59 protein-coding genes and 4 tRNA genes (1 of these 63 running past the window's edge) are annotated in these 55,394 nt (G+C 57.8%); 56 read left to right on the top strand and 7 right to left on the bottom strand.

Annotation, left to right across the window (positions count from 1 at the left end; genetic code table 11):
- Positions 1 to 154 precede the first annotated feature (154 nt).
- The 50 genes from birA (at position 155) to bfr (ending at position 36,722) form a co-directional block, all read left to right on the top strand.
- Complete coding sequence (gene birA, locus AAIS01_RS20795; RefSeq protein ID WP_343470511.1) at positions 155 to 1,111, top strand: bifunctional biotin--[acetyl-CoA-carboxylase] ligase/biotin operon repressor BirA; 957 nt, start codon at positions 155 to 157, stop codon at positions 1,109 to 1,111.
- Positions 1,101 to 1,850: a pantothenate kinase gene (locus tag AAIS01_RS20800; protein WP_343470512.1), complete on the top strand. Its 750-nt coding sequence runs from the start codon at positions 1,101 to 1,103 to the stop codon at positions 1,848 to 1,850. The genes birA and AAIS01_RS20800 overlap by 11 nt, the downstream gene beginning before the upstream one ends.
- A 7-nt stretch (positions 1,851 to 1,857) precedes the next feature.
- Positions 1,858 to 2,310 (top strand): hypothetical protein, encoded by a 453-nt coding sequence (locus AAIS01_RS20805; RefSeq protein WP_343470513.1) that lies wholly within the window; start codon positions 1,858 to 1,860, stop codon positions 2,308 to 2,310.
- Positions 2,311 to 2,452: 142 nt separating this feature from the next.
- A tRNA-Tyr gene (locus AAIS01_RS20810) sits at positions 2,453 to 2,537 on the top strand.
- A 24-nt stretch (positions 2,538 to 2,561) separates the two neighbouring features.
- Positions 2,562 to 2,635, top strand: a tRNA-Gly gene (locus tag AAIS01_RS20815).
- A 26-nt stretch (positions 2,636 to 2,661) separates the two neighbouring features.
- Positions 2,662 to 2,737, top strand: a tRNA-Thr gene (locus tag AAIS01_RS20820).
- 84 nt (positions 2,738 to 2,821) lie between these two features.
- A complete protein-coding gene (gene tuf / locus AAIS01_RS20825) occupies positions 2,822 to 4,015 on the top strand; it encodes an elongation factor Tu (protein ID WP_003186103.1) in 1,194 nt (397 codons plus the stop codon).
- A gap of 53 nt (positions 4,016 to 4,068) precedes the next feature.
- Positions 4,069 to 4,144: transfer RNA gene (locus AAIS01_RS20830), tRNA-Trp, on the top strand.
- A gap of 45 nt (positions 4,145 to 4,189) precedes the next feature.
- On the top strand, positions 4,190 to 4,558 hold the full coding sequence (gene secE / locus AAIS01_RS20835) for a preprotein translocase subunit SecE (RefSeq protein WP_283554441.1): 369 nt from the start codon (positions 4,190 to 4,192) through the stop codon (positions 4,556 to 4,558).
- 9 nt (positions 4,559 to 4,567) lie between these two features.
- Positions 4,568 to 5,101 (top strand): transcription termination/antitermination protein NusG, encoded by a 534-nt coding sequence (gene nusG / locus AAIS01_RS20840; RefSeq protein WP_003186097.1) that lies wholly within the window; start codon positions 4,568 to 4,570, stop codon positions 5,099 to 5,101.
- Between the two features lie 117 nt (positions 5,102 to 5,218).
- Positions 5,219 to 5,650 (top strand): 50S ribosomal protein L11, encoded by a 432-nt coding sequence (gene rplK, locus AAIS01_RS20845; protein ID WP_003176435.1) that lies wholly within the window; start codon positions 5,219 to 5,221, stop codon positions 5,648 to 5,650.
- Positions 5,650 to 6,345: a 50S ribosomal protein L1 gene (gene rplA, locus AAIS01_RS20850; RefSeq protein ID WP_003186095.1), complete on the top strand. Its 696-nt coding sequence runs from the start codon at positions 5,650 to 5,652 to the stop codon at positions 6,343 to 6,345. The genes rplK and rplA overlap by 1 nt, the downstream gene beginning before the upstream one ends.
- Positions 6,346 to 6,543: 198 nt before the next feature.
- Positions 6,544 to 7,044 (top strand): 50S ribosomal protein L10, encoded by a 501-nt coding sequence (gene rplJ, locus AAIS01_RS20855; protein ID WP_092403435.1) that lies wholly within the window; start codon positions 6,544 to 6,546, stop codon positions 7,042 to 7,044.
- Between the two features lie 78 nt (positions 7,045 to 7,122).
- Positions 7,123 to 7,488 (top strand): 50S ribosomal protein L7/L12, encoded by a 366-nt coding sequence (gene rplL / locus AAIS01_RS20860; protein ID WP_092403437.1) that lies wholly within the window; start codon positions 7,123 to 7,125, stop codon positions 7,486 to 7,488.
- Between the two features lie 220 nt (positions 7,489 to 7,708).
- A complete protein-coding gene (rpoB, locus tag AAIS01_RS20865; RefSeq protein ID WP_092403439.1) occupies positions 7,709 to 11,782 on the top strand; it encodes a DNA-directed RNA polymerase subunit beta in 4,074 nt (1,357 codons plus the stop codon).
- 64 nt (positions 11,783 to 11,846) lie between these two features.
- Positions 11,847 to 16,046 (top strand): DNA-directed RNA polymerase subunit beta', encoded by a 4,200-nt coding sequence (rpoC, locus tag AAIS01_RS20870; RefSeq protein ID WP_047230482.1) that lies wholly within the window; start codon positions 11,847 to 11,849, stop codon positions 16,044 to 16,046.
- Between the two features lie 216 nt (positions 16,047 to 16,262).
- Positions 16,263 to 16,634: a 30S ribosomal protein S12 gene (rpsL, locus tag AAIS01_RS20875; protein ID WP_003186084.1), complete on the top strand. Its 372-nt coding sequence runs from the start codon at positions 16,263 to 16,265 to the stop codon at positions 16,632 to 16,634.
- Between the two features lie 102 nt (positions 16,635 to 16,736).
- Positions 16,737 to 17,207, top strand: a complete 471-nt coding sequence (gene rpsG, locus AAIS01_RS20880; protein WP_003186074.1) for a 30S ribosomal protein S7 — start codon at positions 16,737 to 16,739, stop codon at positions 17,205 to 17,207.
- Positions 17,208 to 17,237: 30 nt separating this feature from the next.
- Positions 17,238 to 19,343 carry an elongation factor G gene (gene fusA, locus AAIS01_RS20885; RefSeq protein WP_092403441.1) on the top strand — a complete coding sequence of 702 codons (2,106 nt, stop codon included), beginning with the start codon at positions 17,238 to 17,240 and terminating at the stop codon, positions 19,341 to 19,343.
- A 30-nt stretch (positions 19,344 to 19,373) separates the two neighbouring features.
- Positions 19,374 to 20,567 (top strand): elongation factor Tu, encoded by a 1,194-nt coding sequence (gene tuf / locus AAIS01_RS20890; RefSeq protein ID WP_003186103.1) that lies wholly within the window; start codon positions 19,374 to 19,376, stop codon positions 20,565 to 20,567.
- A 155-nt stretch (positions 20,568 to 20,722) separates the two neighbouring features.
- Complete coding sequence (rpsJ, locus tag AAIS01_RS20895; protein WP_003186070.1) at positions 20,723 to 21,034, top strand: 30S ribosomal protein S10; 312 nt, start codon at positions 20,723 to 20,725, stop codon at positions 21,032 to 21,034.
- A gap of 80 nt (positions 21,035 to 21,114) precedes the next feature.
- Entirely contained in the window at positions 21,115 to 21,750 is a 636-nt protein-coding gene (rplC, locus tag AAIS01_RS20900; protein ID WP_003186059.1) for a 50S ribosomal protein L3, read from the top strand.
- A 12-nt stretch (positions 21,751 to 21,762) separates the two neighbouring features.
- The gene (gene rplD, locus AAIS01_RS20905; RefSeq protein ID WP_003186057.1) at positions 21,763 to 22,365 is read left to right on the top strand and encodes a 50S ribosomal protein L4; all 603 of its coding nucleotides are present in this window, start codon (positions 21,763 to 21,765) and stop codon (positions 22,363 to 22,365) included.
- Positions 22,362 to 22,661: a 50S ribosomal protein L23 gene (gene rplW / locus AAIS01_RS20910; protein ID WP_002555488.1), complete on the top strand. Its 300-nt coding sequence runs from the start codon at positions 22,362 to 22,364 to the stop codon at positions 22,659 to 22,661. Before rplD ends, rplW begins: the two co-directional genes overlap by 4 nt.
- A gap of 14 nt (positions 22,662 to 22,675) precedes the next feature.
- Positions 22,676 to 23,500 (top strand): 50S ribosomal protein L2, encoded by an 825-nt coding sequence (rplB, locus tag AAIS01_RS20915; protein ID WP_003186055.1) that lies wholly within the window; start codon positions 22,676 to 22,678, stop codon positions 23,498 to 23,500.
- Positions 23,501 to 23,516: 16 nt separating this feature from the next.
- Entirely contained in the window at positions 23,517 to 23,792 is a 276-nt protein-coding gene (gene rpsS / locus AAIS01_RS20920) for a 30S ribosomal protein S19 (protein ID WP_002555486.1), read from the top strand.
- 11 nt (positions 23,793 to 23,803) lie between these two features.
- Positions 23,804 to 24,136, top strand: a complete 333-nt coding sequence (gene rplV / locus AAIS01_RS20925; protein WP_003103908.1) for a 50S ribosomal protein L22 — start codon at positions 23,804 to 23,806, stop codon at positions 24,134 to 24,136.
- A gap of 13 nt (positions 24,137 to 24,149) precedes the next feature.
- Complete coding sequence (gene rpsC, locus AAIS01_RS20930) at positions 24,150 to 24,836, top strand: 30S ribosomal protein S3 (RefSeq protein ID WP_003176422.1); 687 nt, start codon at positions 24,150 to 24,152, stop codon at positions 24,834 to 24,836.
- Positions 24,837 to 24,848: 12 nt separating this feature from the next.
- Entirely contained in the window at positions 24,849 to 25,262 is a 414-nt protein-coding gene (gene rplP / locus AAIS01_RS20935) for a 50S ribosomal protein L16 (RefSeq protein ID WP_003186052.1), read from the top strand.
- Positions 25,262 to 25,453 carry a 50S ribosomal protein L29 gene (rpmC, locus tag AAIS01_RS20940; protein ID WP_002555481.1) on the top strand — a complete coding sequence of 64 codons (192 nt, stop codon included), beginning with the start codon at positions 25,262 to 25,264 and terminating at the stop codon, positions 25,451 to 25,453. The genes rplP and rpmC overlap by 1 nt, the downstream gene beginning before the upstream one ends.
- Before the next feature lie 2 nt (positions 25,454 to 25,455).
- Positions 25,456 to 25,722 (top strand): 30S ribosomal protein S17, encoded by a 267-nt coding sequence (rpsQ, locus tag AAIS01_RS20945; protein ID WP_003194644.1) that lies wholly within the window; start codon positions 25,456 to 25,458, stop codon positions 25,720 to 25,722.
- 23 nt (positions 25,723 to 25,745) lie between these two features.
- Positions 25,746 to 26,114 carry a 50S ribosomal protein L14 gene (gene rplN / locus AAIS01_RS20950; RefSeq protein WP_002555479.1) on the top strand — a complete coding sequence of 123 codons (369 nt, stop codon included), beginning with the start codon at positions 25,746 to 25,748 and terminating at the stop codon, positions 26,112 to 26,114.
- A gap of 11 nt (positions 26,115 to 26,125) precedes the next feature.
- The gene (rplX, locus tag AAIS01_RS20955; protein ID WP_003186046.1) at positions 26,126 to 26,440 is read left to right on the top strand and encodes a 50S ribosomal protein L24; all 315 of its coding nucleotides are present in this window, start codon (positions 26,126 to 26,128) and stop codon (positions 26,438 to 26,440) included.
- A 20-nt stretch (positions 26,441 to 26,460) separates the two neighbouring features.
- On the top strand, positions 26,461 to 27,000 hold the full coding sequence (gene rplE / locus AAIS01_RS20960; protein WP_003186044.1) for a 50S ribosomal protein L5: 540 nt from the start codon (positions 26,461 to 26,463) through the stop codon (positions 26,998 to 27,000).
- A gap of 13 nt (positions 27,001 to 27,013) precedes the next feature.
- Positions 27,014 to 27,319: a 30S ribosomal protein S14 gene (gene rpsN / locus AAIS01_RS20965; RefSeq protein ID WP_003186042.1), complete on the top strand. Its 306-nt coding sequence runs from the start codon at positions 27,014 to 27,016 to the stop codon at positions 27,317 to 27,319.
- A 210-nt stretch (positions 27,320 to 27,529) separates the two neighbouring features.
- A complete protein-coding gene (gene rpsH / locus AAIS01_RS20970; RefSeq protein WP_017848802.1) occupies positions 27,530 to 27,922 on the top strand; it encodes a 30S ribosomal protein S8 in 393 nt (130 codons plus the stop codon).
- A gap of 12 nt (positions 27,923 to 27,934) precedes the next feature.
- Positions 27,935 to 28,468: a 50S ribosomal protein L6 gene (gene rplF / locus AAIS01_RS20975; RefSeq protein WP_003186039.1), complete on the top strand. Its 534-nt coding sequence runs from the start codon at positions 27,935 to 27,937 to the stop codon at positions 28,466 to 28,468.
- A 10-nt stretch (positions 28,469 to 28,478) separates the two neighbouring features.
- Complete coding sequence (gene rplR, locus AAIS01_RS20980) at positions 28,479 to 28,829, top strand: 50S ribosomal protein L18 (protein ID WP_003186037.1); 351 nt, start codon at positions 28,479 to 28,481, stop codon at positions 28,827 to 28,829.
- Positions 28,830 to 28,832: 3 nt separating this feature from the next.
- On the top strand, positions 28,833 to 29,333 hold the full coding sequence (rpsE, locus tag AAIS01_RS20985) for a 30S ribosomal protein S5 (protein WP_003186035.1): 501 nt from the start codon (positions 28,833 to 28,835) through the stop codon (positions 29,331 to 29,333).
- A gap of 2 nt (positions 29,334 to 29,335) precedes the next feature.
- On the top strand, positions 29,336 to 29,512 hold the full coding sequence (gene rpmD, locus AAIS01_RS20990) for a 50S ribosomal protein L30 (RefSeq protein WP_003186033.1): 177 nt from the start codon (positions 29,336 to 29,338) through the stop codon (positions 29,510 to 29,512).
- Between the two features lie 3 nt (positions 29,513 to 29,515).
- Positions 29,516 to 29,953 carry a 50S ribosomal protein L15 gene (gene rplO, locus AAIS01_RS20995; RefSeq protein WP_003186032.1) on the top strand — a complete coding sequence of 146 codons (438 nt, stop codon included), beginning with the start codon at positions 29,516 to 29,518 and terminating at the stop codon, positions 29,951 to 29,953.
- Positions 29,954 to 31,282 carry a preprotein translocase subunit SecY gene (secY, locus tag AAIS01_RS21000; RefSeq protein ID WP_047229771.1) on the top strand — a complete coding sequence of 443 codons (1,329 nt, stop codon included), beginning with the start codon at positions 29,954 to 29,956 and terminating at the stop codon, positions 31,280 to 31,282. It begins immediately after the preceding gene.
- Between the two features lie 30 nt (positions 31,283 to 31,312).
- Positions 31,313 to 31,429, top strand: coding sequence for a 50S ribosomal protein L36 (gene rpmJ, locus AAIS01_RS21005; protein WP_002555468.1), 117 nt, complete (start codon positions 31,313 to 31,315; stop codon positions 31,427 to 31,429).
- Between the two features lie 130 nt (positions 31,430 to 31,559).
- Positions 31,560 to 31,916: a 30S ribosomal protein S13 gene (rpsM, locus tag AAIS01_RS21010; protein ID WP_047229770.1), complete on the top strand. Its 357-nt coding sequence runs from the start codon at positions 31,560 to 31,562 to the stop codon at positions 31,914 to 31,916.
- A 30-nt stretch (positions 31,917 to 31,946) separates the two neighbouring features.
- A complete protein-coding gene (rpsK, locus tag AAIS01_RS21015; protein ID WP_002555466.1) occupies positions 31,947 to 32,336 on the top strand; it encodes a 30S ribosomal protein S11 in 390 nt (129 codons plus the stop codon).
- Positions 32,337 to 32,354: 18 nt separating this feature from the next.
- Positions 32,355 to 32,975: a 30S ribosomal protein S4 gene (rpsD, locus tag AAIS01_RS21020; protein WP_003176404.1), complete on the top strand. Its 621-nt coding sequence runs from the start codon at positions 32,355 to 32,357 to the stop codon at positions 32,973 to 32,975.
- A 22-nt stretch (positions 32,976 to 32,997) separates the two neighbouring features.
- The gene (locus AAIS01_RS21025; RefSeq protein ID WP_003186012.1) at positions 32,998 to 33,999 is read left to right on the top strand and encodes a DNA-directed RNA polymerase subunit alpha; all 1,002 of its coding nucleotides are present in this window, start codon (positions 32,998 to 33,000) and stop codon (positions 33,997 to 33,999) included.
- Positions 34,000 to 34,041: 42 nt separating this feature from the next.
- On the top strand, positions 34,042 to 34,428 hold the full coding sequence (gene rplQ, locus AAIS01_RS21030) for a 50S ribosomal protein L17 (RefSeq protein ID WP_003186009.1): 387 nt from the start codon (positions 34,042 to 34,044) through the stop codon (positions 34,426 to 34,428).
- A gap of 223 nt (positions 34,429 to 34,651) precedes the next feature.
- Complete coding sequence (locus AAIS01_RS21035) at positions 34,652 to 36,100, top strand: catalase (protein WP_343470519.1); 1,449 nt, start codon at positions 34,652 to 34,654, stop codon at positions 36,098 to 36,100.
- Positions 36,101 to 36,257: 157 nt separating this feature from the next.
- On the top strand, positions 36,258 to 36,722 hold the full coding sequence (bfr, locus tag AAIS01_RS21040) for a bacterioferritin (protein WP_025215751.1): 465 nt from the start codon (positions 36,258 to 36,260) through the stop codon (positions 36,720 to 36,722).
- A 100-nt stretch (positions 36,723 to 36,822) separates the two neighbouring features.
- Here bfr and uvrA read toward each other — a convergent pair whose 3' ends face one another.
- Complete coding sequence (uvrA, locus tag AAIS01_RS21045) at positions 36,823 to 39,657, bottom strand: excinuclease ABC subunit UvrA (protein ID WP_343470520.1); 2,835 nt, start codon at positions 39,655 to 39,657, stop codon at positions 36,823 to 36,825.
- 179 nt (positions 39,658 to 39,836) lie between these two features.
- Between uvrA and AAIS01_RS21050 the strand changes: the two genes are divergently transcribed.
- Together AAIS01_RS21050 and AAIS01_RS21055 are read left to right on the top strand one after the other, a co-directional pair.
- Complete coding sequence (locus AAIS01_RS21050; protein WP_092394849.1) at positions 39,837 to 41,234, top strand: MFS transporter; 1,398 nt, start codon at positions 39,837 to 39,839, stop codon at positions 41,232 to 41,234.
- Between the two features lie 9 nt (positions 41,235 to 41,243).
- A complete protein-coding gene (locus AAIS01_RS21055) occupies positions 41,244 to 41,762 on the top strand; it encodes a single-stranded DNA-binding protein (protein WP_047229766.1) in 519 nt (172 codons plus the stop codon).
- A gap of 107 nt (positions 41,763 to 41,869) precedes the next feature.
- Here AAIS01_RS21055 and AAIS01_RS21060 read toward each other — a convergent pair whose 3' ends face one another.
- Positions 41,870 to 42,424 (bottom strand): cysteine hydrolase family protein, encoded by a 555-nt coding sequence (locus AAIS01_RS21060; protein WP_343470521.1) that lies wholly within the window; start codon positions 42,422 to 42,424, stop codon positions 41,870 to 41,872.
- Between the two features lie 96 nt (positions 42,425 to 42,520).
- Here AAIS01_RS21060 and AAIS01_RS21065 point away from each other — a divergent pair, with 96 nt between their 5' ends.
- From AAIS01_RS21065 to AAIS01_RS21075, 3 genes are all read left to right on the top strand, one after another.
- Positions 42,521 to 43,513 (top strand): GlxA family transcriptional regulator, encoded by a 993-nt coding sequence (locus tag AAIS01_RS21065; RefSeq protein ID WP_343470522.1) that lies wholly within the window; start codon positions 42,521 to 42,523, stop codon positions 43,511 to 43,513.
- Positions 43,514 to 43,714: 201 nt separating this feature from the next.
- Positions 43,715 to 44,824, top strand: a complete 1,110-nt coding sequence (locus tag AAIS01_RS21070; RefSeq protein ID WP_343470523.1) for a DUF3182 family protein — start codon at positions 43,715 to 43,717, stop codon at positions 44,822 to 44,824.
- Positions 44,814 to 45,572, top strand: coding sequence for an alpha/beta hydrolase family protein (locus AAIS01_RS21075; RefSeq protein WP_092394837.1), 759 nt, complete (start codon positions 44,814 to 44,816; stop codon positions 45,570 to 45,572). The genes AAIS01_RS21070 and AAIS01_RS21075 overlap by 11 nt, the downstream gene beginning before the upstream one ends.
- A gap of 138 nt (positions 45,573 to 45,710) precedes the next feature.
- Here AAIS01_RS21075 and AAIS01_RS21080 read toward each other — a convergent pair whose 3' ends face one another.
- From AAIS01_RS21080 to AAIS01_RS21100, 5 genes are all read right to left on the bottom strand, one after another.
- Positions 45,711 to 46,712 carry a lysylphosphatidylglycerol synthase domain-containing protein gene (locus AAIS01_RS21080; RefSeq protein ID WP_343470525.1) on the bottom strand — a complete coding sequence of 334 codons (1,002 nt, stop codon included), beginning with the start codon at positions 46,710 to 46,712 and terminating at the stop codon, positions 45,711 to 45,713.
- Complete coding sequence (gene clsB / locus AAIS01_RS21085; protein WP_343470526.1) at positions 46,699 to 47,997, bottom strand: cardiolipin synthase ClsB; 1,299 nt, start codon at positions 47,995 to 47,997, stop codon at positions 46,699 to 46,701. The genes AAIS01_RS21080 and clsB overlap by 14 nt, the downstream gene beginning before the upstream one ends.
- Positions 47,994 to 48,806 carry an endonuclease/exonuclease/phosphatase family protein gene (locus tag AAIS01_RS21090; protein ID WP_343470527.1) on the bottom strand — a complete coding sequence of 271 codons (813 nt, stop codon included), beginning with the start codon at positions 48,804 to 48,806 and terminating at the stop codon, positions 47,994 to 47,996. Before AAIS01_RS21090 ends, clsB begins: the two co-directional genes overlap by 4 nt.
- Positions 48,803 to 49,729, bottom strand: coding sequence for a DUF72 domain-containing protein (locus AAIS01_RS21095; protein WP_343470528.1), 927 nt, complete (start codon positions 49,727 to 49,729; stop codon positions 48,803 to 48,805). Before AAIS01_RS21095 ends, AAIS01_RS21090 begins: the two co-directional genes overlap by 4 nt.
- Before the next feature lie 280 nt (positions 49,730 to 50,009).
- Positions 50,010 to 54,323 carry a DEAD/DEAH box helicase gene (locus AAIS01_RS21100; protein ID WP_343470529.1) on the bottom strand — a complete coding sequence of 1,438 codons (4,314 nt, stop codon included), beginning with the start codon at positions 54,321 to 54,323 and terminating at the stop codon, positions 50,010 to 50,012.
- Between the two features lie 292 nt (positions 54,324 to 54,615).
- Here AAIS01_RS21100 and AAIS01_RS21105 point away from each other — a divergent pair, with 292 nt between their 5' ends.
- Positions 54,616 to 55,394: the 5' portion of a sugar nucleotide-binding protein gene (locus AAIS01_RS21105; protein WP_076386543.1), read on the top strand. The gene runs 106 nt beyond the window's last position; only the first 779 of its 885 coding nucleotides appear in the window; its start codon is at positions 54,616 to 54,618; its stop codon lies off the right edge, out of view.

The following is a 55,394-nucleotide window of genomic DNA, read 5'->3' on the forward strand; positions in this document are numbered from 1 at the left end:
TGAGAGTAGGTCATCGTCAAGATTAAATTCCGAAACCCCTATCTGCTGATGCAGGTAGGGGTTTTGTTTTGCCCGCAGGAAAGGCTGTTTGTGTTTCTATGCAACAGTCTTGCGCATCGCTATCATGCGGGCCTCATTATCAGGTGCCGTTTGCATGCTCACGTTGCTTAAACTTCTGAAGGATGGCCGCTTTCACTCGGGTCAGGCGCTGGGTACTGCTCTGGGTATCAGTCGTAGTGCTGTATGGAAGCAATTGCAGCACCTGGAAGCAGAGTTAGGGTTATCTGTTCATAAGGTTCGAGGCAAGGGTTATCAACTGGCCAAGCCTCTGTTGCTTTTGGATTCGGCTGAGATTAGTGCCAAAGAGTCATGCGGGTGGCCCATCCTTATATTCGACTCCATTGATTCCACCAACGCTGAAGCGCTTCGCGCCATAGGGCGCGGGGTGGAGGCGCCATTTATGGTTTTGGCTGAACGACAGACAGCGGGTCGTGGTCGTCGCGGGCGCAAGTGGGTGAGTCCGTTTGCCGACAATCTTTACCTCAGTCTGGTGCTGCGAATAGAGGGTGGCATGCGCCAAATTGAAGGGCTCAGCCTGGTTGTAGGGCTTGTAGTTATGCACGCCTTGCATGATATGGGGGTCGTGGGGGCTGGACTGAAATGGCCTAACGATGTCTTGGTGGGTGAGAAGAAAATTGCAGGCATCTTGCTAGAATTGGTGGGGGATCCGGCTGACGTTTGTCACGTTGTCCTCGGTGTGGGGATCAATGTGAATATGCGGTCGACCGATGAGGTCGACCAGCAATGGACGTCCATGGGGCTTGAGGCGGGCAGGGACTTCGATCGAAATGCGCTGGTTGGACGATTAGCTGCGAAGTTCCAGCATTATCTCAGGCTCCACCAAGTGTCGGGTTTTTCCGCGATCCAGGAGGAGTGGGAGCGATACCATCTGTGGCAAGGGCGCAATGTTTCCCTGATTGCCGGCATCAACCAGGTTGACGGGGTTGTGATGGGGATTGATCGTCAGGGGGCGTTGCGTTTGAAGGTAAATGGTGTGGAAAAAATCTTTAGCGGTGGTGAGCTCAGTTTGAGGTTGCGTGATGATTCTTGAGCTCGATTGCGGCAACAGCTTCATCAAATGGCGCGTCCTTGATTTCGATGGTGTAACACCGGTCGAAGGAGGGGTGGTTGGTACCGATAGTGCTCTGCTGACAAGCTTGAGTGATGCTGACAAATTTCAGCTCAAAAAATGCCGTCTCGTGAGTGTGAGGACTGCTGAAGAGACTGATTCGCTGGTTGCTTTGCTGATTGATGTTTTTGGGGTGTCCGTCTCGCGCGCCGTGCCTGTTCGGGAGTTGGCGGGTGTGAGGAACGGTTATGCCGATTACCAGCGGTTGGGGCTTGATCGATGGCTGGCCCTGCTTGGGGGCTTCCACCTTGCCTCGGGAGCCTGTTTGGTACTCGATTTCGGTACGGCCGTTACGGCAGATTTCGTAGCCGCGGACGGTGAGCATCTTGGGGGATTCATTTGCCCTGGTATGCCTTTGATGCGCAATCAGTTGCGCACCCATACCCGCCGGATTCGCTATGACGATATGGCTGCTGAACGGGCTCATGAAAGCCTCGCCCCTGGGCGCTCGACTGTTGAGGCGGTAGAACGCGGTTGTATGCTTATGCTCAGAGGGTTTGTCCTGACTCAACTTGAGTTGGCAAAAGAATATTGGGGAAACGATTTCGTAGTATTTCTAACAGGGGGGGATGCCGATTTGGTATCCGGTGTTGTGCCTGATGCCCGGGTAGTGCCTGACCTGATTTTCGTTGGTTTGGCGATGGCCTGTCCTTTGTCTTGAGGTTCTTATGCGGTGGCTGTTTCTGCTGTTGGTGGTTTTGAATGTTTTTTATTACGTCTGGCATCAGCAGGAGGCTCCGCTTCGCGCAAAAGATGTGACTCCATTGAGTTTGTACCGAGGTTCGCAGCAGGATATTCATCTATTGAGCGAAACGGCAGATGCGCTTGTAAGGCGGGACTCAGGCAGGCCGGAGGGGCGAGGAGCGTGTGTTTACCTTGGCGGCTTCGTTCGCATTGAAATGGCCCGGCGGTTGGAGCAGCGGCTCGCGGCATCTGGGGTGGTGGCTCGTCCCGTTGAGTCGAGCTCCCCGAATTTGCCTGCGGAAGGAGGGTTTTGGGTTCTGATTTCGCCAGATAGCAGGATGAAGGTGAATGAAACGCTGCTTCAAAACCTTTCTAAAGAATTCAATGAGTTAAAACATAAAATAATGCCCTGTGAGGGGGTTGCGCCTGCAGGGTAGTTTGCATAGAATGGCGCCCGCTTCGCAGCGAAGGCCTTTAACGGCTAGCGCTATGAAGCGACGTCAACGCAGCTAACCTCAGGTTTTTTATGAGAAAATGCTTGACAGAAGGCTGGCATGATATAGAATGCCGGCTCGCTTAGGAGGGGTTCCCGAGCGGCCAAAGGGATCAGACTGTAAATCTGACGTCTACGACTTCGAAGGTTCGAATCCTTCCCCCTCCACCAGTTTTAGCGTGAGCTGCAAGCTCCGCGGGTATAGTTTAGTGGTAGAACCTCAGCCTTCCAAGCTGATGATGCGGGTTCGATTCCCGCTACCCGCTCCAAGTTTGCAGGTTGTGCAAAGTGTTTCGCTCTTGTAGCTCAGTTGGTAGAGCACACCCTTGGTAAGGGTGAGGTCAGCGGTTCAAATCCGCTCAAGAGCTCCATATAACAAGGCAGATATGAAAATATCTGCCTTTGTTTTAATGGTTTGTGTGACTTGCTAAATTCTTCTCCTAGGGGTGATTTCGATGGCTAAGGAAAAGTTCGAACGTAATAAGCCGCACGTCAACGTTGGTACCATCGGTCACGTCGACCACGGTAAAACCACGCTGACCGCTGCTCTGACCCGTGTCTGCTCCGAAGTTTTCGGTTCGGCCAAGGTTGACTTCGACAAGATCGACAGCGCCCCGGAAGAGAAAGCTCGCGGTATCACCATCAACACCGCTCACGTTGAATACGATTCGGCCGTGCGTCACTACGCACACGTTGACTGCCCAGGTCACGCCGACTACGTAAAAAACATGATCACTGGTGCTGCCCAGATGGACGGCGCGATCCTGGTTTGCTCGGCCGCTGATGGTCCGATGCCGCAAACCCGTGAGCACATCCTGCTGTCCCGTCAGGTAGGCGTTCCGTACATCGTTGTCTTCCTGAACAAGGCTGACATGGTTGACGACGCTGAGCTGCTGGAACTGGTTGAGATGGAAGTGCGCGATCTGCTGAGCACTTACGACTTCCCAGGTGATGACACTCCAATCATCATCGGTTCGGCTCTGATGGCTCTGAACGGCCAAGACGACAACGAAATGGGTACCACTGCTGTCAAGAAGCTGGTGGAAACTCTGGACAGCTACATCCCAGAGCCAGAGCGTGCTATCGACAAGCCGTTCCTGATGCCAATCGAAGACGTATTCTCGATCTCCGGTCGCGGTACTGTTGTGACTGGTCGTGTTGAGCGTGGCATCGTCCGCATCCAGGAAGAAGTTGAGATCGTCGGTCTGCGCGACACTCAGAAAACTACCTGCACCGGCGTTGAAATGTTCCGCAAGCTGCTCGACGAAGGTCGTGCTGGCGAGAACTGCGGCGTACTGCTGCGCGGCACCAAGCGTGACGACGTTGAGCGTGGCCAGGTTCTGGTCAAGCCAGGCACCGTCAAGCCGCACACCAAGTTCACTGCAGAAGTTTACGTTCTGAGCAAGGAAGAAGGCGGCCGTCATACTCCGTTCTTCAAAGGCTACCGTCCACAGTTCTACTTCCGTACAACTGACGTGACCGGTAACTGCGAGCTGCCAGAAGGCGTTGAAATGGTAATGCCAGGTGACAACATCCAGATGACTGTCACTCTGATCAAGACCATCGCGATGGAAGACGGTCTGCGTTTCGCTATCCGTGAAGGCGGTCGTACCGTCGGCGCCGGCGTCGTAGCCAAAGTCATCGAGTAAACAGTTGTAATGTCTTTTTCGGGCCGGCATAATGGTCGGCCTGATTTTGTTTTAGGTCAGTAGCTCAATTGGCAGAGCGACGGTCTCCAAAACCGTAGGTTGGGGGTTCGATTCCCTCCTGACCTGCCAGATTCACTTGGTGTGTCTGGCTTTCTTTTCACAGGATCTTCATAGATGACTCCTAAAGCTGAAGCTCAAGGCTCTCGCTTCGATCTGCTCAAGTGGCTAGTGGTAGCTGCTTTGGTGGTTGTTGGCGTTGTTGGCAATCAGTATTACTCTGCTTCGCCGATCCTGTACCGTGTACTTGCATTGCTTGCTATCGCCGCTGTTGCTGCCTTTGTGGGGCTGCAAACGGCTAAGGGCAAGTCTTTCTTTGTACTCGCTAAGGAAGCTCGCACCGAGATTCGTAAAGTCGTATGGCCGACTCGCCAAGAAACCACGCAGACCACGTTGATCGTTGTGGCTGTTGTTCTGGTAATGGCGTTGCTGTTGTGGGGGCTCGATTCCCTGCTCGGCTGGCTTGTTTCCTTGATTGTTGGCTAAGGGTGTCCCGTGGCTAAGCGTTGGTACGTTGTGCATGCTTACTCGGGTTACGAGAAGCATGTCATGCGCTCGCTGGTAGAGCGCGTAAAGCTGGCTGGCATGGAAGATGGCTTTGGCGAGATTCTGGTCCCCACTGAAGAAGTGGTTGAGATGCGTAATGGCCAGAAGCGCAAAAGTGAACGCAAGTTCTTTCCAGGCTACGTGCTGGTACAGATGGATATGAACGAAGGGACTTGGCACTTGGTCAAGGATACCCCTCGGGTGATGGGCTTCATCGGCGGTACCGCTGACAAGCCTGCACCGATTACAGATAAAGAGGCAGAAGCGATTCTGCGTCGCGTCGCTGATGGTAGCGACAAGCCGAAGCCAAAAACGCTGTTTGAGCCAGGTGAAGTTGTTCGGGTCACTGATGGTCCATTCGCTGATTTTAATGGCACGGTTGAAGAAGTTAACTACGAAAAGAGCCGGATCCAAGTGGCTGTGCTCATTTTCGGTCGCTCTACTCCGGTAGAGCTAGAGTTCAGTCAGGTCGAAAAGGTCTGATTGAACAGGCATCCCAACCCCGCAGCCCTAGGCTGTGGGGTTTTGTCGTCACTGGGATAAACGCGCAAGTAACCGGGGAGCCTTTCGAGGCGCTAGAACCCGTAATTGGAGTGCCTCATGGCCAAGAAAATTACCGCTTACATCAAGCTGCAAGTGAAGGCCGCTCAGGCTAACCCAAGCCCACCTGTTGGCCCTGCCCTGGGTCAGCACGGCGTGAACATCATGGAATTCTGCAAGGCCTTCAACGCCCGTACTCAGGGTCTTGAGCCAGGTCTGCCAACTCCAGTGATCATCACTGTCTACAGCGACCGTAGCTTCACCTTCGAAACTAAAAGCACCCCTGCTTCGGTTCTGCTGAAGAAGGCTGCAGGTTTGACCAGCGGTTCCGCTCGTCCAAACACCGTTAAGGTTGGCACCGTTACCCGTGCTCAGCTGGAAGAAATCGCGAAAACCAAAAACGCGGATCTGACTGCAGCTGATATGGATGCAGCCGTGCGTACTATCGCCGGTTCTGCTCGTAGCATGGGCCTTAACGTGGAGGGTGTGTAATGGCTAAGCTGACCAAGCGTCAAAAGGCTATCGCCGGCAAAATCGAAGCAGGCAAGGCCTACAACTTTGTAGACGCCGCCGCACTGCTGGCCGAGCTGTCGACTGTCAAGTTCAGCGAGTCGTTCGACGTTGCTGTAAATCTGGGTGTTGACCCACGTAAATCCGACCAGGTCGTTCGTAGCGCTACCGTGCTGCCACACGGCACTGGCAAGACCGTTCGTGTAGCTGTTTTCACCCAGGGCCCAGCAGCTGAAGCTGCTCTGGCTGCTGGTGCTGATCGCGTAGGCATGGACGATCTGGCTGCTGAAATGAAAGGCGGCGACCTGAACTATGACGTAGTTATCGCATCCCCGGATGCCATGCGCGTTGTGGGTCAGTTGGGTCAGATCCTCGGTCCACGTGGTCTGATGCCTAACCCTAAAGTCGGCACCGTAACGCCAGACGTAGCCACCGCGGTTAAAAACGCCAAGGCTGGTCAGGTTCGTTATCGCACCGACAAGAACGGCATCATTCACACCTCCGTTGGCAAGATTGGCTTCGACGCCGTCAAGCTGAAGGAAAACGTAGAAGCCCTGATCGCTGATCTGAAGCGTATCAAGCCAGCTTCTTCGAAAGGTATCTACGTCAAGCGCGTTACCCTGAGCACCACTATGGGCCCAGGTCTGGTCATCGATCAGAGCTCGCTCGACGCGTAAGACTCAGGTTGGCGCAAGCGATTGCGCCAATCAAAAAATTGGGGTCCCTGCCTGGCGGGGGCTGTCCAAGACCGTAGGCGACGAAAGTCTTAAACCACAAGCCTACGCAGATGGTGCTCCCGGTTCCTTACCGAATCAGACACCAAAACGACATTCGGTTTCGGCCGGATGAAACGGTAACAAGCAGGAGTTAAACCCGTGGCAATTAAACTCGAAGACAAGAAGGCCATCGTCGCTGAAGTCAACGAGGCTGCCAAAGCTGCCCTGTCCGCTGTCGTGGCTGATGCCCGTGGCGTAACAGTAGGCGCTATGACCGGACTCCGTAAAGAGGCTCGTGAAGCTGGCGTTTACGTACGCGTTGTACGTAACACCCTGCTCAAGCGCGCTGTTGCTGACACTGAATACAGTGTCCTCAACGACGTGTTCACCGGCCCGACCTTGATTGCATTCTCGAAAGAACATCCGGGCGCTGCTGCTCGCATCTTCAAAGAGTTCGCAAAAGGTCAGGACAAGTTCGAGATTAAGGCAGCTGCGTTCGAGGGCAAGTTCCTCGCAGCTAACCAGATCGACGTACTGGCAACTCTGCCGACCCGTGACGAAGCAATTTCTCAGCTGATGAGCGTGATGCAAGGCGCAACCAGCAAATTGGCTCGTACCCTGGCGGCACTGCGCGACCAGAAAGAAGCTGCCGCAGCCTAAGGCTCGACACTCCTTTCCGCGTTTTTTGTTTATTTCGATGGTCGCGTAGGCCGTCCCCCAATTCAGGAATTTAGTTTCATGACTATCTCTCAAAACGACATCCTCGAAGCCGTAGCCAACATGTCCGTAATGGAAGTTGTTGAGCTGATCAAAGCTTTCGAAGAAAAATTCGGTGTTACCGCTGCTGCTGCTTCCGCTGGTCCAGCTGTTGCTGCTGCCGTTGCTGAAGAGCAAACCGAATTCAACGTCATGCTGACCGAAGCTGGCGAGAAGAAAGTAAACGTGATCAAGGCAGTACGTGAACTGACCGGTCTGGGCCTGAAAGAAGCCAAGGCTGTAGTTGACGGCGCTCCTGCCATGGTTCTGGAAGCTGTTGCCAAAGACGCAGCTGAAAAAGCCAAGGCCGCTCTGGAAGAAGCAGGCGCTAAAGTCGAGCTGAAGTAAGCATCGACTTTGCGTCTCCAGCCCGAGCGTTAAGCGACAGGCTGATGGCTGGTGGCTCTTGCCACCGGCCTTTTTCCGTTATTGGCAGCCGACTGGGTCGGTGCCTATAGCGAGCTGTATCCACCCGATGTGGTGGCGCAAACCATGGGGTTTGCACGATTTTCTGGCTGCTCCCGTCGGGAGGGGCCAAACAAGCAGGTGACCAAGCTGGGGAACGCTGATGGCTTACTCATATACTGAGAAAAAACGTATCCGCAAGGACTTTAGCAAGTTGCCGGACGTCATGGATGTGCCGTACCTCCTGGCCATCCAGCTGGATTCGTATCGTGAATTCTTGCAAGCGGGAGCGACTAAAGATCAGTTCCGCGACGTGGGCCTGCATGCGGCCTTCAAATCCGTTTTCCCGATCATCAGCTACTCCGGCAATGCTGCGCTGGAGTACGTCGGTTATCGCCTGGGCGAACCGGCATTTGATGTCAAAGAATGCGTATTGCGCGGTGTGACTTACGCCGTACCTTTGCGGGTAAAAGTGCGCCTGATCATTTTCGACAAAGAGTCGTCGAACAAAGCGATCAAGGACATCAAAGAGCAAGAAGTCTACATGGGTGAAATCCCCCTGATGACTGAGAACGGTACCTTCGTAATCAACGGTACCGAGCGTGTAATCGTTTCCCAGCTGCACCGTTCTCCGGGCGTGTTCTTCGACCACGACCGTGGCAAGACGCACAGCTCCGGCAAACTGCTTTATTCCGCGCGCATCATTCCTTACCGCGGCTCGTGGTTGGACTTTGAGTTCGACCCTAAAGACTGCGTATTCGTGCGTATCGACCGTCGCCGCAAGCTGCCTGCATCGGTACTGCTGCGCGCGCTCGGCTATACCACTGAAGAAGTGCTGGACGCGTTCTACACCACCAACGTCTTCCATGTGCAAGGTGAAAACCTCAGCCTGGAACTGGTGCCTCAGCGCCTGCGCGGTGAAATCGCTGTCCTCGATATCCAGGATGATAAAGGCAAGGTTATTGTCGAGCAGGGTCGTCGTATCACTGCTCGCCACATCAACCAGCTGGAAAAAGCCGGGATCAAAGAGCTGCAGGTGCCTCTGGACTACGTCCTGGGTCGCACCACCGCCAAGGTCATCGTGCACCCGGCCACTGGCGAAATCCTGGCAGAGTGCAACACCGAGCTGAACACCGAGATCCTGGCAAAAATCGCCAAGGCCCAGGTTGTTCGCATCGAGACTCTGTACACCAACGATATCGACTGCGGTCCGTTCATCTCCGATACGCTGAAGATCGACTCCACCGGCAACCAGCTGGAAGCCCTGGTCGAGATCTATCGCATGATGCGTCCTGGCGAGCCGCCAACCAAAGACGCAGCCGAGACCCTGTTCAACAACCTGTTCTTCAGCCCTGAGCGTTATGACCTGTCTGCGGTCGGCCGGATGAAGTTCAACCGTCGTATCGGTCGTACCGAAATCGAAGGTTCGGGCGTGCTGAACAAGGACGACATCGTCGCGGTGCTCAAGACTCTGGTCGACATCCGGAACGGCAAGGGCATCGTCGATGACATCGACCACCTGGGTAACCGTCGTGTCCGCTGCGTAGGCGAGATGGCCGAGAACCAGTTCCGTGTTGGCCTGGTGCGCGTAGAGCGCGCGGTCAAGGAACGTCTGTCGATGGCTGAAAGCGAAGGCCTGATGCCGCAGGATCTGATCAACGCCAAGCCAGTGGCTGCCGCGGTGAAAGAGTTCTTCGGTTCGAGCCAGCTGTCTCAGTTCATGGACCAGAACAACCCGCTGTCGGAGATTACCCACAAGCGTCGTGTTTCTGCACTCGGCCCGGGCGGTCTGACCCGTGAGCGCGCAGGCTTCGAAGTTCGTGACGTACACCCGACTCACTACGGTCGTGTATGCCCGATTGAAACGCCGGAAGGTCCGAACATCGGTCTGATCAACTCGCTGGCAGCCTATGCTCGCACCAACCAGTATGGCTTCCTCGAGAGCCCGTACCGTGTGGTGAAAGAAGGTCTGGTGACCGACGAGATCGTGTTCCTGTCCGCAATCGAAGAGGCCGATCATGTGATCGCTCAGGCTTCGGCGACCATGAACGAAAAAGGTCAGCTGATCGACGAGCTGGTAGCTGTTCGTCACCTGAACGAGTTCACCGTCAAGGCGCCAGAAGACGTCACCTTGATGGACGTTTCGCCCAAGCAGGTTGTTTCGGTGGCCGCGTCGCTGATTCCGTTCCTCGAGCACGACGACGCCAACCGTGCGTTGATGGGTTCGAACATGCAGCGTCAAGCTGTGCCGACCCTGCGTGCCGACAAGCCGCTGGTAGGTACTGGCATGGAGCGTAACGTTGCCCGTGACTCCGGCGTTTGTGTCGTGGCTCGTCGTGGTGGCGTGATCGATTCCGTCGATGCCAGCCGTATCGTGGTTCGTGTTGCCGATGACGAAGTTGAAACTGGCGAAGCCGGTGTCGACATCTACAACCTGACCAAATACACCCGCTCCAACCAGAACACCTGCATCAACCAGCGTCCGCTGGTGAGCAAGGGTGATCGGGTTCAGCGTAGCGACATCATGGCCGACGGCCCGTCCACCGATATGGGTGAACTGGCACTGGGCCAGAACATGCGCATCGCGTTCATGGCATGGAACGGCTTCAACTTCGAAGACTCCATCTGCCTGTCCGAGCGTGTTGTTCAGGAAGACCGCTTCACCACGATCCACATTCAGGAACTGACCTGTGTGGCTCGTGACACCAAGCTTGGCCCAGAGGAAATCACTGCGGACATCCCTAACGTGGGTGAAGCTGCACTGAACAAACTGGACGAAGCCGGTATCGTTTACGTAGGTGCTGAAGTAGGCGCAGGCGACATCCTGGTTGGTAAGGTCACTCCGAAAGGCGAGACGCAACTGACTCCGGAAGAAAAACTGCTGCGTGCCATCTTCGGTGAAAAAGCCAGCGACGTTAAAGACACCTCCCTGCGTGTGCCTACCGGCACCAAGGGTACCGTCATCGACGTACAAGTCTTCACCCGCGACGGTGTAGAGCGTGACGCTCGTGCACTGTCTATCGAGAAGACTCAACTCGACGAGATCCGCAAGGACCTGAACGAAGAGTTCCGTATCGTTGAAGGCGCTACTTTCGAGCGTCTGCGCTCCGCTCTGGTCGGCCACAAAGCCGAAGGCGGCGCCGGTCTGAAGAAAGGTCAGGAAATCACCGACGAAGTTCTCGACGGTCTTGAGCATGGTCAGTGGTTCAAGCTGCGCATGGCTGAAGATGCTCTGAACGAGCAGCTCGAGAAGGCCCAGGCCTATATCGTTGATCGCCGCCGTCTGCTGGACGACAAGTTCGAAGACAAGAAGCGCAAACTGCAGCAAGGCGATGACCTGGCTCCAGGCGTGCTGAAAATCGTCAAGGTTTACCTGGCAATCCGTCGTCGCATCCAGCCGGGCGACAAGATGGCCGGTCGTCACGGTAACAAAGGTGTGGTCTCCGTGATCATGCCGGTTGAAGACATGCCGCACGATGCCAATGGCACCCCGGTCGACGTCGTCCTCAACCCGTTGGGCGTACCTTCGCGTATGAACGTTGGTCAGATCCTTGAAACCCACCTGGGCCTCGCGGCCAAGGGCTTGGGCGAGAAGATCAACCGTATGATCGAAGAGCAGCGCAAGGTCGCTGACCTGCGTAAGTTCCTGCACGAGATCTACAACGAGATCGGCGGACGCAACGAAGAGCTGGATACCTTCTCCGACCAGGAAATCCTGGATCTGGCGAAGAACCTGCGCGGCGGCGTTCCAATGGCAACTCCGGTGTTCGACGGTGCCAAGGAAAGCGAAATCAAGGCCATGCTGAAACTGGCAGACCTGCCGGAAAGCGGCCAGATGCAGCTGTTCGACGGCCGTACCGGCAACAAGTTCGAGCGCCCGGTCACCGTTGGCTACATGTACATGCTGAAGCTGAACCACTTGGTAGACGACAAGATGCACGCTCGTTCTACCGGTTCTTACAGCCTGGTTACCCAGCAGCCGCTGGGTGGTAAGGCGCAGTTCGGTGGTCAGCGTTTCGGGGAGATGGAGGTCTGGGCACTGGAAGCGTACGGTGCTGCATACACTCTGCAAGAAATGCTCACAGTGAAGTCGGACGATGTGAACGGCCGGACCAAGATGTACAAAAACATCGTGGACGGCGATCACCGTATGGAGCCGGGCATGCCCGAGTCTTTCAACGTGTTGATCAAGGAAATTCGTTCCCTCGGCATCGATATCGATCTGGAAACCGAATAACACGTGACGCGAATCGAGAGCGGGGCTGTTTTGCCCGCTCTCTGCTCCGCCAGGAGGAAAGGCCTTGAAAGACCTACTGAATTTGCTGAAAAACCAGGGTCAAGTCGAAGAGTTCGACGCCATCCGTATCGGATTGGCCTCGCCTGAGATGATCCGTTCGTGGTCGTTCGGTGAAGTTAAAAAGCCGGAAACCATCAACTACCGTACGTTCAAACCTGAGCGTGACGGCCTGTTCTGCGCCAAGATCTTTGGCCCGGTAAAGGATTACGAGTGCCTGTGCGGTAAGTACAAGCGCTTGAAGCACCGCGGTGTTATCTGCGAGAAGTGCGGCGTTGAAGTCGCGCTGGCAAAAGTTCGTCGTGAGCGCATGGCGCACATCGAACTGGCCTCGCCGGTTGCCCACATCTGGTTCTTGAAATCGCTGCCGTCCCGTATCGGCTTGCTGATGGACATGACCCTGCGTGATATCGAACGCGTTCTCTACTTCGAGAGCTATGTCGTTATCGATCCGGGCATGACCACCCTTGAAAAAGGTCAGCTGCTCAACGACGAGCAGTACTTCGAAGCGCTGGAAGAGTTCGGCGACGATTTTGATGCCCGCATGGGTGCCGAAGCTGTCCGTGAACTGCTGCACGCGATCGACCTGGAGCACGAGATTGGCCGTCTGCGTGAAGAAATTCCGCAAACCAACTCCGAAACCAAGATCAAGAAGCTGTCCAAGCGTCTGAAGTTGATGGAAGCCTTCCAGGGTTCCGGCAACCTGCCAGAGTGGATGGTGCTGACCGTTCTGCCGGTTCTGCCGCCAGACCTGCGTCCGCTGGTTCCGCTCGATGGCGGTCGTTTCGCGACTTCCGACCTCAACGATCTGTATCGTCGAGTGATCAACCGTAACAACCGCTTGAAGCGCCTGCTTGATCTGTCCGCTCCGGACATCATCGTGCGCAACGAAAAGCGTATGTTGCAGGAAGCTGTCGATGCACTGCTCGACAACGGTCGTCGTGGTCGCGCTATCACCGGTTCGAACAAGCGTCCTCTGAAATCCCTGGCTGACATGATCAAGGGTAAGCAGGGTCGTTTCCGTCAGAACTTGCTCGGTAAGCGTGTTGACTACTCCGGTCGTTCGGTTATTACCGTAGGCCCGACCCTGCGTCTGCACCAGTGCGGTCTGCCTAAGAAAATGGCTCTGGAGCTGTTCAAGCCGTTCATTTTCGGCAAGCTGGAAATGCGTGGTCTCGCTACCACCATTAAAGCGGCCAAGAAGATGGTCGAGCGCGAGCTGCCAGAAGTCTGGGACGTTCTCGCTGAAGTGATTCGCGAACACCCAGTGCTGCTCAACCGTGCACCGACCCTTCACCGTCTGGGTATCCAGGCGTTTGAACCGGTACTGATTGAAGGTAAGGCTATCCAGCTGCACCCGCTGGTCTGTGCTGCGTACAACGCTGACTTCGACGGCGACCAAATGGCCGTGCACGTGCCGCTGACGCTGGAAGCCCAGCTCGAAGCGCGCGCGTTGATGATGTCCACCAACAACATCCTGTCGCCAGCCAACGGTGAGCCAATCATCGTTCCGTCGCAGGACGTTGTATTGGGTCTGTACTACATGACTCGTGAAGCGATCAACGCCAAGGGCGAAGGTCGCGTGTTCGCGGATCTGCAGGAAGTTGACCGTGTGTTCCGTGCTGGCGAAGCCGCACTGCACGCCAAGGTCAAAGTGCGGATCAACGAAACCGTGAACGATCGTGATGGCGGCAGCGTGACCAACACCCGTATCGTCGACACCACTGTCGGTCGTGCGCTGTTGTTCCAGGTTGTGCCAAAAGGCCTGTCCTTCGATGTCGTCAACCTGCCGATGAAGAAAAAGGCGATCTCCAAGCTGATCAACCAGTGCTACCGCGTGGTTGGTTTGAAAGAGACCGTGATCTTCGCTGACCAGTTGATGTACACCGGTTTTGCCTATTCGACCATTTCCGGCGTTTCCATCGGCGTTAACGACTTCGTTATCCCGGATGAGAAGGCTCGCATCATCGGTGCTGCCACCGAAGAAGTGAAAGAGATCGAAAGCCAGTACGCCTCCGGCCTGGTCACCCAGGGCGAGAAGTACAACAAGGTAATCGACCTCTGGTCCAAGGCGAACGACGAAGTTTCCAAGGCGATGATGGCCAACCTCTCGAAAGAGAAAGTCATCGACCGTCATGGCAACGAAGTCGATCAGGAGTCCTTCAACTCGATGTACATGATGGCCGACTCGGGCGCACGGGGTTCTGCTGCGCAGATCCGTCAGCTCGCCGGTATGCGTGGCCTGATGGCCAAGCCGGACGGTTCCATCATCGAGACCCCGATTACCGCAAACTTCCGTGAAGGTTTGAGCGTACTTCAGTACTTCATCTCCACTCACGGTGCTCGTAAGGGTCTTGCGGATACCGCGTTGAAAACTGCGAACTCTGGTTACCTGACCCGTCGTCTGGTAGACGTTGCGCAGGATCTGGTTGTGACCGAGATCGATTGCGGCACCGAGCACGGCCTGGTAATGACGCCGCACATTGAAGGCGGTGACGTTGTAGAGCCGTTGGGTGAACGTGTATTGGGTCGTGTCATTGCCCGTGACGTATTCAAGCCAGGTACCGAGGACGTCATCGTTCCTGCTGGCACTCTGGTTGACGAGAAGTGGGTCGAGTTCATCGAACTCAACAGCATCGACGAAGTGATCGTGCGCTCGCCGATCAGCTGCGAAACCCGCTATGGCATCTGCGCCAAGTGCTACGGTCGCGACCTGGCTCGTGGTCACCAGGTGAACATCGGTGAAGCGGTCGGCGTTATCGCTGCCCAGTCCATCGGTGAGCCGGGTACCCAGCTGACGATGCGTACGTTCCACATCGGTGGTGCGGCCAGCCGGACTTCCGCAGCTGACAGTGTTCAGGTGAAGAATGGCGGTACTGTCCGTCTGCATAACCTCAAGCATGTTGAGCGCGTGGACGGTCACTTGGTAGCTGTATCCCGTTCCGGTGAGCTGGCAATCGCTGATGACTTCGGTCGTGAGCGCGAGCGTTACAAGCTGCCGTACGGTGCTGTGATTTCGGTCAAGGAAGGTGACAAGGTCGACGCTGGCGCCATCGTCGCCAAGTGGGATCCGCACACCCACCCGATCGTGACCGAAATGAAAGGTACCGTGACCTACGTGGGCATGGAAGAAGGCATCACGATCAAGCGTCAGACCGACGAATTGACCGGTATGACCAACATTGAAGTGCTCGACGCAAAAGATCGTCCGGCTGCCGGCAAGGACATCCGTCCGGCCGTGAAGATGGTCGACGACAACGGCAAGGATCTGTTGCTGCCAGGCACTGACGTAATCGCTCAGTACTTCCTGCCAGCCAACGCCCTGGTCGGTGTTGCGGACGGTGCGCGGATCGCGATCGGTGATGTTATCGCTCGTATCCCGCAGGAAACTTCGAAAACCCGCGACATCACCGGTGGTCTGCCGCGTGTTGCCGACCTGTTCGAAGCCCGTCGTCCGAAAGAAGCCTCGATTCTGGCTGAAGTCAGCGGCACCATCGCGTTCGGTAAAGAGACCAAGGGCAAGCGCCGTCTGGTCATCACTCCGAACGACGGTAGCGATCCGTACGAAGAGCTGATTCCGAAGTGGCGTCACCTGAACGTCTTCGAAGGCGAACAGGTCAACCGCGGCGAAGTGATCTCCGACGGCCCGAGCGATCCACACGACATCCTGCGTTTGCTGGGTGTGAGTGCGCTGGCCAAGTACATCGTGAACGAGATCCAGGACGTTTATCGTCTGCAAGGCGTGAAGATCAACGACAAGCACATCGAGACCATCCTGCGTCAGATGCTGCGTAAAGTTGAGATCGCTGAATCCGGCGATTCGAGTTTCATCAAGGGCGACCAGATGGAGCTGACTCACGTACTGGTGGAAAACGAGCGCCTGGCGACGGAAGACAAGTTCGTCTCCAAGTTCACTCGCGTGCTGCTGGGTATCACCAAGGCGTCGTTGTCCACCGAATCGTTCATCTCGGCGGCTTCCTTCCAGGAAACCACCCGTGTACTGACCGAAGCGGCGGTAACCGGCAAGCGCGATTACCTGCGCGGCCTGAAAGAAAACGTGGTCGTGGGTCGTCTGATCCCGGCCGGTACCGGTTTGGCCTATCACAGCGAGCGCAAGCGTCGTCGTGATGCAGACAAGCCGTTGCGCGTAAGCGCCAGTGAAGTGGAAGCTGCACTGACCGAAGCACTGAACTCGAGCGGTAACTGAGTTCGGCGGTAATTGAGTGCCGGGCCCTGGTCACCCTGTTTGCTGGATCGAGACAAATTGTCGAGATCCGGCGGGCGGGGAGGTCGGGGCCTTGCCTTGACTGGGAACAAGATCCTCTTTAGACTCTTGATCCCCTAAATTTGGCGGGAATTCGTTCCTGCCATTTTGCTTTTCTTGTAAGACAATAGCGTCGCAAGACAACAGTGGAGCTAGTAGATGGCAACTATCAACCAGCTGGTACGTCAGCCGCGTAAGCGTATCGTCGAGAAATCCGACGTGCCTGCGCTGCAGAACTGCCCGCAACGTCGTGGCGTATGCACCCGTGTGTATACCACCACGCCGAAAAAACCTAACTCGGCACTGCGTAAAGTATGCCGTGTGCGTCTGACCAACGGTTTCGAGGTTTCCTCGTACATCGGTGGTGAAGGCCACAACCTGCAAGAGCACAGCGTGGTACTGATCCGCGGCGGTCGTGTAAAAGACTTGCCAGGTGTTCGTTACCACACCGTTCGCGGTTCTTTGGATACTTCCGGCGTTAAAGGTCGTAACCAGGGTCGTTCGAAGTACGGTACCAAGCGTCCGAAGTAATCGGCCGTTTTGCAGTTTTTCATTTTATTGAGTCGATAAGAGTAAGGTCGGGCACGCATTAGCTGTCCCGGGCTAACCTGAAGACCGTTTGAGGGCTTATCAATGCCAAGACGTCGCGTAGCAGCCAAACGTGAGATTCTGGACGATCCGAAATACGGAAGCCAGATTCTCGCCAAGTTCATGAACCACGTAATGGAAAGCGGCAAAAAAGCCGTTGCCGAGCGTATTGTTTATGGCGCACTGGACAAAGTTAAGGAACGCAAGAACAGCGATCCCCTGGAAATCTTCGAGAAAGCTCTCGACGCCATCGCTCCGCTGGTCGAAGTGAAGTCGCGCCGTGTAGGCGGTGCTACTTACCAGGTTCCGGTCGAAGTTCGTCCGTCCCGTCGTAACGCCCTGGCAATGCGCTGGTTGGTAGACTTCGCCCGCAAGCGCGGTGAGAAGTCCATGGCTCTGCGTTTGGCTGGCGAACTGTTGGACGCTGCTGAAGGTAAAGGTGCTGCAGTTAAGAAGCGTGAAGACGTGCACCGTATGGCTGAAGCCAACAAGGCTTTCTCGCACTACCGCTTCTAATTCTAGCGTCACTCAATTTGCGAGGGCTTTATGGCTCGTACTACACCGATTAATCGCTACCGTAACATCGGTATCGTTGCCCACGTGGATGCTGGTAAAACCACCACCACTGAGCGCGTCCTTTTTTACACTGGCAAAAGTCACAAGATGGGCGAGGTGCATGATGGCGCCGCGACCACCGACTGGATGGTGCAGGAGCAGGAGCGTGGTATTACCATTACTTCTGCTGCCATTACCGCCTTCTGGAAGGGTTCCGAGAAGCAGTACAAGGACGAGCACCGCTTCAACGTCATCGACACCCCGGGTCACGTAGACTTCACCATTGAAGTTGAGCGTTCCCTGCGTGTACTCGACGGCGCTGTGGTTGTGTTCTGCGGTACCTCGGGTGTTGAGCCTCAGTCGGAAACCGTATGGCGTCAGGCCAACAAGTACGGTGTTCCGCGTCTTGTTTATGTAAACAAGATGGACCGTGCTGGTGCCAACTTCCTGCGCGTGATCGGTCAGATCAAGCAGCGTCTGGGTCACACTCCGGTGCCGATCCAGCTGGCTATCGGTTCTGAAGACAACTTCCAGGGCCAGATCGATCTGATCAACATGCAGGCTGTCTACTGGAATGACTCTGACAAGGGTATGGTTCCTGTTCGCAAGGACATCCCTGCAGAGTTGCTGGAAGAAGCCGAGAAGTGGCGCGGCAACATGGTAGAGGCTGCGGCCGAAGCCAACGAAGAGCTGATGAACAAGTACCTCGAGGGTGAAGAGCTCACCAACGAGGAAATCAAGGCTGCTCTGCGTCAGCGTACTATCGCTGGTGAAATCGTCTTGGCTGTTTGCGGTTCTTCCTTCAAGAACAAGGGTGTTCCCTTGGTTCTCGACGCCGTTATCGACTTCCTGCCTGCGCCGACCGACATTCCAGCCATCAAGGGTACTGACCCGGATGACGAGACTGTCGAGCTGGAGCGTCATGCAGACGACAACGAGCCGTTCTCGGCTCTGGCGTTCAAGATCGCTACCGACCCATTCGTGGGTACCTTGACCTTTGTTCGGGTTTACTCGGGCGTGTTGAACTCCGGCGACGGCGTGATCAACTCTGTAAAAGGCAAGAAAGAGCGCGTGGGTCGTATGGTGCAAATGCACGCAAACGCCCGCGAAGAGATCAAGGAAGTGCGCGCTGGTGACATCGCGGCCTTGATCGGCATGAAGGACGTCACCACGGGTGAGACTTTGTGCAACGGCGACAAGCCAATCATCCTGGTTCGCATGGACTTCCCGGAGCCGGTTATTTCGGTTGCCGTTGAGCCGAAAACCAAGGATGACCAGGAAAAAATGGGTATCGCTCTGGGCAAGCTTGCTCAGGAAGATCCATCTTTCCGCGTTAAGACTGATGAAGAGACCGGTCAGACGATCATCTCTGGCATGGGCGAGTTGCACCTGGACATCCTGGTTGACCGGATGCGCCGTGAGTTCAACGTCGAAGCCAACATCGGCAAGCCACAGGTTTCCTATCGTGAGCGCATCACGAAGAACTGTGAAATTGAAGGCAAGTTCGTTCGCCAATCCGGTGGTCGTGGCCAGTTCGGTCATTGCTGGATTCGCTTTGCGCCGGCTGACGAAGGTCAGGAAGGTCTGCAATTCGTGAACGAAGTCGTAGGTGGTGTGGTTCCTAAGGAATACATCCCGGCGATCCAGAAGGGTATCGAAGAGCAGATGAAGAACGGCGTTGTTGCCGGCTATCCGCTGATCGGCCTGAAGGCGACTGTGTTCGATGGTTCTTACCACGACGTCGACTCCAACGAGATGGCGTTCAAGGTGGCTGCTTCCATGGCGACCAAGCAACTGGCCCAGAAGGGCGGCGGTGAGTTGCTTGAGCCGATCATGGCGGTAGAGGTTGTTACGCCTGAAGACTACATGGGTGATGTCATGGGCGACCTTAACCGTCGTCGTGGCATGATTCTGGGTATGGAAGATACGGTTTCCGGCAAGGTCATTCGTGCCGAGGTTCCGTTGGGTGAAATGTTCGGTTACGCAACCGACGTTCGTTCCATGTCTCAGGGTCGCGCGAGCTACTCTATGGAATTCAAAAAATACAATACAGCTCCGTCGCATATCGTCGAAACTGTTACCAAAAAGCAAGGCTGATTCAGCCCTTTAAGCTAGGAGTTAATTGTCGTGGCTAAAGAAAAATTTGAACGGAACAAACCGCACGTCAACGTTGGCACCATCGGTCACGTCGACCACGGTAAAACCACGCTGACCGCTGCTCTGACCCGTGTCTGCTCCGAAGTTTTCGGTTCGGCCAAGGTTGACTTCGACAAGATCGACAGCGCCCCGGAAGAGAAAGCTCGTGGTATCACCATCAACACCGCTCACGTTGAATACGATTCGGCCGTGCGTCACTACGCACACGTTGACTGCCCAGGTCACGCCGACTACGTAAAAAACATGATCACCGGTGCTGCCCAGATGGACGGCGCGATCCTGGTTTGCTCGGCCGCTGATGGTCCGATGCCACAAACCCGTGAGCACATCCTGCTGTCCCGTCAGGTAGGCGTTCCGTACATCGTTGTCTTCCTGAACAAGGCTGACATGGTTGACGACGCTGAGCTGCTGGAACTGGTTGAGATGGAAGTGCGCGATCTGCTGAGCACTTACGACTTCCCAGGTGATGACACTCCAATCATCATCGGTTCGGCGCTGATGGCTCTGAACGGCCAAGACGACAACGAAATGGGTACCACTGCTGTCAAGAAGCTGGTGGAAACTCTGGACAGCTACATCCCAGAGCCAGAGCGTGCTATCGACAAGCCGTTCCTGATGCCAATCGAAGACGTATTCTCGATCTCCGGTCGCGGTACTGTTGTGACTGGTCGTGTTGAGCGTGGCATCGTCCGCATCCAGGAAGAAGTTGAGATCGTCGGTCTGCGCGACACTCAGAAAACTACCTGCACCGGCGTTGAAATGTTCCGCAAGCTGCTCGACGAAGGTCGTGCTGGCGAGAACTGCGGCGTACTGCTGCGCGGTACCAAGCGTGACGACGTTGAGCGTGGCCAGGTTCTGGTCAAGCCAGGCACCGTCAAGCCGCACACCAAGTTCACTGCAGAAGTTTACGTTCTGAGCAAGGAAGAAGGCGGCCGTCATACTCCGTTCTTCAAAGGCTACCGTCCACAGTTCTACTTCCGTACAACTGACGTGACCGGTAACTGCGAGCTGCCAGAAGGCGTTGAAATGGTAATGCCAGGTGACAACATCCAGATGACTGTCACTCTGATCAAGACCATCGCGATGGAAGACGGTCTGCGTTTCGCTATCCGTGAAGGCGGTCGTACCGTCGGCGCCGGCGTCGTAGCCAAAGTCATCGAGTAAGTCTCTTGTAGACTCAGCTCGATGAGTTGAAGAGCCCCCGCCTAGCGGGGGCTTTTTTATTGGGTTGACACCTATCAGGGGCGTCTATAGAATTGCGCCTCCTTTTAACGGGCGTATTGCGCTCGGTGGGAATAGCAGCCGGAGTCTGAAATCCAATGCAAAATCAGCAAATCCGTATCAGGTTGAAGGCTTTCGACCATCGCCTGATCGACCAATCCACCCAGGAAATCGTGGAAACCGCGAAACGTACTGGTGCTCAAGTGCGTGGTCCAATTCCACTGCCTACCCGTAAAGAGCGGTTCACCGTTCTGGTCTCCCCGCACGTCAACAAAGACGCGCGTGACCAGTACGAGATCCGTACTCATAAGCGCGTTCTGGACATCGTCCAGCCAACGGATAAAACCGTTGATGCACTTATGAAGCTTGATCTTGCGGCCGGTGTGGAAGTGCAGATCAGCCTCGGCTAAGACTCGGTCTTGGTCGTGTAACGCTCTGAAATGGGCGGCCATAGCGGGTGAAAGCCCCGTACACTCATGAGGTTTACAACATGACTATTGGTGTAGTCGGTCGTAAATGCGGTATGACCCGTATTTTCACCGAAGAAGGTGTCTCCATTCCGGTCACGGTCATTGAGATCGAGCCGAATCGCGTCACCCAGTTCAAAACTGAAGAGACCGATGGCTATCGTGCAGTGCAAGTCACTGTCGGCGAGCGTCGTGCTTCGCGTGTAACAGCTGCTCAAGCTGGCCACTTCGCCAAGGCGAACGTTGCCGCTGGTCGTACCGTAATGGAGTTCCGTCTTGAAGAAGGCGAGTACCAGGCCGGCGATCTGATCAACGCTGAAATCTTCGCTGCTGGTCAACTGGTTGATGTAACCGGTCAGTCCAAGGGTAAAGGCTTCCAGGGTACGATCAAGCGTTGGAACTTCCGCGGGCAAGATAACACCCACGGTAACTCCGTATCCCACCGCGTTCCAGGCTCTATCGGCCAGTGCCAGACTCCTGGTCGTGTATTCAAGGGCAAAAAAATGTCCGGTCATATGGGCGCTGAGCGCGTGACCGTGCAGTCCCTCGAAGTAGTGCGCGTGGACGCTGAACGCAATCTGTTGTTGGTCAAGGGCGCTGTTCCTGGCGCTACTGGCGGCAACTTGGTTGTACGTCCAGCAGCCAAGGCTCGCGGTTAAGGGGAAGCTGACATGCAATTAAATGTAAATGACGCTCAAGCGATCGAAGTTTCCGAACTGACATTTGGCGGCGAATTCAACGAGACGCTGGTTCACCAAGCAGTCGTGGCCTACATGGCCGGCGGCCGTCAAGGTAGCAAGCAGCAAAAGACCCGTTCCGACGTTTCTGGTGGCGGTAAGCGCCCATGGCGTCAGAAAGGTACTGGCCGTGCTCGTGCCGGTACTATCCGTAGCCCAATCTGGCGCGGCGGCGGTACCACTTTTGCAGCTCGTCCTCAGGATCACTCCCAGAAGCTGAACAAGAAGATGTATCGCGCAGCAATGCGTTCCATCCTTGCTGAGCTGGTGCGTACTGATCGTCTGGTCGTGGTTCAGGACTTCGCTGTTGAAGCACCGAAAACCAAAGATCTGCTGAACAAGCTGAATGGCATGGGCCTGACTGACGTCCTGATCGTGTCTGACGCTGTTGATCAGAACCTGTACCTGGCTGCTCGCAACCTGCCACACGTTGATGTTCGTGACGTGCAAGGTTCCGATCCGGTCAGTCTGATCGCATACGACAAGGTGTTGATCACCGTGTCGGCCGTGAAGAAATTCGAGGAGCTGCTGGGATGAACCAGGAACGCGTATTTAAAGTTCTGCTTGGCCCGCACGTTTCCGAGAAGGCTACGGTTCTGGCAGACAAGAAAGGCCAGTTCGTTTTCAAGGTTGCTACCGATGCAACCAAGCTGGAAATCAAGAAGGCCGTCGAAAGCCTGTTCAGCGTGAAAGTAGAGCGCGTTACTACCCTGAATGTTCTGGGTAAGAGCAAGCGCACTGCTCGCGGTCTGGGCAAGCGTAATGACTGGAAGAAGGCAGTTATCTCCCTTCAGCCAGGCCAAGATCTCGATTTCAGCAGCAGTGCTGAGTAAGGAAGGGGTGCATCATGGCAATCGTTAAATGCAAACCGACTTCCCCTGGCCGCCGTTTTGTGGTCAAGGTGGTCAACCAGGAGCTGCATAAAGGCGCTCCTCACGCACCGCTGCTCGAGAAAAAATCGAAGTCTGGTGGTCGTAACAACAATGGCCGTATTACCACTCGTCACATCGGTGGTGGTCATAAGCAGCATTATCGTCTGGTCGACTTCCGTCGCAACGACAAGGATGGCATCGCTGCCACCGTCGAGCGTATCGAATACGATCCAAACCGTACTGCTCACATCGCTCTGCTACTGTACGCAGATGGCGAGCGTCGCTACATCATCGCCCCTAAAGGCGTGAGTGCTGGCGACCAGCTGATCGCAGGTGCCTTGGCACCGATCAAGCCGGGCAACGCTCTGCAACTGCGTAACATTCCAGTTGGTAGCACCGTACACGGCATCGAATTGAAGCCAGGTAAAGGCGCACAGATCGCTCGTTCCGCTGGTGCTTCGGCTCAGCTGATCGCTCGTGAAGGTGTCTACGTGACCCTGCGTCTGCGTTCTGGTGAGATGCGTAAAGTACTGGCTGAGTGCCGTGCGACCCTGGGCGAAGTCTCGAACTCCGAGCACAGCCTGCGTTCGTTGGGTAAAGCTGGTGCCAAGCGCTGGCGTGGCGTTCGCCCAACCGTTCGTGGTGTTGCCATGAACCCGGTTGACCACCCACATGGTGGTGGTGAAGGTCGTACCTCTGGTGGTCGTCATCCGGTATCGCCATGGGGCTTCCCGACTAAGGGCGCGAAGACTCGTGGTAATAAGCGTACCGACAAAATGATCGTCCGTCGTCGCAAGTAAATAGAGGGATACGACAGTGCCACGTTCTCTGAAAAAAGGTCCTTTTATTGATCTTCACCTACTGAAGAAGATCGAAGTGGCGGCGGAAAAGAACGATCGCAAACCAGTTAAAACCTGGTCGCGTCGTTCGATGATCCTGCCACAAATGGTCGGTCTGACCATCGCAGTACACAACGGTCGCCAACACGTCCCAGTTCTCGTTAACGAAGACATGGTCGGCCACAAACTGGGCGAGTTTGCCGGTACCCGCACATACCGTGGGCACGTGGCTGACAAGAAAGCCAAGCGTTAAGGGGTAAGGAAATGGAAGTAGCCGCTAAGTTGTCGGGCGCTCGAATCTCCGCCCAGAAAGCCCGCTTGGTCGCCGACCAGATCCGCGGGAAGAAGGTGGGCGAAGCGCTCAACCTGTTGGCTTTCAGCAGTAAGAAAGCCGCCGAGATCATGAAGAAAGTGCTGGAGTCGGCCGTAGCCAACGCCGAGCATAACGAAGGCGCAGACGTTGATGACCTGAAGGTCAGCACCGTTTTCGTCAACGAAGGGCGTTCGCTGAAGCGCATCATGCCACGTGCCAAAGGCCGTGCTGATCGCATCGTCAAGCGGTCTTGCCATATCACTGTCAAGGTTGCTGACAAGTAACGGAGTCGAAGAGATGGGTCAGAAAGTACATCCCATTGGCATTCGCCTGGGAATCGTCAAGGAGCACACCTCCGTCTGGTACGCAGACGGTCGGACTTATGCGGACTACTTGTTCGCTGATCTGAAGGTGCGTGAGTATCTCCAAGACAAACTAAAAAGCGCGTCCGTAAGCCGTATCGATATCCATCGTCCGGCGCAGACTGCACGCATCACCATCCACACTGCTCGTCCAGGTATCGTTATCGGGAAGAAAGGTGAAGATGTTGAGAAGCTGCGTCAGGACCTGACCAAGCAAATGGGTGTGCCTGTGCACATCAATATCGAAGAGATCCGCAAGCCGGAGCTCGACGGTATGCTGGTTGCGCAGAGCGTAGCTCAGCAGCTGGAGCGTCGTGTAATGTTCCGTCGCGCTATGAAGCGCGCTGTACAGAACGCAATGCGCATTGGTGCCAAAGGCATCAAAATCCAAGTGAGCGGTCGTCTCGGCGGTGCTGAAATCGCACGTACTGAATGGTATCGCGAAGGTCGTGTGCCACTGCACACCCTGCGTGCCGACATCGACTATGCCAACTACGAAGCTCACACCACCTACGGTGTGATCGGTGTAAAGGTTTGGATCTTCAAAGGCGAAGTAATTGGTGGTCGCCAAGAAGAGCTGAAGCCACAAGCACCAGCGCCTCGTAAAAAAGCTGCTAAGTAAGGGGTACGCCAAATGTTGCAACCAAAGCGTACGAAGTTCCGCAAGCAGATGACCGGTCACAACCGTGGCCTGGCATTGCGCGGTAGCAAAGTCAGCTTCGGCGAGTTCGCGCTGAAGTCTGTTGCTCGTGGTCGTCTCACCGCTCGTCAGATCGAGTCAGCGCGTCGTGCTCTGACCCGTCACGTAAAACGTGGCGGCAAGATCTGGATCCGTGTATTCCCGGACAAGCCTGTCACCAAGAAGCCACTCGAAGTTCGGATGGGTAAAGGTAAGGGTAACGTGGAGTACTGGGTTGCCCAGATTCAGCCAGGCAAAGTCCTGTATGAAATCGAGGGTGTTTCTGAAGAGCTGGCGCGTGAGGCTTTCGCCCTGGCTGCTGCAAAGCTGCCGCTCGCCACCTCCTTTGTTAAACGGACGGTGATGTGATGAAAGCGAATGAACTTCGTGAAAAATCAGCACAGCAGCTGAACGAGCAACTGCTCGGCCTGCTGCGCGACCAGTTCAATCTGCGTATGCAGAAAGCAACTGGCCAGTTGGGGCAGTCTCATCTGCTCTCGCAAGTTAAGCGTGACATCGCTCGCGTGAAAACTGTGCTCAACCAGCAGGCAGGTAAGTGATCATGGCTGAAGCCGAAAAAACTGTCCGTACGCTGACTGGCCGTGTTGTCAGCGACAAGATGGACAAAACCATCACCGTTCTGATCGAGCGTCGCGTTAAGCACCCGATCTACGGTAAATACGTTAAGCGTTCGACTAAGCTGCACGCGCACGACGAAACCAATCAGTGCCACATCGGCGACAAAGTCACTATTCGTGAAACTCGTCCGATGGCCAAGACCAAGTCTTGGGCGCTGGTTGATGTTCTCGAACGCGCTGTGGAAGTCTAAGGGCTAGGGGTCGGAGAAATTATATGATTCAGACTCAATCCATGCTCGATGTGGCCGATAACAGCGGCGCTCGCCGTGTTATGTGCATCAAGGTGCTGGGTGGCTCCCATCGTCGTTACGCTGGTATTGGTGACATCATCAAAGTTACCGTCAAGGAAGCAATTCCTCGCGGTAAGGTGAAAAAAGGCCAAGTGATGACTGCTGTTGTAGTCCGCACTCGCCACGGTGTTCGTCGCGCTGACGGCTCCATCATCCGCTTTGATGGCAACGCTGCTGTTCTGTTGAACAACAAGCAAGAGCCAATCGGCACCCGTATCTTTGGGCCAGTGACCCGTGAGCTTCGTACTGAGAAGTTCATGAAGATCGTCTCGCTCGCCCCAGAAGTGCTGTAAGGAGATCCGACATGCAAAAGATTCGTCGTGACGACGAGATCATCGTGATCGCCGGCAAGGACAAGGGTAAGCGCGGTAAGGTGCTGAAGGTTCTCGCTGACAACCGTCTGGTTGTTGGTGGCTTGAACCTGGTCAAGCGTCATACCAAGCCTAACCCGATGTCGGGCGTACAGGGCGGTATCGTCGAGAAAGAAGCGCCACTGCACGCTTCCAACGTCGCCATTTTCAACGGCGAAACCAACAAGGCTGACCGCGTTGGTTTCAAAGTTGAAGACGGTAAGAAAATTCGTGTCTTCAAGTCGACCCAAAAAGCGGTTGATGCTTGAACACTGCTAGGTAGAAGACCATGGCACGACTAAAAGAGATTTACCGGAAGGAAATCGCACCGAAACTTAAGGAAGAACTTAAGCTTTCGAACGTGATGGAAGTTCCGCGCGTCACCAAAATCACCCTGAACATGGGTCTGGGCGAAGCGATCGGCGACAAAAAAGTCATCGAGCACGCTGTTGCTGACCTGGAAAAGATCACCGGTCAGAAAGTCGTTGTGACTTACGCTCGGAAATCCATCGCTGGCTTTAAAGTCCGTGAAGGTTGGCCGATCGGCGTCAAAGTGACCCTGCGCCGTGAGCGTATGTACGAGTTCCTGGATCGTCTGCTGTCGATCTCCCTGCCTCGGGTTCGCGACTTCCGCGGCCTGAATGCCAAGTCCTTCGATGGTCGTGGTAACTACAGCATGGGCGTTAAAGAGCAGATCATTTTCCCGGAAATCGATTACGACAAGATCGACGCTCTCCGCGGTCTGGACATTACCCTGACCACCACTGCTCGGACGGATGACGAAGGTCGCGCACTGCTGCGCGCTTTCAAATTCCCGTTCCGCAACTGATTGGAGTAGGAAAATGGCCAAGAAGAGCATGAAAAACCGTGAGCTGAAGCGTCAGCTCACCGTTGCCAAGTACGCCACCAAGCGTGCAGCGCTGAAAGCTATCATCGTTGATCTGAACGCAAGTCCAGAAGCGCGTTGGGAAGCTACCGTAGCGCTGCAGAAGCAGCCACGTGACGCAAGCGCTTCGCGCATGCGTAACCGCTGCCGCCTGACTGGTCGTCCGCACGGCGTGTACCGCAAGTTCGGCCTCGGCCGTAACATGCTGCGTCAAGCTGCAATGCGTGGTGACGTTCCAGGTCTGGTTAAAGCCAGCTGGTAAGCACTGTCAATGTCTCGGTGTTCGGGGTCGCAAGATCCTGACCGCCGGTGACCTTGAACTTGAATCAAGCCCCTTTTGGGGCTTGATTCATTTGTGGGGTGTGTCTAGAATACCCGGCTCGCCTGAGCCCGTGCTTTTATCGCGCGGATGCACTCGGCGACACGTAGTAGCCGAAAGGCTAATTTTTTGTGTATTAGGAGCGTCTAGCCCATGAGTATGCAGGACCCGTTAGCGGACATGCTAACTCGTATCCGTAATGCCCAGATGGCTGAAAAGTCCGTCGTAAGCATGCCATCTTCTACTTTGAAGGTAGCTGTTGCCAAAGTCCTGAAGGACGAAGGTTACATTGCGGGTTATCAGATCAGCAGCGAAATCAAGCCACTGCTGTCCATCGAGCTGAAGTACTTCGAAGGCCGTCCGGTCATCGAGGAAGTGAAGCGCGTTAGCCGTCCAGGCCTGCGTCAGTACAAGTCCGTCGAGGATCTGCCAAAAGTTCGTGGCGGTCTCGGTGTGTCTATCGTCTCCACCAACAAGGGTGTGATGACGGATCGTGCTGCGCGCGCTGCCGGTGTCGGCGGCGAAGTTCTTTGCACTGTGTTCTAAGGGGGGATAAGCATGTCACGCGTCGCTAAGAACCCCGTTAAGCTGCCAGCCGGTGTCGAAGTCAAATTCGCAGGCCAACAGCTTTCGGTGAAGGGTGCCAAGGGCACTCTGCAACTGAACATCCATTCGTCCGTTGAGATCGTTGAAGAAGCTGGTGAGCTGCGTTTCGCTGCTCGCAATGGCGATCAACAGACTCGCGCAATGGCTGGTACCACTCGTGCGTTGGTAAACAACATGGTCCAAGGCGTAAGCCAAGGCTTCGAGCGCAAGCTCCAGCTGGTCGGTGTTGGTTACAAGGCGCAAGCAAAAGGCACAGTGCTGAACCTGGCTCTTGGCTTCTCGCACCCAGTGGATTATGAACTGCCGGAAGGCATCACCGCTGAGACTCCTAGCCAGACCGATATCCTGATCAAGGGCATCGATAAGCAGCTGGTAGGTCAAGTGGCCGCCGAGATCCGCGACTTCCGTCCACCAGAGCCGTACAAAGGCAAAGGTGTGCGCTACGCGGACGAAGTCGTCCGTCGTAAAGAAGCCAAGAAGAAGTAGGGCATAGCAAATGACCGACAAAAAAGTTACTCGACTGCGTCGCGCTCGCAAAGCACGCCTGAAAATGCACGAACTCGAAGTCGTGCGTCTCTGCGTGTTCCGCTCGTCGCAGCACATCTACGCCCAGGTCATTTCGGCCGACGGCAACAAAGTCCTGGCAAGTGCCTCGACTTTGGATAAAGAACTGCGTGATGGCGCCACTGGCAACATCGACGCGGCCACTAAGGTTGGCCAGCTGGTCGCTACGCGTGCTAAAGCCGCTGGCGTCTCGCAGGTGGCTTTCGACCGCTCTGGCTTCAAGTACCACGGCCGCGTCAAGGCGCTGGCTGATGCTGCTCGTGAAGCTGGGCTGGAGTTCTAAGTTATGTCAAATAACGACCAAAAGCGCGACGAAGGCTACATCGAGAAGCTGGTTCAAGTTAACCGCGTAGCCAAAACCGTTAAAGGCGGCCGTATCTTCACTTTCACCGCGTTGACCGTGGTAGGTGATGGTAAAGGGCGTGTTGGCTTCGGCCGTGGCAAGTCGCGTGAAGTGCCTGCTGCGATCCAGAAGGCAATGGAAGCTGCTCGCCGCAACATGATCCAGGTTGATCTGAACGGCACCACTCTGCAGTACGCAATGAAGTCTGCCCATGGCGCTTCGAAGGTGTACATGCAGCCTGCTTCTGAAGGTACCGGTATCATCGCTGGCGGCGCTATGCGTGCTGTCCTCGAAGTTGCTGGTGTTCAGAACGTTCTGGCCAAGTGCTACGGCTCGACTAACCCGGTAAACGTGGTTCACGCCACTTTCAAGGGTTTGAAAGCAATGCAGTCTCCTGAATCCATTGCCGCCAAGCGTGGCAAAAGCGTCAAGGAGATCTTCTGATCATGGCTACCGTAAAAGTTACGCTGATCAAAAGCATGACCGGCCGCATCCCTAACCACAAACTGTGCGTTAAGGGTCTGGGTCTGCGTCGCATCGGTCACACTGTAGAGGTCCTGGATACTCCCGAGAATCGCGGGATGATCAACAAGGCCTACTACATGCTGCGTGTAGAGGGTTAATCGATGAAACTCAATGATCTGAGTCCAGCGCCGGGTTCCCGTCGCGAAAAGCATCGTCCGGGCCGTGGTATCGGTAGTGGTTTGGGCAAGACCGGTGGCCGTGGCCACAAAGGTCAGACCTCCCGCTCCGGTGGCACCATTGCTCCAGGCTTTGAAGGCGGTCAACAGCCGCTGCATCGTCGCCTGCCGAAGTTCGGTTTCGTTTCCCTGAAGGCCATGGATCGCGCAGAAGTGCGTCTGTCCGAGCTGGCTAAAGTGGATGGCGACATCGTCACCGTGCAGTCCCTGAAGGATGCCAACGTGATCAACCAGAACGTTCAGCGTGTGAAAATCATGCTGTCGGGCGAAGTTGCTCGCGCTGTCACCATCGGAAAGGGAATCGGCGCCACCAAAGGTGCGCGTGCGGCTATCGAAGCAGCTGGCGGCAAGTTCGAGGAATAAATGGCTAAGCAAGGTGCTCTCTCTGCGCTCGGCAAAGGCGGTATGTCTGAACTCTGGGCTCGTCTGCGTTTTCTGTTCCTGGCGATTATCGTCTACCGAATAGGCGCACACATCCCGGTTCCAGGTATCAACCCGGACCGACTCGCGGACCTGTTTCGACAGAATGAGGGGACCATTCTTAGCTTGTTCAACATGTTTTCCGGCGGTGCGCTGGAACGGATGAGTATCTTTGCTCTGGGGATCATGCCGTACATCTCGGCATCGATCATCATGCAACTGATGACCGCCGTCAGCCCACAGCTGGAACAGTTGAAGAAGGAAGGTGAAGCTGGCCGTCGCAAGATCAGCCAGTACACCCGCTACCTCACCGTCGTCCTTGCTCTTGTTCAGGCTGTTGGCATGTCCATCGGCCTGGCAGGGCAGGGCGTAGCGTTCACTGGTGACTTTGGCTTCCATTTCGTCGCGGTAACCACATTTGTGGCGGGTGCGATGTTCATGATGTGGCTGGGTGAGCAGATTACTGAGCGTGGTGTTGGCAACGGTATCTCGATGTTGATTTTCGCAGGTATCGTCGCCGGTCTTCCGAGAGCGATCGGGCAGTCTTTCGAGTCTGCTCGTCAGGGTGACATCAACATTTTTGCCCTGGTTGCTATCGGTTTGCTGGCAGTAGCGATTATCGGTTTCGTGGTGTTCATTGAGCGTGGTCAGCGTCGTATTGCTGTTCACTACGCCAAGCGTCAGCAGGGCCGCAAGGTATTTGCTGCGCAGACTAGCCACTTGCCGCTGAAGGTGAATATGGCCGGTGTTATTCCGGCTATTTTTGCGAGCAGCATTTTGCTGTTCCCGGCTTCGCTGGGTGCCTGGTTTGGTCAGTCTGAAGGTATGGGCTGGCTGCAGGACATCTCGCAGTCGATCGCTCCTGGTCAGCCGTTGAATATTCTGCTGTTTAGTGCAGGGATTATTTTCTTCTGCTTCTTCTATACGGCGTTGATGTTCAATCCGAAAGACGTAGCGGAAAACCTGAAGAAGTCCGGTGCCTTTATTCCGGGTATCCGTCCGGGCGAGCAGTCGGCGCGCTACATTGATGGCGTTTTGACTCGTTTGACCTTGTTCGGTGCTCTCTATATGACGGCCGTCTGCTTGCTTCCCCAGTTCCTGGTGGTTGCGGCAAACGTTCCGTTCTACCTTGGCGGGACCTCGTTGCTGATCGTGGTCGTGGTTGTGATGGACTTCATGTCCCAAGTACAATCGCACCTCGTTTCGCACCAGTACGAATCCCTGATGAAGAAAGCCAACCTGAAGGGCTACGGCAGCGGCATGTTGCGCTGAGTAGCGTCCATAAGGTTCGAGGAGTTGGTGATGAAAGTTCGTGCATCGGTGAAAAAGCTGTGCCGCAACTGCAAGATTATTCGCCGCGAAGGCGTTGTTCGGGTAATTTGCAGCGCGGAACCGCGTCACAAACAGCGCCAAGGCTGAGTGTGATTGTGCTTTAAGCCCGGCAGCTAGTGCGCTGCCGGGTTGATTATTTGTTATTACAGCGATATTATCTCGCGCCCTATTTCTTGGCTTCCGGGGCGTAGGTAGCTGTCAATTGGAGTCCCACTGAATGGCCCGTATTGCAGGCGTTAACATTCCAGATAACAAGCATACTGTTATCTCGCTGACCTACATCTATGGTGTTGGTCGCACTACTGCACAGAAAATTTGTGCAGTCTCTGGGGTCAACCCAGCGGCAAAGATCAAAGATCTGAGCGACGAGCAGATTGAACAGCTGCGTGGCGAAGTGGCGAAGTTCACCACTGAAGGTGACCTGCGTCGCGAAATCAACATGAAAATCAAGCGCTTGATGGACCTCGGTTGCTATCGCGGTCTGCGTCATCGTCGTGGTCTTCCAGTACGCGGTCAGCGTACCAAGACCAACGCGCGTACCCGTAAAGGTCCGCGTAAGCCGATCCGCAAGTAATCGCCCCAGCGAATCGACAGGAATTTAATCATGGCAAAACCTGCTGCTCGTCCTCGTAAAAAAGTTAAAAAGACAGTGGTTGATGGCATCGCCCACATCCATGCTTCTTTTAACAACACCATCGTGACCATTACCGACCGTCAAGGTAACGCTCTTTCCTGGGCAACCTCCGGTGGTTCGGGTTTCCGCGGTTCCCGCAAGTCCACCCCGTTCGCTGCTCAAGTAGCTGCTGAGCGTGCTGGTCAAGCTGCGCTGGAATACGGCCTGAAAAACCTCGACGTTAACGTCAAGGGCCCAGGTCCAGGTCGTGAATCCGCAGTCCGCGCTTTGAACGGCTGTGGCTACAAGATCGCCAGCATCACCGACGTGACGCCAATCCCGCACAACGGGTGCCGTCCGCCGAAGAAGCGCCGCGTGTAATCCAGGAGATTGTAAAGAATGGCTCGTTACATTGGTCCAAAATGCAAACTCGCTCGTCGTGAAGGCACCGATCTCTTTCTGAAGAGCGGCGTGCGCGCGATCGAATCGAAGTGCAACATTGAAGCAGCACCTGGTATCCACGGCCAACGCCGCGGTCGCCAGTCCGATTACGGCACCCAACTGCGTGAAAAGCAGAAGGTCCGTCGTATCTACGGCGTTCTCGAGCGTCAATTCAGCGGCTACTACAAAGAAGCTGCTGGCAAGAAGGGCGCAACCGGCGAAAACCTGTTGCAACTGCTCGAATGCCGTCTGGACAACGTTGTATACCGTATGGGTTTCGGTTCTACTCGTGCCGAATCCCGTCAGCTGGTATCGCACAAGTCGATCAGCGTTAACGGTCAGACCGTAAACGTTCCGTCCTACCAGGTTCGTGCTGGTGACGTGGTTGCTGTTCGCGAGAAAGCAAAGAACCAACTTCGCATTGTCCAAGCTCTCGATCTGTGTGCCCAACGTGGCCGCGTAGAATGGGTAGAAGTAGACACTGAGAAGAAGTCGGGCGTTTTCAAGAACGTTCCTGCTCGCAGTGATCTGTCCGCCGACATCAACGAAAGCCTGATTGTCGAGCTCTACTCCAAGTAAGGGCTAGAAAATAGGTGCATCCATGCAGATTTCGGTAAATGAGTTCCTGACACCCCGCCATATTGATGTGCAGGTTGTCAGTCCAACCCGCGCCAAGATCACACTCGAGCCTCTCGAGCGTGGTTTCGGCCACACCCTGGGCAACGCGCTGCGCCGCATCCTGTTGTCCTCAATGCCCGGCTGTGCAGTAGTCGAGGCCGAGATTGACGGTGTACTCCATGAGTACAGCGCCATCGAAGGTGTACAGGAAGATGTAATTGAAATCCTGTTGAACCTTAAAGGCCTGGCTATCAAGCTGCACGGTCGTGACGAAGTTACGCTGACCTTGTCGAAGAAGGGTTCGGGGGTGGTTACCGCTGCCGATATTCAGCTGGATCATGATGTCGAGATCGTTAACCCCGATCACGTAATCGCTAACCTGGCGTCTAACGGCGCCCTGAACATGAAGCTCACCGTAGCTCGTGGTCGTGGTTATGAACCGGCAGACTCGCGTCAGAGCGATGAAGACGAAAGCCGCAGCATCGGTCGCTTGCAGCTTGACTCTTCGTTCAGCCCGGTTCGCCGTATCGCATACGTGGTGGAAAACGCCCGTGTCGAGCAGCGTACCAACCTGGACAAGCTGGTTATTGATCTGGAAACCAACGGTACCCTGGATCCTGAAGAGGCCATTCGCCGCGCTGCAACCATTCTGCAACAGCAGTTGGCTGCGTTCGTCGACCTCAAAGGTGACAGTGAGCCAGTGGTTGTCGAGCAGGAAGACGAGATTGATCCGATCCTGCTTCGCCCGGTTGACGATCTGGAACTGACTGTACGTTCGGCTAACTGCCTTAAGGCGGAAAACATCTACTACATCGGCGACCTGATTCAGCGCACCGAAGTAGAGCTGTTGAAGACTCCGAACCTTGGCAAGAAATCCTTGACTGAAATCAAGGACGTTCTGGCCTCCCGCGGTCTGTCCCTCGGCATGCGCCTCGACAACTGGCCGCCTGCAAGTCTTAAGAAGGACGACAAGGCGACTGCCTGATCGTCGTAATCACCGAACGTTGTGTTTGGTAAGGAATGAACCATGCGTCATCGTAAAAGTGGTCGTCACCTGAGCCGCACCAGCTCGCACCGCAAGGCCATGTTCCAAAACATGGCGGTGTCGCTGTTCGAGCACGAGCTGATCAAAACTACACTGCCGAAAGCCAAAGAACTGCGCCGCGTTGCTGAGCCGCTGATCACTTTGGCCAAGACAGACAGCCTGGCTAACCGCCGTCTGGCTTTCGACCGTACTCGTTCGAAAGCTATCGTTGGTAAGCTCTTCAACGACCTGGGCAAGCGTTATGCTACCCGTGAGGGTGGCTACCTGCGCATCCTCAAGTGCGGTTTCCGCGCTGGCGACAACGCGCCTATGGCGTACGTCGAGTTGGTTGATCGTGCTACCAGCGGTGAAGCTGTATCCGCTGAGTAAGACGGCAACATACAAAAAACCGGGCCTAGCGCCCGGTTTTTTGTGTCTGGTCAAAAAGTGTCAATCATCTCTTATCTGGCTTCGTGTCTGGCAATCAGGCGGAGTTAGATAATGACTATCGATGCCCATGATTTAATGAATTTGGATACTGTCATTAACATGATCAATACTCCTTTCCAGCCGATTAGCCGGCAGTTTGAAGACCGACCTAGGAAGATTGAGCATGAGCCAGACCAAAACGCTTACGACCGCCAGCGGCGCTCCTGTCGCCGATAACCAGAACTCTCGCTCCGCCGGCCCGCGCGGCCCGCTGCTACTCGACGACTTCCACCTTATCGAGAAGCTCGCTCACTTCAATCGCGAGAACATTCCCGAGCGCCGTGTACACGCCAAGGGATCAGGCGCTTACGGCACATTTACCGTCACCCGGGATATCACCCAGTACACCAGCGCCAAGCTGTTTGAGTCGGTCGGCAAGCAGACCCCAACGTTCCTGCGTTTTTCCACAGTGGGTGGCGAGCGTGGCTCTGCGGATACTGAGCGCGACCCACGTGGTTTCGCCTTGAAGTTCTATACCGAGGAAGGGAACTGGGACATCGTGGGTAATAACACCCCTGTGTTCTTCATTCGCGATCCGCTGAAATTCCCCGACTTCATCCATACACAGAAGCGCCTTCCCCAGAGCAATCTGAAAAGTGCCCAAATGATGTGGGATTTCTGGTCGCATTCGCCGGAAGCGTTGCACCAGGTCACCATTCTGTTCTCTGATCGCGGCATCCCCGATGGCTACCGTCACATGCACGGCTTTGGCAGTCACACCTACAGCCTGATCAATGCCCAAGGTGAGCGTCACTGGGTAAAGTGGCACTACAAGACCAAGCAAGGGATCAAGAATCTGGCGCCGGCTGAAGCAGCACGCCTGGCGGGCACAGATCCGGATTACGCCCAGCGGGACCTGTTCAATGCAATCGAGCGTGGAGACTTCCCGAAATGGAGCGTCTGCATCCAGATCATGACCGAGGCCCAAGCCGCGGCCCATTACGAGAACCCGTTCGATGTGACCAAGACCTGGTCGCAGAAAGAGTTTCCGTTGATCGAGGTCGGCGAACTGGAACTCAACCGTAACCCGCTGAACTACTTCGCTGAGGTTGAGCAGGCGGCGTTCGGGCCGAGCAATATGGTTCCAGGGGTTGGCCTTTCGCCGGATCGCATGCTGCAAGGTCGTGTATTCGCCTACGCTGATGCGCACCGCTACCGCGTGGGCACCAATCATCAGCAATTGCCAGTCAACGCCCCGCGCAGCCCGGTCAACAGTTACCAGCGCGACGGTGCCATGGCGTTCGGCAGCAATGGCGGTGCGGCGCCGAACTACGAGCCCAACAGCTACGTCGAGGCCCCCAAGCAGGCTCCGCGTTACGCTGAACCAGCCCTGGCGCTCGAGGGAGCGGCAGACCGTTACGATCACCGCGAAGATACCGACTACTACAGCCACGCCGGTGCGCTGTTCCGCTTGATGAGTGATGCCCAGAAAGCCCTGCTGATCAGCAATATCGCGGGTGCAATGTCTGGTGTATCGGCGGATGTCGTCGATCGTCAGCTGCAGCACTTCTTCAAAGCGGATGTCGCTTATGGTGAAGGCATCGCCAAAGCGTTGGGCGTACAGCTTAACTAAGTCTAAACGAGAAGCAGAACCGCCCTCAATTGGGCGGTTTTTGCGTTATTTAGCCGGCTTTTCTCGGATTTTCTTCGCTTTTATTGCGATAGGCGAGTGACCTTGCGGTCAGCTTGGTTCAAACTAGAGCCTTCAAAGCTTGTGGAGATGTAGGGCGATGCAAGGTCACCCAGACGTAATCGATTACCTCAACACGCTGCTGACAGGCGAACTGGCAGCCCGTGATCAATATTTCATCCACTCGCGGATGTACGAGGACTGGGGTTTTACCGAGCTCTACGAACGTATCAATCATGAGATGGAAGAAGAGGCACAGCACGCCGATGCGTTGATGCGCCGGATCCTGATGCTCGAAGGCACACCGCGCATGCGCCCGGATGATCTGGACATCGGCACCACGGTGCCAGACATGCTCGCTGCCGACCTGCGCCTGGAATACAAAGTCCGTGCCGCGCTGTGCAAGGGCATCGAGCTCTGCGAGCAGCACAACGATTACGTGACCCGTGAGATCCTGCGCATCCAGCTCAACGACACCGAAGAAGACCATACCTACTGGCTGGAGAAGCAGTTGGGTCTGATCAAGTTGATCGGGTTGGAGAATTACCTGCAGTCGCAGTTCTAATCGCGATAATTGTGGGAGCGAGCAGGCTCGCTCCTACAGAAAAACAAAAAGCCCCTGCCATCGATCAGATGACAGGGGCTTTTTCGTGTCCGGGGAGGAATCAGTCCCGGTCACGCTCCAGCAACGGCTTGAGGTAGTAGCCAGTGTGCGACTGCTTCATTTCGGCCACTTCCTCGGGCGTACCCACCGCGATGATCTGACCACCCTTGGATCCGCCTTCCGGCCCCAGGTCCACCAGCCAGTCTGCGGTCTTGATCACATCCAGGTTGTGCTCGATCACCACCACGGTGTTGCCATGGTCGCGAAGGCGATGCAGGACGTCGAGCAATTGCTGGATATCCGCGAAGTGCAAGCCTGTGGTCGGTTCGTCGAGGATGTACAAGGTCTTGCCGGTATCGCGCTTGGACAGCTCGCGAGACAGCTTGACCCGCTGGGCCTCGCCGCCGGACAACGTTGTCGCCGATTGGCCAAGCTTGATGTACGACAGCCCCACATCCATCAGCGTCTGGAGCTTGCGCGCCAGTGCCGGCACCGCGTCGAAGAACACCCGGGCCTCTTCGATGGTCATCTCGAGGGTTTCGTGGATATTCTTGCCCTTGTACTTGATCTCCAGGGTTTCGCGGTTGTAGCGCTTGCTCTTGCACACATCGCACGGCACATAGATGTCCGGCAAGAAGTGCATTTCGACCTTGATCAGGCCGTCGCCCTGGCAGGCTTCGCAGCGCCCGCCCTTGACGTTGAACGAGAAACGCCCCGGGCCATAGCCGCGCGAACGGGACTCCGGCACGCCGGCGAACAGTTCGCGGATTGGCGTGAACAACCCGGTATAAGTCGCCGGGTTGGAGCGCGGTGTACGGCCGATAGGGCTCTGGTCGATGTCGACAACCTTGTCCAGATGCTCCAGGCCCTTGATGCTGTCGTGGGCGGCGGCTTCCAGGGTCGTAGCGCCGTTCAGGGCGGTGGCGCTGAGGGGGAACAGGGTGTTGTTGATCAGCGTCGATTTGCCGGAACCGGACACGCCGGTCACGCACGTCAGCAGGCCAATCGGGATGTCCAGGTCGACGTTGCGCAAGTTGTTGCCACGGGCGCCCTTGAGGCTCAGCGACAGTTTCTTGTTGCGCGGCGTACGCTTGGCCGGCACCTTGATCTTTACCCGGCCCGACAGGTATTTGCCGGTCAGGGAGTCGGGATGCGCCATGACTTCGGCGGCCGTGCCTTGGGCGACGATATGCCCGCCATGCACGCCCGCACCCGGGCCGATGTCCACGACGTAATCGGCCAGGCGGATCGCGTCTTCGTCATGCTCGACCACGATCACCGTGTTGCCGATGTCCCGCAGGTGCTTCAAGGTTCCCAGCAACCGATCATTGTCCCGCTGGTGCAGGCCAATGGACGGTTCGTCGAGGATGTACATCACCCCCACCAGGCCGGCACCGATCTGGCTGGCCAGGCGGATACGCTGGGCTTCGCCGCCAGACAGGGTATCTGCGCTGCGATCGAGTGTCAGGTAGTCCAGGCCGACGTTCACCAGAAATTGCAGGCGCTCGCGAATTTCCTTGAGGATCTTGTCGGCAATTTCGCCCCGGCGGCCAATGAGTTTCAAGCCGCCGAAGTAGTCGGTGGCGTCGCCAATGGGCAGATTGGTCACCGCTGGCAGGGTTTTCTCACCGACCCACACATGCCGCGCCTCCCGACGCAAACGGGTACCGCGGCAATCGGGGCAAGGCTGGGTGCTGAGGAACTTGGCCAGTTCTTCGCGCACGCTGGCCGATTCGGTCTCGCGATAACGCCGCTCCAGGTTCGGCACGATGCCTTCGAACGGGTGGGAGCGTTTGACGATATCGCCACGGTCGTTCAGGTATTTGAAGTCGACACTTTGTGAGCCGCTGCCGTGCAGGATGAATTTCTGCTGGTCGGCGGGCAGTTCGTTGAAGGGTTTGTCCAGGCTGAACTTGTAATGGGCCGCCAGCGACCCGAGCATCTGGAAGTAGTAGACGTTACGCCGGTCCCAGCCACGAATTGCGCCCTCGGCCAGGGTCAGTTCGCCATTGACCAGGCGCTTGGTGTCGAAGAACTGCTTGACCCCCAGGCCATCGCAGGTCGGGCACGCGCCGGCCGGGTTGTTGAAGGAGAACAGCTTGGGTTCCAGCTCGCTGATGGCGTGGCCGCAGATCGGGCAGGCGAAGCGCGCCGAGAAGATGATTTCTTCGCCGGGCTCGTCGTCCATCGGCGCTACCAGAGCGATGCCGTCGGCCAGTTTCAGCGCCGTCTCGAAGGACTCGGCCAGCCGCTGTTGCAGGTCGGCCCGGACCTTGAAGCGGTCGACCACCACATCGATCGAATGCTTTTTCTGTTTATCCAGCTTCGGCAGTTCGTCCAGCTCACACAGCTTGCCATTGACTCGCGCCCGAACGAAGCCTTGGGCGCGCAGTTCTTCGAAGACCATCAGGTGTTCGCCCTTGCGCTCGCGGATGACCGGCGCCAGCAGCATCAACTTGCTGCCTTCGGGCTGGGCCAGCACCAGGTCGACCATCTGGCTGACGGTCTGGGCTTCCAGTGGGATGTCGTGGTCGGGACACCGAGGAATACCGACCCGCGCATACAGCAGGCGCAGGTAGTCGTAGATCTCGGTGATGGTGCCGACGGTGGACCGCGGGTTATGGGAAGTCGACTTCTGTTCGATGGAAATCGCCGGCGACAGGCCTTCGATGGTGTCGACGTCGGGTTTTTCCATCATCGACAGGAACTGCCGGGCATAAGCCGACAGTGATTCGACATAGCGGCGCTGGCCTTCAGCGTACAGAGTGTCGAAGGCCAGGGATGATTTGCCGGATCCGGACAGGCCGGTGATGACGATCAGCTTGTCCCGTGGCAGGGTCAGGTCGATGTTCTTCAGGTTGTGGGTACGGGCCCCACGAATCAGGATCTTGTCCAAAGTGGCCTCGCTCGGCGGGCGTCGAAAACGTAGGAGTATACGGGCAAATACTGGATGGATGCACACTATTGAAAGTGCGTTTGCAGTCATACATGAAGACTGCGCGGCAAACGGTCGCCATATACCCCCTCAATCGATGGGACTGGTAGAATCGCCGCCGGTTCACACGAGGTTTTTCCATGCACGATCCCCACAGCGAACGCATGAGCAGCGGCGAGACCCGCGCGGCAAGCGGTCTGGCCCTTGTGTTCGCCTTCCGTATGCTGGGCATGTTCATGGTGTTGCCGGTACTGGCGACCTATGGCATGGATCTGGCTGGCGCGACCCCGGCCCTCATCGGGTTGGCGATTGGCGCGTACGGCCTGACCCAAGCGATTTTCCAGATCCCGTTCGGGGTCATTTCCGACCGCATCGGCCGGCGACCGGTCATCTATCTGGGCTTGATTATCTTCGCCCTGGGCAGTGTGCTGGCGGCCAATGCCGATTCGATCTGGGGCGTGATCGCCGGACGCATCCTGCAAGGTGCCGGGGCAATTTCCGCAGCCGTCATGGCCTTGTTGTCAGACCTGACCCGCGAACAGCACCGGACCAAGGCCATGGCCATGATCGGCATGACGATCGGGCTGTCGTTCGCCGTCGCCATGGTCGTCGGGCCGTTGCTGACCCGCGCCTTTGGTTTGTCAGGTCTGTTTCTGGTCACGGGGGGCATGGCGCTGGTGGGCATCCTGATTGTGGCGTTCATGGTGCCGCGCTCCACTGGGCCGTTGCAGCACCGCGAATCCGGGGTGGCTCGCCAGGCGCTGATTCCGACGCTCAAGCACCCGGACCTGCTGCGCCTGGACCTGGGCATCTTCGTGCTCCATGCCATGTTGATGTCCAGCTTCGTGGCCTTGCCGCTGGCGCTGGTGGAGAAGGCCGGATTGCCCAAGGAACAGCACTGGTGGGTTTACCTGACGGCGCTGCTGATTTCGTTTTTCGCCATGATCCCGTTCATCATCTATGGCGAGAAGCGACGCAAAATGAAACGAGTTTTGCTCGGCGCCGTCGTGACGCTGATGCTCACTGAGCTATTCTTCTGGCAGTTCGGCGACAGCCTGCGGGCTCTGGTGATCGGCACTGTGGTGTTCTTCACCGCGTTCAATCTGCTGGAGGCGTCGCTGCCGTCGCTGATCAGCAAGGTTTCACCGGCGGGCGGCAAGGGCACGGCGATGGGGGTGTACTCCACCAGCCAGTTCCTCGGTTCGGCGTTGGGCGGGATCCTCGGCGGCTGGCTGTTCCAGCATGGCGGTTTGTCGGTTGTGTTCCTGGGATGCGCCGCGCTGGCTGCACTTTGGCTGGCCTTTGCTGTTACCATGCGCGAACCTCCGTATGTGACGAGCCTGCGCTTGCCGTTGTCGCCCGAAGCCATCCGCGAAGCAGGCCTGACCGAGCGCCTTAAGGCCGTCGTTGGAGTAACCGATGCAGTGGTGGTCGCCGACGAAGCGGCCGTTTATATCAAACTGGACACCGAATTATTGGATCGCGCGACGCTCGAGCGCCTGGTGAACAACCCGGCCCCGACCACGTGCGAAGCCTAGGAGAACGTTATGGCCCGTGGGGTTAACAAAGTCATATTGGTCGGTACTTGCGGCCAGGATCCCGAAGTTCGCTACCTGCCCAATGGCAATGCCGTGACCAACCTGAGTCTGGCCACCAGCGAACAGTGGACCGACAAGCAGACTGGCCAGAAGGTCGAGAAGACCGAATGGCACCGCGTGTCGATGTTCGGCAAGGTGGCCGAAATCGCCGGCGAATACCTGCGCAAGGGTTCGCAGGTGTACATTGAGGGCAAGCTGCAGACCCGTGAGTGGGAAAAAGACGGCATCAAGCGCTACACCACCGAAATCGTGGTCGACATGCAAGGCACCATGCAACTGCTGGGCGGCCGTCCACAGGGTGACCAGCAGCAAGGTGGCAACAACTACCAGCAGGCTGCTCCGCGCCAGCAGGCGCCTCGCCCTCAGTCGGCGCCTCAGCCACAGCGTGAGCGCCCAGCGGCCCCGCAACAGGCCGCGCCGCAACCGGCTCCGGATTTCGACAGCTTTGATGACGATATTCCGTTCTAAAGCAGCCGGAAGCTTCAAGCCGCGCGCTTCAAGCTAAAGACAAAACCGCGCTTCGGTTTACGAGGCGCGGTTTTTTTTAGCCTTGAATTTGCCGATAGAGGCATGACTCAGTGGCGGGCAGCCAAAAACTGTTCGGTGCTCACCACCTCCGCATAGGCAAACCCCAGCGCCGACATGAAGGCTGCATGGACTTGAGCCGCCGGGACGATGAGCCCATTGAATTCCAGATCGCGGCTGGCACAGGCATCGTGAATCACCGTGACCTCATAGCCCATGTCCGCCGCCGCCCGGGCGACCCCATCGATGCACATGTGGCTCATGCTGCCGACGATCACCAGATGCTTGATGCCGTGGCGGTCAAGGATGGCTTGCAATTGGGTTTCGCGAAACGAGTTGACGAAGTGCTTGAGCACCACCGGTTCGTCGGCGCGGTTGAGCACTTTGGGATGCAACTGAGCACCTTCAGAGCCTGGGGTGAAGAACGGCGCGGAATCGGAGGTGAATTCGTGACGAATGTGCACCACCTGATCCGCGGCCTGGCGAAAGGCTTCGATCAGTCCGGCGGCGTTATCGGCGGCCGCTTCGGCATCGACCAATGGCCATTTTCCCTGGGGGAAGTAGTCGTTCTGGATATCGACTACGATGAGCGCTTGCTTGGACATAAGGTTTCCTCGGTCAGTGGGGGCTGAAGCCAGTATTGGCTCATGCCACCGGTTTCAGAATTGGCCGTAACGACAATAAGCGAGGGAAAACTGACAATGGCGCAGCAAAGGGCAGTCGCTGAACTCGGGGTGCTCATCTACCCCGGCGCGCAACTGGCGGCGGTGCATGGCTTGACCGATCTGTTCGCCGTGGCGCAGCGGATTGCCGACGAGCAAGCCAGCGCGCAGTTGCCGCGCCTGCGGGTCAGTCACTGGCAAGCGCAGGACGGTGAAGTGCCGACCCGGGTGTTCGACAGTTTCGCCGGTCCCCAGGGCAGATTGGTTGCGCTGCTGATTCCACCGTCCATCGCCGGTTTCGATGACGGGCTGGTGTCGCAGGCGCTGATGACCTGGTTGCGAGCGCGGCATGCCGACGGCACGGTGCTGGGTGGGGTGTGTGTCGGTTCGATTCTGCTGGCTGAAAGCGGCCTGCTCGATGGGCGCAGCGCCACAACCCACTGGACCTCGGCCAAGACCTTTGCTGCGCGATATCCGAAGATCAAGCTCGACGCTGACAAGCCCATCGTGGACGATGGCGACCTGATTACCACGGCCGGTTTGATGGCCTGGTCAGAGCTGGGGCTACGACTGGTGGACCGCCTGCTCGGACCCAGCATCGCCACGCGCACGGCGCAGTTTCTGGTGATCGAACACAGCGACAGCGCTAGCCAATGCGGCAGTAACTTTGCGCCCATCCTCGGACACGGTGACGCGGCCATTCTCAAGGTCCAGCACTGGTTGCAAGGCAGCGGCGCAGTGGACGTTTCCCTCGGCGCCATGGCCGAACAGGCCGGGCTGGAAGAACGCACCTTTCTGCGCAGGTTTCGCGCGGCCACCGGGCTCAAGCCCACCGAATACTGCCAGCACCTGCGCGTCGGCAAGGCCCGGGAGATGCTGGAGTTCACCAATGGCACCATCGATCACATTGCCTGGACAGTGGGTTATCAAGACCCGGGGGCTTTCCGCGCGACGTTCAAGAAGATTACCGGGTTGGCGCCCAGTGATTATCGGGCGAGGTTTGGGGTGGGCCCGATGAATGCTCAAAAGTAGCCATTGATCCCCTCGCCATCGTCGCAGCCGTCGTGCAATTTGCCGGATGGTCTCAGGGTGTCGTGCAGAATGAAACAGGCCCGGTGCTATCAATTCTCCCCGATAGGCCCGTTTCGTTGCTCGGTCTGGCTCGCAACACCGTTGGCCTGATCTCTGCACCCCTTTACCTAAAGCCATCGAGCGCAGTTAAAAGGGCACCGCATGACGACGGTCAATCGCAACAAACAGGTAGTGGACCATTCGATCAACCCCCACGCGCCGCTTCATGAAGTCGAAACCAACCGGGCGCTTGCCCGTTGGCTGGCGCAGATCCTTGGCCTTGAATACGGCGGCAGTTACAACGAGCAGCAGCATGCCGGCCATGATCTCTACTTATTGCCCACGCAAACCGTAATAGGTTCCGAGGCGGCGCTGCGCCTGGGCATCAAAGGGCCAGAGGATCTCTGGGGCGGTTACGTCGAGCATGATTTTATCTGCACAAAGGCCATTACCCACGGTCTGCTGAACCGGCATGCGGTCGCGCCTTTGGGCTGGTCACCGTTGTTTGCCAAGTTGACCCGGGGGGCGGTGCTCGATGGTGTGACGGTGTTTGCGCTCAAGGATGCGCGCCAGGCGGCCGAACATCTGCTGTACACCGGAGCGATCCGCTTCAAGCCTATCCATGCCTGTGCCGGCCGCGATCAGCGGGTGATCAAGAGTCTGGCGCAATTCGATGAAATTGCCGCCGACCCCGAGGCCCAGACTCTGTTTCGCGACGGTGTGGTGCTTGAGCAGAACCTCGAACAGGTCAAGACCCAGAGCGTCGGCCAGAGCTTCATCAACGGCCAGGTCTTGAGCTACTGCGGTGTGCAACATCTGACGCGCGACAGTGAAGGGCTGGAGGTTTATGGCGGCTCGGACCTGTTGGCGGTGCAGGGCGGCTATATTGAGTTGCTAAAACTTGAGCTGCCCGACGATGTGCGCGAGGCGGTGCGGTTGGCGCAGGTGTTTGACGATGCCGCCAATCAAGCCTTCCCAAGGTTCTTTGCCTCGCGGCGCAATTACGACATCGCTCAGGGCATTGACGTCAGCGGCCAGCCTCGCGGTGGTGTGCTGGAACAATCATGGCGGATGGGGGGGGCCAGCAGTGCTGAACTGGCGGCGTTACAGGCATTCGTTGAGGATCCTTCGTCCAGCGCGGTCCGTGTGTCCTCGGTGGAGACCTACACGGACCAGCCGCTGCCCCCAGGCGCCAGAGAGGTGTATCGCGGCCCGGCGCACAATGGAGACTTTCTTCTTAAATACGTAACGGTTCATTCCTATGACGGCTAGAAGCGAAACCATTCAGATCGAGATCGACGACGAATACATGAACGGCACCTTTCTGAGCCCTAAATCGAAGGTTCCAGGAGTGTTGTTCGTCCACGGTTGGGGCGGTAGCCAGGAGCGTGACCTGGAGCGAGCCAAAGGCATTGCCGGCCTGGGCTGCGTCTGCCTGACCTTCGACTTGCGCGGGCATACCGGCGGGGCGGGCATTCCGTTGTCCCGGGTGACCCGGGAAGACAACCTGCGGGATTTGCTCACCGCCTACGACCGGCTGCTTGCCCATCCGGCCCTGGACACCTCGGCGATCGCCGTGGTTGGCACCAGCTACGGCGGTTACCTGGCGGCGATCCTGACGTTGCTGCGGCCGGTGCGCTGGCTGGCATTGCGGGTGCCGGCGTTGTACCGCGACGAGCAATGGCACACGCCCAAGCGTGACCTGGACAAGACTGACCTGCTGGATTACCGCAGTACCCTGGTGCACGCCGACACCAACCGCGCTTTGCACGCGTGCTCGCAGTTCACGGGTGATGTGTTGCTGGTGGAGTCGGAGACCGACGACCATGTGCCCCACGCGACGATCATGAGCTACCGAGCGGCGTGCCAGCAGACCCATTCGCTGACGCACCGGATCATCGACGGCGCCGACCATGCCTTGAGTGACCCGGTGTCACAACAGGCCTACACCTCAATCCTGGTGGACTGGATCACCGAGATGGTGGTGGGCGAGCGGTTGAGCATCATTCAGTCGCGCTGATTGCGCTGTGTTCATGCGGCCCTTATCGCGAGCAGGCTCGCTCCCACAATTGATCTGCGGCGAAAACAGAATTGCTGCCCACCAAAAATCTCCTGTGGGAGCGAGCTTGCTCGCGATGAGGTCAGACCTGCCCACCCGTCACTTAGGCCCCGGCTTGACCCGCAACGCCTTGGCCTTCGCCTCGATCACCAGGTACATCACCACCGTGATCAGCAACGGCAAGATGAAATAGATCGCCCGATAGGCAATCAACCCCGCCAGCAGGCTGCCGCGAGAAACCTCGTGCTGCAGCAGTGCAATGAACACCGCCTCCAACACCCCCAATCCCGCCGGAATGTGAGTGATGACCCCGGCAATGCTGCTGATCATCAGCACCCCGAGCACCACCGGATAATCCAGTTTGCCCGGCAGCAGGGTAAAGATCACCGCCGCCATCAGCGACCAGTTCAAGGCCCCCAGTGCCAGTTGCAGCCCTGCCATGCGCAGCGACGGCAGGTTGATTTCCATGCCGCGGATGGTCCAGGCCCGGCGTTTGGAAAACCGGCAGGCCACCAGGTAACCGGCACTGATACACAGCAACAGCACACCCACACCTTGCAGCGCAGTGCTGCTCAGTTTCCAGCCCGGCGGCATCGTGACCAGGCCGCTGCTGAACACCACCCCGGCCAACGTCATGTAGCCGAACCAGTTCGTGGCCAGGCTCAGGCCGAGGATCTTGGCGATGTTTCCGTTGCTCACCCCCAGCCGCGAATACAGCCGGTAGCGCATGGCGATGCCGCCAACCCAGGCGCTGAGGTTCAGATTGAAGGCGTAGCTGATCACGCCCACCGGGAGGATCTGCCGCCAGCCCAGTTTCTGCCGTATGTAGGTGCGCCCGATCAGGTCGAAGCAAGCGTAAGTGATGAAACTGGTCACGGTCAGCGCACCGGCAATGAGCAATGTGCGCAGTTTGAAGTCCGCCAGGGTGGCGAACACTTCGGCCCAGTCGATGCGCCGGGCCAAGGCCGTGAACAGCACGATCAGCAGCAGGAAGAAGGCCAGGGTCAGTGGGCGTTTCCAGCGGCTCCAGCGTGATTTGGGCTTGCTGTGTTCGCCCGCGTGGGCATTACTTGGCGCCGTGTGCGCGTCAGAGTGGTTCATGGGGTTCGCTCCGAACCGCGGTGGGCGGCGAAAAAGGTTTCAGACGCGGCTTATGGGCCGGCAGCCAGCCGGCCCAGGCCGGAAAATGGCGCAGGAAGTGGAACACCATGAAGCCGACGGTCATGCGCCACAGCAGGCCCCGTGGGGCAGGGTTGGCCGGCATGGCGGTGCAATGGTTGCGGCTCAGATGATCGAGACGCTCGAACAATTCACGGTTGAAGGCCCGGTCGCGGATCAGCACATTGGCTTCCAGGTTCAGGGACAGGCTCAGGGGGTCGAGGTTGCTTGAGCCCACGGTGCTCCAGTCCTCATCCACCAGTGCGACTTTGCCGTGCAACGGCCGTTCGCAATACTCGTAGATCACCACACCAGCCTTGAGCAGATAGTTGTACAACATCCGCGCGGCGAGCTTGGCGATCATCATGTCCGGCTGGCCCTGCAGGATCAGGCGTACCTCCACGCCACGCCGCGCGGCATTGCGGATCTCGCGCAGCAGCCGGTAACCAGGGAAGAAATAGGCATTGGCAATGACCACGCGCCGTTGGGCACTGCGTAACACTTGCAGGTACACCTCTTCGATGTCGGTCTGATGCTCATGGTTGTCGCGATAGACCAGCCGCACCTGACCGTCATGATCGTTGAAGGCCAACTCGTTGCGCCGGCTTCGGCGGCGTTGCCACCAGAATTTGGCCCGGCTGGACCGACCGCTCTGCAACAGCGCGAAGTGATGGATATCCACCACCGCCGGGCCTTTGACCTCCACGGAATAATCCTGCTTGGCCTCAGGGCCGAAGTCGCCGAGATGGTCGGCGGAAAAATTGATCCCGCCGATAAACGCGATCACACCGTCCACCACCACGATTTTGCGATGCAGGCGTCGGAACCAGTTGGTGCGGATCCCCAGGTGCCGTGGGGCAGGGTCGAACATCTGTAAACGCACCCCTGCATCGCTCAATGTCGCGAGAAATTCCGGGGTCAGCTCGCCGCAACCAAAACCGTCCAGGCTCACGGTGATGCGTACGCCGCGTTTGGCCGCGTCCACCAGCAGGTCCCGTAGCTCGATACCGACTTTGTCCTCGAACAGAATGAAGGTCTCAAGGAGGATTTCCTTTTCGGCCCGGCGTATCGCCTCGAAGACCCTGGGGAAATATTCCTCGCCGTTCTCCAAAAGCGTGACCCGGTTATTGCCGTGCCAACCGTATTCGATGTCCACCAGCGCCGGATTACGCTCGGTCGGCGGAACCTCCACCTGTTCCACCGTCGCCTTGTTCATTGTCGCGCTCATAATTCGATCTCCACCGAAAGCGGGGCATGGTCGGAAAGGTGCGACCAGGGACGTACGTTCAATACCTTGGGATGACGGGCCTTGAGGTTGCGCACGTAGATGCGGTCCAGGCGCAGGACCGGCAGGCGCGCCGGAAAGCTGCGAGCCGGCTTGCCCCATTGCTCGGCGAACACCTCCCGCAGCCCGCTGGGTTCGAGCAGCTCGCTGGCTTTGCCGCGCCAATCATTGAAGTCCCCGGCGACGATGACCGGCGCCTCGGGCGGCAGTTCGCTCAAACGCTGGCAAAGCAGTTTCAATTGCTCGACACGATGCCCCTCGCGCAACCCCAGGTGGACGCAGATGGCATGGATTTCCCGCTCATCGCCGCCCGGCAGGCGCAGCACGCTGTGTAGCATGCCGCGGCTTTCATGGCCGCTGATGGACACGTCCAGGTTGTCGTGGCGAATGATCTGGAATTTGGACAGTAATGCGTTGCCATGGTCGCCCGCCGGATACACCGCGTTGCGCCCGTAGGCGAACTGTGGCCAGAGGCTATCGGCGAGGAATTCGTACTGCGGCATGCTTGGCCAGTTGGAATAGCGCTGCGGGTGGTGCTCGTGGGTGCCGTGCACTTCCTGCAAGAACACCACGTCGGCGGACACGCTGCGCACCGCCTCGCGCAGTTCCGGGAGGATGAAGCGCCGGTTCAGGGCGGTGAAACCTTTGTGGGTATTGACCGTCAGGACCGTGAAGCGGTTGATCCGCTCCAGGTCTTGCGGCGGGTTTTGGGTGGGATCGCGGGTCGTTTCGGTGAACTCCGGGGTGCTCATGGCAATACCCCCTCGGCCGGGCATTCGCCGGGCGCGGTGGCCAGGTTCTTGTCCAGGTCGAAGTGCTCCAGCAAGTGACGCGCGTCATAGGGCGCACGGACTTTGATGTCATTGTCGAAATAGCAGAACACCTCCCGGCTCTTGCGGGCGCGGGGTTTCTTTTTTGGGTCGATCAAATGGGCATCGCGCGGTTGTGTGCCGTGGCTCCAAGCCTCGATGCGCTCGGCCCAGCGTTTCAAGGCCGCGTCGGTGTAGCCGCTGGCGTACAACTCCTCGGCTCCGTGCAGGCGCAAGTACACGAAGTCGCTGGTCACGTCTTCGCGATAGGGCCATTTGCCGGCGGTGTCAGCGATCACCAGTGCCACGTCATAGCGTTTGAGCAAGGTGATGAAGTGTGGATCGATAAAACTTTCATGACGGATCTCCACCGCGTGGCGCAGCGGCCGTTTTTTATCGGCATGGGTGCTGGCGTGACCGTTCAGGCGCGGTTCGTGCTCCCGGGCCAGGGCCGCGGCATCTTCGGTGTTATGGGGAAGTTGCCGGAGAAAATCTTCGAACAGCTCAGGCTCGAATTTGAAACTGGGCGGAAACTGCCAGAGGATCGCGCCGAGTTTTTCCTTGAGCTCCAGCACCCCGGAGGCGAAGAAATTGGCCAACGGCTTGTGAATGTCCCGAAGACGCTTGATGTGGGTGATGAAACGCGGTGCCTTGACGCTGAAGACGAAGCCGGGTGGTGTCTCGGCGTACCACTGGGCATACCGTTCGGGGCGTTGCAGGGCGTAGAACGATCCATTGATCTCGATGCTGTTGACCGCTCGCGAGGCGAACTGCAATTCCCGTTTCTGGGTCAGCCCCTTGGGGTAGAAATCCCCCCGCCAAGGCGTGTAACGCCAACCGGAAATGCCAATGTGGATCGCCGTCATGTGTCCCTCCCGTGCCAATGACCTCGTACCGCCTGTGTCTTTTGATGACTGTCGCGCGGGGTAGAAAGTTTCGATGGGGTTACCGGCGGTGGGTGGCGTGAGCGTTCCATGTTCTGGTTGCCCTACTTAGTCACCCGTGGCGAGGGAGCTTGCTCCCGCTCGGCTGCGTAGCAGCCGTCGCTGTTGGGCTGATCTTTGAATCGAGCCGATCAGGATTTTGGGTCTGCTGCGCAGCCCAGCGGGAGCAAGCTCCCTCGCCACGGATTTTTGTGGCGTGGGTTCAAAAGTGTTGAATCAGCTTATTCCTCACTTCAGCCATCCCCTGCGCATCCAGCTCCAGCCACAGATGCTGCTTGCCGGCGATCTGCGCCGCCGCTGGCAAACCATCGCGATACACCAACCGATTGCTCGCCAGGGCCGGCACTTTTGCGCCCGGCAACAAGGTCCCGGCCAGGTTCAGCGGGTCGACGCCGCACACCGCCACCAGGCTGCCATCCGTGGGGCGGCGGCGCACTTCACGTAGCAGCGGGATGGCTTCGGGCAGGGCGAATTGCTCACCCGCCAGGCCGCTGACAAAACGTCCGCCGCGAATCTCGCCCCGCGCCTCCAGGCGATGAAAAGTGCGCAGTAACTCGCGCCAGCTCGGCAACCAATCCGCCTCCCGCTCCAACAGGCGCCAGAACACCACGCCATAACGGCGCAGCAAGGTCATGGCGATGTGTTCCAGGGTGTCGGGCGGCAGGGTCGCTGGCCGGTTTCCTTCCGCGGGCACTGGGGCGCTACGGCGTAACAAGGCCCAGCGCCCGGCATCGTCCATGCCGCCCACGAACGCTCCACGCCCGCGCCGACTGCTGCGCGCCTGGCGCTTACTGGCCGGGGTGATCAACGCGCGCAACCCGGCGAAGCTGTCGGCATTCACCAGCCCGGCGCCGACCAATTCCTGTAACGCGATCTCCAGTTCGCTGCGCAGCAAGTGCGCTTCGTGCAGCAACTCATCGAAAAACAGCGCGCCGTGTTCACTGAGGGCCTTATGGACTTTTTGCGTCTTGGGTGACAGTTCGCTGGGCGGGGTCTGTTCGGTCAGGCTGCTCCAGAGGGCGACCCGATTGCGCGCCAGTAACACAATCGGCGTGCTGCGCAAGGCGCTGGAAGATTGCTTCTGGCGCGCGCTCAGGCGAGTCCACACCAGCTTGCCACTGCGGCACAGCTCATCCAGCCAACTCGGGGAATAGTCCTTGATCCGCGCCGGCAACAGGTCACTGTCCCACGCCGAAGCGGCGGCCGGGTAGCCTTCGAACTGACTGATGATCGATGGCAGCACCGCGCTGCCCCGGCCCTGAGTGGCCGGCGACAGATGCTGCCAGTCGAACAGGAACCGCATGAAGTCCTGCAACATCACCGGCTCGATTTCCCGGCGCAGGCGCTTGACGGTGTAGCGGTGGATGCGCGCCAGCAAATGCCGCTCGCACCACTCCTCCTGGCCGGTGCCCGGGGTGAACCGGCCGCGCAACACATAGCCTTGCTGTTCCAGCTGCGCCAGGGCCTGGCTGATTGACGGGGACGATAAGCCGAGGGGATCGGCGATGGCCTTCAACGGCAGCGGACCGAAGGCGCTGAGCCGTGCGCGCAATACCTCCACCACGGCTTCATCGCCATCCCAGGTTTCATCAAAACCCGGCAGGGGCGTCAGCGGTGGCCGCCATTGAGCCTGTGGATAAACGGCTTGCAGACACGTCAGCCGTTCCAGCGCCACCCACAGACCGCGTTCGGCGCTGATCTGTACATGACTGGCGCGGCCGCGCTCAGCCAGGGTCTGTAACCAGTCCAGCCATTGTGCGTTGGCGCTGGCCTCGCTGTCGGCGATGCAGGCCAGGCTCATCAGGGCTTCGTGCATTTCATCGAGGTGGGTGGGGGCCGGCCAGGCTTCGTCCCGTACCGCCTGGATGGCGTCGGCGTCCAGTGCGCCGAGGTCGTCGGTGGACTGCGGGTCGCTCCAGCGCCGGTTGATCACCGCTTGAGTGCGGCGTTCTTCCAGCGGTGCGTCGTCGAGAAAGGTGTAGGGCCGGGCGCTGAGGATTTCCGCCGCCAAGGGCGAGGGCGCCGGCAGGTCGCGGCTGATCAGGCGAACTTCACCTGCTTCGATGCGCCGCAACAGCGTCAGCCAGCCTTTGCTGTCCATGGCTTCGTGCAGGCAGTCGTCGAGGGTCTGTTCCACCAGTGGGTGATTGGGGATTTCCCGCTCGCCGGCGAGGTTTTCCAGGCAGGCGATCTGGTCCGGGAATACGCTGGCGATCAGGTCTTCGCTTTTCATGCGCTGGATCTGTGGAGCGACTTTGCGTCCGCCCGTGTAGCGCGGCAAGGCCAGGGCAACACTGGCATTCCAGCGCCAGCGCACGCCGAACAGCGGGGCGTCCAACACCGCCTGGATCAATATCTGTTCGGCACTCTGGCTATTGAGATAGCGCCAGACCTCGTCCAGCTCGAAGCTGTGGCTGGTGGACAGCGACAGCACGATAGCGTCTTCGCTGGCGGCGGCCTGCAACTCGAAATTGAAGGTGCGGCAGAAGCGCTTGCGCAAGGCCAGGCCCCAAGCGCGGTTGATGCGGCTGCCGAAGGGCGTGTGGATGATCAGTTGCGTGCCGCCGGATTCGTCGAAAAACCGCTCCATCAACAGCGTGTCCTGGGACGGCAACGCGCCGAATGCCAGGCGTGCCGGGGCCAGGTAGTCCACCAGTTGCTCGGCACTGGCCAGGTTCAGTTGCAAAGTGCCGGTCAGCCAGTCGAGGGCCGGTTGCAAGTTGCCCGGCGTGGCACCGAGCAGTTGGTCCAGTTGCGCTTGCAGACGGGCTACCGCCAGGGACAACTCGGCGCTGCGCCCGGGGGCTTCGCCAAGCCAGAACGGAATGGTCGGCGGCTGGCCTTGGGCATCCTCGACCCGCACCCGACCGGTCTCCACGCGAATGATGCGGTAAGAAGTATTGCCCAACTGGAATACGTCGCCGGCAATGCTCTCTACGGCGAAGTCTTCGTTGACGCTGCCGATGTTCAATCCCTGGGGTTCGAGCAGCACGCTGTAGTCGGCGTTGTCCGGGATGGTGCCGCCGCTCGTCACGGCGGTCAGCTTGCTGCCCCGACGCCCGCGCAGGGTACGGGTGACAGCGTCGCGATGCAGGTACGCACTGCGCACGCCCTGACGGCCATTGAGGCCCTCGGCGAGCATTTGCAGCAATGCCTGATAGTGGCCGTCATCCAGCTCGGCATAGGGCGCGGCGCGGCGAAAGGTTTCCAGCAGCGCCTGTTCTTGCCATTCCTGGCAACTGACCTCGGCGACGATCTGCTGGGCCAGCACGTCCAGTGGCGCCTTGGGAATGTGCAGAATGTCCAGCTCGCCACGGCGCACGCAATCGAGCAGGGCGACGCATTCGATCAAGTCGTCGCGGGTGGTGGCGAACAGGCGTCCCTTGGGCGTGCCGCCAACCTGATGGCCCGAGCGGCCGACCCTTTGCAAAAATGCCGAGATCGACCGTGGCGAGGCGATCTGACACACCAGGTCGACGTCGCCGATATCGATGCCCAGTTCCAGGGACGCGGTGGCAATCAGCACCTGCAACTCGCCGCGTTTGAGCCGTTGTTCGGCGTCGAGGCGAAACTCCTTGGCGAGGCTGCCGTGGTGGGCGGCCACGGCATGCTTGCCCAGGCGTTCGCTCAAATGACGGCTCAGGCGTTCGGCCAGCCGTCGGGTGTTGACGAAAATCAGGGTGGTGCGGTGTTCCCGGGCCAAGTCGGCGAGGCGGTTGTAGACCAGTTCCCAGACGTCATTGGCCATCACCGCCGAGAGCGGCACTGGAGGCACCTCGATATCGAGGTCCCGGGGGCGGGCGTGGCCGATGTCGACGATTTCACAGGTGCGCCCCTGGCCGACGAGAAAGCGCGATACCGCTTCAATGGGTTTTTGTGTGGCGGACAGACCGATGCGCATCAGCGGTTCGGCGCACAGCGCTTGCAGACGCTCCAGGCTCAAGGCCAGGTGACTGCCGCGCTTGCTGGCAGCGATGGCGTGGATCTCGTCGACAATGACGGTGCGGGTGCTGGCGAGCATTTGCCGGCCGGAATCGGAGCCGAGCAGCACGTAAAGCGATTCGGGCGTAGTCACCAGAATGTGCGGCGCGGTCTTGCGCATCGCCGTGCGGTCTTTTTGTGGCGTGTCGCCGGTGCGCACGGCGGTGGTGATGTGCAGGGGCGGCAAGCCCATCTGCCGCAATTGTTCGGTAATGCCGGCGAGTGGGTTTTGCAGGTTGATCTGGATGTCGTTGCTCAAGGCCTTGAGCGGCGAAACGTAGACCACCAGGGTCTGGTCCGGCAGGCCTCCTTGTTCCAGGCCGCGGTGCACCAGGTCATCGAGCACCGCGAGAAACGCGGTCAAGGTCTTGCCCGAGCCGGTAGGCGCCGCGACCAGCACCGAACGCCGCTGGCCGATCAACGGCCACGCCCGGGCCTGGGCGGCCGTGACCGCCGGGAAGGTCTGGCTGAACCAGGCGCGAACGGCGGGGTGAAAGCCTGCCATGGCGTGGTCGGCTGCAAGGGGCAGATTCATAAGGCAGTTTATGCGGGTGGAGCGGGGGAGATGCAAGTATCGGCTGAGATGTCCATCGCCTGTCAGGGCCTCATCGCGAGCAAGCTCGCTCCCACACAGATCGCATAGGCACTGAGATCTCCTGTGGGAGCGAGCTCGCTCGCGATAGCGGCCTCAAGGTGCACACAAATACCGGATCTGCACTTTACGGATGACGGTTGCGCACTAAACCCGCAAAATGCAACGATTCCGACAACGCCTGCGGGCGTTTTCGACCCCATTCTTTTGCCAACAGACCGGGCCTGCTGACTTTATGCGAATGCGCCTTATGTTACTGGGCGGCGGAAATGCCCTTGGGCAGGCGCTGATTCGCCTCGGTGCGGAAGAAGACATCGGTTTTCTTGCCCCCCGCCCCCCCGAAGACGGCTGGGATGCCGCGAGCCTGACGCAGCTGCTGGACGACACTCGACCGGACGCCTTGATCAACCTGGCGTACTACTTCGACTGGTTCCAGGCCGAAACCGTCAGCGAGCAGCGCCTGGCCAGCCAGGAGCGCGCCGTCGAGCGCCTGGCCGAGTTGTGCCAGCATCACAACATCATCTTGCTGCAACCGTCGAGCTATCGCGTGTTCGACGGTTCCCGCGCCACGGCGTACAGCGAGAAGGATGAACCCGTGCCCCTGGGCCTGCGCGGCCAGGCGTTGTGGCGGATCGAGCAAAGCGTGCGCGCCACCTGTCCGCAACATGTGCTGTTGCGTTTCGGCTGGCTGCTGGACGACAGCGCCGACGGCATCCTGGGACGTTTCCTGGCCCGAGCCGAACAACCCGAAGACCTGCTGTTGGCCGACGACCGTCGGGGCAATCCGACGCCGGTGGACGATGCGGCGCGGGTAATCATCTCGGTGCTCAAGCAACTCGATTGCGCCGCGCCGCTGTGGGGCACTTACCACTATGCCGGACATGAGGCGACCACGCCGCTGGCACTGGGGCAGGCGATCCTCACCGAAGCTCGGGCCCTGCACCCTCTGGCAATCGAATCGCCCACCCCCCAGGCACACGCCGCACGGCCGGATGCTGCGGAAGAACCGCAACA

Origin of the sequence: Pseudomonas halotolerans (assembly GCF_039581215.1) — a bacterium.
Lineage (GTDB): Bacteria > Pseudomonadota > Gammaproteobacteria > Pseudomonadales > Pseudomonadaceae > Aquipseudomonas > Aquipseudomonas tehranensis.

Excerpts from the sequence above, each read along its gene's own strand:
- birA (WP_343470511.1), top strand. The coding sequence starts at position 155 with ATGCTCACGTTGCTTAAACTTCTGAAGGATGGCCGCTTTCACTCGGGT.
- AAIS01_RS20800 (WP_343470512.1), top strand. The coding sequence starts at position 1,101 with ATGATTCTTGAGCTCGATTGCGGCAACAGCTTCATCAAATGGCGCGTC.
- AAIS01_RS20805 (WP_343470513.1), top strand. The coding sequence starts at position 1,858 with ATGCGGTGGCTGTTTCTGCTGTTGGTGGTTTTGAATGTTTTTTATTAC.
- tuf (WP_003186103.1), top strand. The coding sequence starts at position 2,822 with ATGGCTAAGGAAAAGTTCGAACGTAATAAGCCGCACGTCAACGTTGGT.
- secE (WP_283554441.1), top strand. The coding sequence starts at position 4,190 with ATGACTCCTAAAGCTGAAGCTCAAGGCTCTCGCTTCGATCTGCTCAAG.
- rplK (WP_003176435.1), top strand. The coding sequence starts at position 5,219 with ATGGCCAAGAAAATTACCGCTTACATCAAGCTGCAAGTGAAGGCCGCT.
- rplA (WP_003186095.1), top strand. The coding sequence starts at position 5,650 with ATGGCTAAGCTGACCAAGCGTCAAAAGGCTATCGCCGGCAAAATCGAA.
- rplL (WP_092403437.1), top strand. The coding sequence starts at position 7,123 with ATGACTATCTCTCAAAACGACATCCTCGAAGCCGTAGCCAACATGTCC.
- rpoB (WP_092403439.1), top strand. The coding sequence starts at position 7,709 with ATGGCTTACTCATATACTGAGAAAAAACGTATCCGCAAGGACTTTAGC.
- rpsL (WP_003186084.1), top strand. The coding sequence starts at position 16,263 with ATGGCAACTATCAACCAGCTGGTACGTCAGCCGCGTAAGCGTATCGTC.
- rpsG (WP_003186074.1), top strand. The coding sequence starts at position 16,737 with ATGCCAAGACGTCGCGTAGCAGCCAAACGTGAGATTCTGGACGATCCG.
- fusA (WP_092403441.1), top strand. The coding sequence starts at position 17,238 with ATGGCTCGTACTACACCGATTAATCGCTACCGTAACATCGGTATCGTT.
- rpsJ (WP_003186070.1), top strand. The coding sequence starts at position 20,723 with ATGCAAAATCAGCAAATCCGTATCAGGTTGAAGGCTTTCGACCATCGC.
- rplC (WP_003186059.1), top strand. The coding sequence starts at position 21,115 with ATGACTATTGGTGTAGTCGGTCGTAAATGCGGTATGACCCGTATTTTC.
- rplD (WP_003186057.1), top strand. The coding sequence starts at position 21,763 with ATGCAATTAAATGTAAATGACGCTCAAGCGATCGAAGTTTCCGAACTG.
- rplW (WP_002555488.1), top strand. The coding sequence starts at position 22,362 with ATGAACCAGGAACGCGTATTTAAAGTTCTGCTTGGCCCGCACGTTTCC.
- rplB (WP_003186055.1), top strand. The coding sequence starts at position 22,676 with ATGGCAATCGTTAAATGCAAACCGACTTCCCCTGGCCGCCGTTTTGTG.
- rplV (WP_003103908.1), top strand. The coding sequence starts at position 23,804 with ATGGAAGTAGCCGCTAAGTTGTCGGGCGCTCGAATCTCCGCCCAGAAA.
- rpsC (WP_003176422.1), top strand. The coding sequence starts at position 24,150 with ATGGGTCAGAAAGTACATCCCATTGGCATTCGCCTGGGAATCGTCAAG.
- rplP (WP_003186052.1), top strand. The coding sequence starts at position 24,849 with ATGTTGCAACCAAAGCGTACGAAGTTCCGCAAGCAGATGACCGGTCAC.
- rpmC (WP_002555481.1), top strand. The coding sequence starts at position 25,262 with ATGAAAGCGAATGAACTTCGTGAAAAATCAGCACAGCAGCTGAACGAG.
- rpsQ (WP_003194644.1), top strand. The coding sequence starts at position 25,456 with ATGGCTGAAGCCGAAAAAACTGTCCGTACGCTGACTGGCCGTGTTGTC.
- rplN (WP_002555479.1), top strand. The coding sequence starts at position 25,746 with ATGATTCAGACTCAATCCATGCTCGATGTGGCCGATAACAGCGGCGCT.
- rplX (WP_003186046.1), top strand. The coding sequence starts at position 26,126 with ATGCAAAAGATTCGTCGTGACGACGAGATCATCGTGATCGCCGGCAAG.
- rplE (WP_003186044.1), top strand. The coding sequence starts at position 26,461 with ATGGCACGACTAAAAGAGATTTACCGGAAGGAAATCGCACCGAAACTT.
- rpsN (WP_003186042.1), top strand. The coding sequence starts at position 27,014 with ATGGCCAAGAAGAGCATGAAAAACCGTGAGCTGAAGCGTCAGCTCACC.
- rpsH (WP_017848802.1), top strand. The coding sequence starts at position 27,530 with ATGAGTATGCAGGACCCGTTAGCGGACATGCTAACTCGTATCCGTAAT.
- rplF (WP_003186039.1), top strand. The coding sequence starts at position 27,935 with ATGTCACGCGTCGCTAAGAACCCCGTTAAGCTGCCAGCCGGTGTCGAA.
- rplR (WP_003186037.1), top strand. The coding sequence starts at position 28,479 with ATGACCGACAAAAAAGTTACTCGACTGCGTCGCGCTCGCAAAGCACGC.
- rpsE (WP_003186035.1), top strand. The coding sequence starts at position 28,833 with ATGTCAAATAACGACCAAAAGCGCGACGAAGGCTACATCGAGAAGCTG.
- rpmD (WP_003186033.1), top strand. The coding sequence starts at position 29,336 with ATGGCTACCGTAAAAGTTACGCTGATCAAAAGCATGACCGGCCGCATC.
- rplO (WP_003186032.1), top strand. The coding sequence starts at position 29,516 with ATGAAACTCAATGATCTGAGTCCAGCGCCGGGTTCCCGTCGCGAAAAG.
- secY (WP_047229771.1), top strand. The coding sequence starts at position 29,954 with ATGGCTAAGCAAGGTGCTCTCTCTGCGCTCGGCAAAGGCGGTATGTCT.
- rpmJ (WP_002555468.1), top strand. The coding sequence starts at position 31,313 with ATGAAAGTTCGTGCATCGGTGAAAAAGCTGTGCCGCAACTGCAAGATT.
- rpsM (WP_047229770.1), top strand. The coding sequence starts at position 31,560 with ATGGCCCGTATTGCAGGCGTTAACATTCCAGATAACAAGCATACTGTT.
- rpsK (WP_002555466.1), top strand. The coding sequence starts at position 31,947 with ATGGCAAAACCTGCTGCTCGTCCTCGTAAAAAAGTTAAAAAGACAGTG.
- rpsD (WP_003176404.1), top strand. The coding sequence starts at position 32,355 with ATGGCTCGTTACATTGGTCCAAAATGCAAACTCGCTCGTCGTGAAGGC.
- AAIS01_RS21025 (WP_003186012.1), top strand. The coding sequence starts at position 32,998 with ATGCAGATTTCGGTAAATGAGTTCCTGACACCCCGCCATATTGATGTG.
- rplQ (WP_003186009.1), top strand. The coding sequence starts at position 34,042 with ATGCGTCATCGTAAAAGTGGTCGTCACCTGAGCCGCACCAGCTCGCAC.
- AAIS01_RS21035 (WP_343470519.1), top strand. The coding sequence starts at position 34,652 with ATGAGCCAGACCAAAACGCTTACGACCGCCAGCGGCGCTCCTGTCGCC.
- bfr (WP_025215751.1), top strand. The coding sequence starts at position 36,258 with ATGCAAGGTCACCCAGACGTAATCGATTACCTCAACACGCTGCTGACA.
- AAIS01_RS21050 (WP_092394849.1), top strand. The coding sequence starts at position 39,837 with ATGCACGATCCCCACAGCGAACGCATGAGCAGCGGCGAGACCCGCGCG.
- AAIS01_RS21055 (WP_047229766.1), top strand. The coding sequence starts at position 41,244 with ATGGCCCGTGGGGTTAACAAAGTCATATTGGTCGGTACTTGCGGCCAG.
- AAIS01_RS21060 (WP_343470521.1), bottom strand. The coding sequence starts at position 42,424 with ATGTCCAAGCAAGCGCTCATCGTAGTCGATATCCAGAACGACTACTTC.
- AAIS01_RS21065 (WP_343470522.1), top strand. The coding sequence starts at position 42,521 with ATGGCGCAGCAAAGGGCAGTCGCTGAACTCGGGGTGCTCATCTACCCC.
- AAIS01_RS21070 (WP_343470523.1), top strand. The coding sequence starts at position 43,715 with ATGACGACGGTCAATCGCAACAAACAGGTAGTGGACCATTCGATCAAC.
- AAIS01_RS21075 (WP_092394837.1), top strand. The coding sequence starts at position 44,814 with ATGACGGCTAGAAGCGAAACCATTCAGATCGAGATCGACGACGAATAC.
- AAIS01_RS21080 (WP_343470525.1), bottom strand. The coding sequence starts at position 46,712 with ATGAACCACTCTGACGCGCACACGGCGCCAAGTAATGCCCACGCGGGC.
- clsB (WP_343470526.1), bottom strand. The coding sequence starts at position 47,997 with ATGAGCGCGACAATGAACAAGGCGACGGTGGAACAGGTGGAGGTTCCG.
- AAIS01_RS21090 (WP_343470527.1), bottom strand. The coding sequence starts at position 48,806 with ATGAGCACCCCGGAGTTCACCGAAACGACCCGCGATCCCACCCAAAAC.
- AAIS01_RS21095 (WP_343470528.1), bottom strand. The coding sequence starts at position 49,729 with ATGACGGCGATCCACATTGGCATTTCCGGTTGGCGTTACACGCCTTGG.
- AAIS01_RS21100 (WP_343470529.1), bottom strand. The coding sequence starts at position 54,323 with ATGAATCTGCCCCTTGCAGCCGACCACGCCATGGCAGGCTTTCACCCC.